The 57,671-nt window shown below is 42.5% G+C and carries 44 protein-coding genes (1 of these 44 running past the window's edge); 20 read left to right on the forward strand and 24 right to left on the reverse strand.

Annotation, left to right across the window (positions count from 1 at the left end):
- Positions 1–1,638, forward strand: a 1,638-nt coding sequence (locus Q1W14_RS01275; RefSeq protein ID WP_300698476.1) for a hypothetical protein, incomplete at its 5' end; no start/stop codon positions are given.
- 38 nt (positions 1,639–1,676) lie between these two features.
- A complete protein-coding gene (locus Q1W14_RS01280; protein WP_300698477.1) occupies positions 1,677–3,641 on the forward strand; it encodes a hypothetical protein in 1,965 nt (654 codons plus the stop codon).
- A 79-nt stretch (positions 3,642–3,720) separates the two neighbouring features.
- Here the strand turns inward: Q1W14_RS01280 and Q1W14_RS01285 are convergent, their stop codons facing one another.
- A complete protein-coding gene (locus Q1W14_RS01285) occupies positions 3,721–4,851 on the reverse strand; it encodes a DUF2027 domain-containing protein (protein WP_300698649.1) in 1,131 nt (376 codons plus the stop codon).
- Positions 4,852–5,029: 178 nt separating this feature from the next.
- On the opposite strand from Q1W14_RS01285, the gene Q1W14_RS01290 reads away from it, so the two are divergent.
- Both Q1W14_RS01290 and Q1W14_RS01295 read left to right on the forward strand, forming a co-directional pair.
- Entirely contained in the window at positions 5,030–6,259 is a 1,230-nt protein-coding gene (locus tag Q1W14_RS01290; RefSeq protein WP_300698480.1) for an S-adenosylmethionine:tRNA ribosyltransferase-isomerase, read from the forward strand.
- Positions 6,260–6,329: 70 nt separating this feature from the next.
- A complete protein-coding gene (locus Q1W14_RS01295) occupies positions 6,330–6,839 on the forward strand; it encodes an NUDIX domain-containing protein (protein WP_300698484.1) in 510 nt (169 codons plus the stop codon).
- Between the two features lie 437 nt (positions 6,840–7,276).
- Here Q1W14_RS01295 and Q1W14_RS01300 read toward each other — a convergent pair whose 3' ends face one another.
- From Q1W14_RS01300 to Q1W14_RS01360, 13 genes are all read right to left on the reverse strand, one after another.
- Positions 7,277–8,230, reverse strand: coding sequence for a FecR family protein (locus Q1W14_RS01300; RefSeq protein ID WP_300698486.1), 954 nt, complete (start codon positions 8,228–8,230; stop codon positions 7,277–7,279).
- Positions 8,227–8,751 carry an RNA polymerase sigma-70 factor gene (locus tag Q1W14_RS01305; protein WP_300698488.1) on the reverse strand — a complete coding sequence of 175 codons (525 nt, stop codon included), beginning with the start codon at positions 8,749–8,751 and terminating at the stop codon, positions 8,227–8,229. Before Q1W14_RS01305 ends, Q1W14_RS01300 begins: the two co-directional genes overlap by 4 nt.
- Positions 8,751–11,333 carry an outer membrane beta-barrel family protein gene (locus Q1W14_RS01310; protein WP_300698490.1) on the reverse strand — a complete coding sequence of 861 codons (2,583 nt, stop codon included), beginning with the start codon at positions 11,331–11,333 and terminating at the stop codon, positions 8,751–8,753. The genes Q1W14_RS01305 and Q1W14_RS01310 overlap by 1 nt, the downstream gene beginning before the upstream one ends.
- Positions 11,334–11,413: 80 nt before the next feature.
- Complete coding sequence (locus Q1W14_RS01315) at positions 11,414–12,769, reverse strand: sodium:alanine symporter family protein (protein ID WP_300698493.1); 1,356 nt, start codon at positions 12,767–12,769, stop codon at positions 11,414–11,416.
- Between the two features lie 85 nt (positions 12,770–12,854).
- A complete protein-coding gene (glmM, locus tag Q1W14_RS01320) occupies positions 12,855–14,243 on the reverse strand; it encodes a phosphoglucosamine mutase (RefSeq protein WP_300698495.1) in 1,389 nt (462 codons plus the stop codon).
- A gap of 43 nt (positions 14,244–14,286) precedes the next feature.
- Positions 14,287–14,907, reverse strand: coding sequence for a DUF4827 domain-containing protein (locus tag Q1W14_RS01325; protein WP_300698497.1), 621 nt, complete (start codon positions 14,905–14,907; stop codon positions 14,287–14,289).
- A 103-nt stretch (positions 14,908–15,010) separates the two neighbouring features.
- Positions 15,011–16,048: a DHH family phosphoesterase gene (locus Q1W14_RS01330; protein WP_300698500.1), complete on the reverse strand. Its 1,038-nt coding sequence runs from the start codon at positions 16,046–16,048 to the stop codon at positions 15,011–15,013.
- A gap of 98 nt (positions 16,049–16,146) precedes the next feature.
- Positions 16,147–18,234 carry a ComEC/Rec2 family competence protein gene (locus Q1W14_RS01335; RefSeq protein ID WP_300698502.1) on the reverse strand — a complete coding sequence of 696 codons (2,088 nt, stop codon included), beginning with the start codon at positions 18,232–18,234 and terminating at the stop codon, positions 16,147–16,149.
- A gap of 9 nt (positions 18,235–18,243) precedes the next feature.
- The gene (rpe, locus tag Q1W14_RS01340) at positions 18,244–18,894 is read right to left on the reverse strand and encodes a ribulose-phosphate 3-epimerase (protein ID WP_300698504.1); all 651 of its coding nucleotides are present in this window, start codon (positions 18,892–18,894) and stop codon (positions 18,244–18,246) included.
- Positions 18,895–18,974: 80 nt separating this feature from the next.
- On the reverse strand, positions 18,975–19,739 hold the full coding sequence (locus Q1W14_RS01345; protein WP_300698506.1) for a LytTR family DNA-binding domain-containing protein: 765 nt from the start codon (positions 19,737–19,739) through the stop codon (positions 18,975–18,977).
- A gap of 16 nt (positions 19,740–19,755) precedes the next feature.
- Entirely contained in the window at positions 19,756–20,829 is a 1,074-nt protein-coding gene (locus Q1W14_RS01350; protein ID WP_300698508.1) for a histidine kinase, read from the reverse strand.
- Positions 20,830–20,855: 26 nt separating this feature from the next.
- Positions 20,856–21,755 (reverse strand): efflux RND transporter periplasmic adaptor subunit, encoded by a 900-nt coding sequence (locus Q1W14_RS01355; protein ID WP_300698510.1) that lies wholly within the window; start codon positions 21,753–21,755, stop codon positions 20,856–20,858.
- Positions 21,756–21,770: 15 nt separating this feature from the next.
- A complete protein-coding gene (locus Q1W14_RS01360; RefSeq protein ID WP_300698512.1) occupies positions 21,771–26,102 on the reverse strand; it encodes a CusA/CzcA family heavy metal efflux RND transporter in 4,332 nt (1,443 codons plus the stop codon).
- A 307-nt stretch (positions 26,103–26,409) separates the two neighbouring features.
- Here Q1W14_RS01360 and Q1W14_RS01365 point away from each other — a divergent pair, with 307 nt between their 5' ends.
- The 8 genes from Q1W14_RS01365 (at position 26,410) to Q1W14_RS01400 (ending at position 33,681) form a co-directional block, all read left to right on the forward strand.
- Positions 26,410–27,273: an Rpn family recombination-promoting nuclease/putative transposase gene (locus Q1W14_RS01365; protein ID WP_300698651.1), complete on the forward strand. Its 864-nt coding sequence runs from the start codon at positions 26,410–26,412 to the stop codon at positions 27,271–27,273.
- A 208-nt stretch (positions 27,274–27,481) separates the two neighbouring features.
- Positions 27,482–28,507, forward strand: coding sequence for a phage integrase SAM-like domain-containing protein (locus tag Q1W14_RS01370; protein ID WP_300698515.1), 1,026 nt, complete (start codon positions 27,482–27,484; stop codon positions 28,505–28,507).
- Between the two features lie 367 nt (positions 28,508–28,874).
- Positions 28,875–29,117: a hypothetical protein gene (locus tag Q1W14_RS01375; RefSeq protein ID WP_300698517.1), complete on the forward strand. Its 243-nt coding sequence runs from the start codon at positions 28,875–28,877 to the stop codon at positions 29,115–29,117.
- 30 nt (positions 29,118–29,147) lie between these two features.
- Positions 29,148–29,336 carry a hypothetical protein gene (locus Q1W14_RS01380; RefSeq protein ID WP_300698520.1) on the forward strand — a complete coding sequence of 63 codons (189 nt, stop codon included), beginning with the start codon at positions 29,148–29,150 and terminating at the stop codon, positions 29,334–29,336.
- A 5-nt stretch (positions 29,337–29,341) separates the two neighbouring features.
- Entirely contained in the window at positions 29,342–31,393 is a 2,052-nt protein-coding gene (locus Q1W14_RS01385; RefSeq protein ID WP_300698523.1) for a hypothetical protein, read from the forward strand.
- 216 nt (positions 31,394–31,609) lie between these two features.
- Entirely contained in the window at positions 31,610–32,110 is a 501-nt protein-coding gene (locus Q1W14_RS01390; protein ID WP_300698526.1) for a hypothetical protein, read from the forward strand.
- Between the two features lie 357 nt (positions 32,111–32,467).
- Positions 32,468–32,665, forward strand: a complete 198-nt coding sequence (locus tag Q1W14_RS01395; protein WP_300698528.1) for a hypothetical protein — start codon at positions 32,468–32,470, stop codon at positions 32,663–32,665.
- Between the two features lie 5 nt (positions 32,666–32,670).
- The gene (locus tag Q1W14_RS01400) at positions 32,671–33,681 is read left to right on the forward strand and encodes a hypothetical protein (protein ID WP_300698531.1); all 1,011 of its coding nucleotides are present in this window, start codon (positions 32,671–32,673) and stop codon (positions 33,679–33,681) included.
- Positions 33,682–33,694: 13 nt separating this feature from the next.
- Here the strand turns inward: Q1W14_RS01400 and fmt are convergent, their stop codons facing one another.
- Genes fmt through Q1W14_RS01415 form a run of 3 tightly spaced genes read right to left on the reverse strand, consistent with a single transcriptional unit; the run spans position 33,695 to position 37,030 of the window.
- Positions 33,695–34,663 (reverse strand): methionyl-tRNA formyltransferase, encoded by a 969-nt coding sequence (fmt, locus tag Q1W14_RS01405; RefSeq protein WP_300698533.1) that lies wholly within the window; start codon positions 34,661–34,663, stop codon positions 33,695–33,697.
- Positions 34,664–34,666: 3 nt separating this feature from the next.
- Complete coding sequence (locus Q1W14_RS01410; protein ID WP_300698535.1) at positions 34,667–36,457, reverse strand: chloride channel protein; 1,791 nt, start codon at positions 36,455–36,457, stop codon at positions 34,667–34,669.
- Between the two features lie 9 nt (positions 36,458–36,466).
- On the reverse strand, positions 36,467–37,030 hold the full coding sequence (locus Q1W14_RS01415) for an L-threonylcarbamoyladenylate synthase (RefSeq protein ID WP_300698537.1): 564 nt from the start codon (positions 37,028–37,030) through the stop codon (positions 36,467–36,469).
- 81 nt (positions 37,031–37,111) lie between these two features.
- On the opposite strand from Q1W14_RS01415, the gene Q1W14_RS01420 reads away from it, so the two are divergent.
- On the forward strand, positions 37,112–37,546 hold the full coding sequence (locus tag Q1W14_RS01420) for a thioesterase family protein (RefSeq protein WP_300698539.1): 435 nt from the start codon (positions 37,112–37,114) through the stop codon (positions 37,544–37,546).
- Positions 37,547–37,549: 3 nt separating this feature from the next.
- Here the strand turns inward: Q1W14_RS01420 and Q1W14_RS01425 are convergent, their stop codons facing one another.
- The 7 genes from Q1W14_RS01425 to yaaA all read right to left on the reverse strand — a co-directional run bounded on the left by Q1W14_RS01425 (position 37,550) and on the right by yaaA (position 48,913).
- Positions 37,550–38,710 (reverse strand): DNA-binding transcriptional regulator, encoded by a 1,161-nt coding sequence (locus Q1W14_RS01425; protein WP_300698540.1) that lies wholly within the window; start codon positions 38,708–38,710, stop codon positions 37,550–37,552.
- 20 nt (positions 38,711–38,730) lie between these two features.
- Positions 38,731–41,367, reverse strand: coding sequence for a sugar-binding domain-containing protein (locus Q1W14_RS01430; RefSeq protein WP_300698543.1), 2,637 nt, complete (start codon positions 41,365–41,367; stop codon positions 38,731–38,733).
- 35 nt (positions 41,368–41,402) lie between these two features.
- The gene (locus Q1W14_RS01435; RefSeq protein ID WP_300698545.1) at positions 41,403–42,230 is read right to left on the reverse strand and encodes an ROK family protein; all 828 of its coding nucleotides are present in this window, start codon (positions 42,228–42,230) and stop codon (positions 41,403–41,405) included.
- 88 nt (positions 42,231–42,318) lie between these two features.
- Positions 42,319–43,134: a hypothetical protein gene (locus tag Q1W14_RS01440; protein WP_300698548.1), complete on the reverse strand. Its 816-nt coding sequence runs from the start codon at positions 43,132–43,134 to the stop codon at positions 42,319–42,321.
- Positions 43,135–43,154: 20 nt separating this feature from the next.
- Positions 43,155–44,828 (reverse strand): RagB/SusD family nutrient uptake outer membrane protein, encoded by a 1,674-nt coding sequence (locus Q1W14_RS01445; RefSeq protein WP_300698551.1) that lies wholly within the window; start codon positions 44,826–44,828, stop codon positions 43,155–43,157.
- 12 nt (positions 44,829–44,840) lie between these two features.
- Complete coding sequence (locus tag Q1W14_RS01450; RefSeq protein ID WP_300698553.1) at positions 44,841–47,993, reverse strand: TonB-dependent receptor; 3,153 nt, start codon at positions 47,991–47,993, stop codon at positions 44,841–44,843.
- A gap of 155 nt (positions 47,994–48,148) precedes the next feature.
- Positions 48,149–48,913 (reverse strand): peroxide stress protein YaaA, encoded by a 765-nt coding sequence (gene yaaA, locus Q1W14_RS01455; protein ID WP_300698556.1) that lies wholly within the window; start codon positions 48,911–48,913, stop codon positions 48,149–48,151.
- 244 nt (positions 48,914–49,157) lie between these two features.
- Between yaaA and recJ the strand changes: the two genes are divergently transcribed.
- The 7 genes from recJ to Q1W14_RS01490 form a co-directional block, all read left to right on the forward strand.
- Positions 49,158–50,873, forward strand: coding sequence for a single-stranded-DNA-specific exonuclease RecJ (recJ, locus tag Q1W14_RS01460; protein WP_300698558.1), 1,716 nt, complete (start codon positions 49,158–49,160; stop codon positions 50,871–50,873).
- A gap of 55 nt (positions 50,874–50,928) precedes the next feature.
- Positions 50,929–52,827 carry an ATP-dependent DNA helicase RecQ gene (locus tag Q1W14_RS01465; protein ID WP_300698560.1) on the forward strand — a complete coding sequence of 633 codons (1,899 nt, stop codon included), beginning with the start codon at positions 50,929–50,931 and terminating at the stop codon, positions 52,825–52,827.
- An 85-nt stretch (positions 52,828–52,912) separates the two neighbouring features.
- The gene (locus Q1W14_RS01470; RefSeq protein ID WP_300698562.1) at positions 52,913–53,872 is read left to right on the forward strand and encodes a tetratricopeptide repeat protein; all 960 of its coding nucleotides are present in this window, start codon (positions 52,913–52,915) and stop codon (positions 53,870–53,872) included.
- Positions 53,873–53,889: 17 nt separating this feature from the next.
- Positions 53,890–54,645, forward strand: a complete 756-nt coding sequence (locus Q1W14_RS01475) for an endonuclease/exonuclease/phosphatase family protein (RefSeq protein WP_300698563.1) — start codon at positions 53,890–53,892, stop codon at positions 54,643–54,645.
- A 300-nt stretch (positions 54,646–54,945) separates the two neighbouring features.
- A complete protein-coding gene (locus tag Q1W14_RS01480) occupies positions 54,946–55,794 on the forward strand; it encodes a prephenate dehydratase (protein WP_300698566.1) in 849 nt (282 codons plus the stop codon).
- Positions 55,769–56,950 (forward strand): aminotransferase class I/II-fold pyridoxal phosphate-dependent enzyme, encoded by a 1,182-nt coding sequence (locus Q1W14_RS01485; RefSeq protein WP_300698568.1) that lies wholly within the window; start codon positions 55,769–55,771, stop codon positions 56,948–56,950. Before Q1W14_RS01480 ends, Q1W14_RS01485 begins: the two co-directional genes overlap by 26 nt.
- A gap of 213 nt (positions 56,951–57,163) precedes the next feature.
- Positions 57,164–57,671: the beginning of a bifunctional 3-deoxy-7-phosphoheptulonate synthase/chorismate mutase type II gene (locus tag Q1W14_RS01490; protein WP_300698570.1), read on the forward strand. It continues 560 nt past the right edge of the window; 508 of the gene's 1,068 nt are visible here — the first part of the coding sequence; the start codon lies at positions 57,164–57,166; the stop codon falls past the right edge of the window.

The following is a 57,671-nucleotide window of genomic DNA, read 5'->3' on the forward strand; positions in this document are numbered from 1 at the left end:
GGGTTTACATGGCCACAAGTAATGCCGGAAGAGCTGAAAGGATTAAATGAATATCAAAGCATTGCAGCAGGGGGACATGAATATTTTGATGCATCTATCGACCGCTTAAAACGTTACTTAAAAAGCAAACCCAACGCTTGGAGTACGAAGAAAATAAGATGGATAGCAATAATTGCTATTGCTGTTTGCGTTTGTATCGGAGCACTATATTATGGTTTCAGAACGAGTGCCATTCCTATTTGTAAAGAACAAACAGACAAGATGACGAGTAAAATGGCAGTTATCAATCTTTTGGTATCAGAGGCAAAAGCAATCAATGAGGCATGGATAGACTACTACAGCAGGTATGCACAAGCGTCTTCCTCTGATACTTCTTATATAAACCAAGAGATTAGAAAGACGCTGGATTTTCATTTCAGGGAGATACAAAAGCTACAAAAAGACACTACAACATTCAGTTTGAATGACTATCAGCGTTCTATGCTTCAATTACAAAAAGTAGATATTACAGACATAGAAGTATTCCATCATACACTGTATCCCAGTTTCTTTGATGATATCTATAATTCTATAGAAGTTTTGGAAAGATATCTTCAGATGGGCGATGTACCCCAAATATCCGTATCAACCAGCAAGGTTAATGCCGAGTATTTTCAATATTCAGCCAATGCAGCCTACTATGGCTATTTACAACTCCTATCGAGTATGCCGGACAAAGTATTGGAAAACTATACAGAGCTTTCAACTTATTGGCTGAACCTGCCTTCCTCCACAAGCCTGCATTTACCAAAGACCGAATATAATCGTTTGCAGAAGTTAGAAGAAGAGAAAGCCAATGCACTCATAAATAAACTAGGATATCTGAATACAGAACAAAGTTTGAAACTGGAACAAGAACAAAAAAAGTTAGATCAGTTAAAAGAAAAAGTAGCAAATAATATTCAGACAAATGTAGAAATAAAAGCCCGTACCCAGCACGTTATGGAGTTATCTGCAGATATAAAGGAAAAACAGAAAAGCTTGCAGAAAACAGCAGAAATGATTGACGCCTCTATTAAAAGGAGTCTTAGCAAATTCGAGTTATCAGCAGAAGATGACCAGTACCTTATGTGGGGAAAGATAATACGCCTCGCCAAGCTTATGGCAACTGCACAAGAAAGCCGCAAACAAGCAAAGATATTAAGCGAAAAAGACAAAGAAGCAGCAAAAGCAAAAGGATATGACGTTTCCAACTGGTTTGAAGTTTCCTACTCTGTTACCACACACGACATGCTACAGGAAATTTTAAAACGTCTCGATCAATATATGACCTATTTCCCCGAAACAAAGTCATACGTTCCACAAGTAAAGAAATTCTTCACCGGAGTAGAGGCCGGTAAATATCCATTGCAAGGTATGGTCGTTATAGCTACCAAAGACAATCTGAAACATCCTGTAGTTGAGTTAGGCGACATTGTTACAGCAAGAAAAGGTATGATTGTGAACAATACAGACGATTACAAAAAGGCAAAAGAAAAAGAAGGAGATGATTCTCTGACTTTTTTAAGGTCTGATAATTATGATAATTTGAAAAAAATCACGAAACTTGTACCACAAACAGATGTATTGGTAGGTTTTCTCGTATTAAGAGAAGAATAAGTAACTGAAACATATAACAATCAATCTATTTATCGGCCATGACAAACACCTTCCTACAGCCCCTAAGTAACTGGTTCAGTCAACCATGTTTTACTTTATGGAACCTGATTGGTTTCTTCATTTTACTTTTAATAATAGCAGGTTACTGCCTATTATTAGTCAAGAATAAAAAGCTATGTCTCAATATCAGAAACAGAGTTTTGATACCGGTCACAGCTTTAGGTGGATTCTTCATCTACTTTATCGGATATATGGACGAAGGAAGTCTGCATTCATTGATAGCATTAGGATTGCGTTCGTTCATATCCACCTTCCACATGTTCTTCCTGCATTCCGATTTGATAGAGGTGAGCAAGCACATGCACGAGAGCGTTATCTATATGACTCTATTTTCCATTATACACTTCCTCGCTTTCCTGATTACATTTATGATTGTTATCCAACTATTTGGCAAACATCTACTTTCGTGGTTAAAGTTACGTTACGCTTCTGCCGAAACGAATTACATCTTCTTTGGATTGAATGAAGAGTCTTTAGAGTTAGCAAAAAGCCTGCTCAAACGCAAGGAAGAGAACAGACAGATTTTATTGCTTGATAAAAGAATCAAGAACAAGCTTGATATTGCTTCTAAAAGCAAGATATTAGAATCCGTATTTCAGAATAGAGAATCATTATTTGAGCAAGTCAGTAAATTGGATGTATTATTACTAAACAGAGAGTATACGCAAGAAGACTCATTGAAGGATATAGGAATTGCCAAACTATTGACCCAAGGAAAAGTACACCTTTTCTTCTTCTCCAATAATATAGATTATAATATACAGTCGGCGCTGAATGCTATAGATGAAATACAGAACCAGCTCAAATCTACAGCTTCCATTTCAATTTATGTCCGCGCCAATGCTGACTACATGATTAACTTATTCGAAAAGAAGAGCTCTGAAAATATAGATATTCATATTATCAACCCGGCCAAACTAGCAGCAATGGAATTGATTATCAACTATCCTCCTGTCAACTATGTAGAAGTCGATACGCAAAAAGCCATAGCAAAAAAAGACTTTACTGCACTGATTATCGGTTTGGGGGAAGTAGGCCACTATACGCTACGAGTTCTAACAGAGCACGGACAATTTGTAAAGTCAGCTTTTCATGCTATTGCCATCGACAAAGACATGGATAGCAAACAAGGAGAGTTTGAATATCGATTCCCGGGAATGAAGCACTATGATATAGAGTACAAGAAACTACTTGTAAACAGCAACGAATACTGGGAGTTATTAGACAAGAAATCAGACACATTAGATTATATTGTTATATCATTGGGTGATTCGAACTTAAACATGAAAACAGCTATCAGTATCTGCCGGTTTATGGAAAGGAAAACCGATCGCAGCATCGACATTTTCGTGAAAGTACATAACAGTGCAGATTATGACTATATGAAAGTTGCCACCGAGAAGTTCAAAGCCATCAAAGTATTCGGAAGCAACGAAGGCATCTTCACGGAAGATATTATTGTTGATGAATCACGCTATATGGCCGCCAGGAAAATACATGATTACTACAACAACAAGAAAGATCCAAGCAGGCAGGCATCCTGGAAAGACTTATCACATATCAAAAAAGTCACTAACATATCGGCAGCCATACATCTTCAAACAAAACTCAAAATGATGGGACTGGAAAAAGAAGAGATCAAACAACTGATTTGTGAGAATGATTTCCTTGCCCAATTAGGTAATGAGCGCTTAGATAATTTAGCAGAAGGAGAGCATTTGCACTGGAATGCCACATTATTCACTAATGAATGGGATACATGGAAACCTGATTCCAGCGAGCACTTCACAAATAAAGATGAACGCAGGAAACTACACGCCTGTCTGGTAGATTGGAAAGATCTTAAAGAAGTGGAAAAAATATTCGGCGAACCTTATCAGGAATACGACTATGATAGTGTAAAAAAGATATGGAGTCTGATAAAGGACGACATTGTTAAATAACCAAGCTGAATAAACTCCTTACACATTCAACAAAAAGATGCCCCTACACGGAAAAATTACGTGCAGGGGCATATTCTTTTTATTTTATCGTCACCATCGTTGCTCCAAATCCATATTCCTGGAATGATGCATCCTGATGGCGGAAATTAGGATATTTCCGTTTCAGTTCATCTAGCAGCGCTTTACGAAGCACGCCGTCACCCTTTCCGTGAATGAATACGATACGTTGTTCACGTTTGCTTTTATATTTTTCCAGTACCTCACGGAACTTATCCAATTGATAATTCAATATTTCACTATTGCCCATACCATGAGTATCATCCAGTAGCTCACCAATGTGCAGGTCAATCTCAATAATCTCATTCTTACCACCACGTTTGATGAGAGTTTGCGGAGTAGCCGGAGCCTCTGTTACCTTTTTCTCCATCAAGGCATCTTGCAATTCTTCGGCAGAAACATAGACCTGCTTAATGGGGAAATCATTCTTTATGATATCATAAACCAATGCAGGAGTTTCAAAAAAGTCTGTACTCTGGAATGTATGAAGCTTATAGAACTTCACGGTATCAATACGTATTTCCACACTAACTGCCGGTTTCATAACAAAAGAACGCTTGTCCTTGAAAGGAATCAATTGTACTGCTACATGTTCACGGTCATTCAGTTCGGACTTCTCGAACTCTTCCAGCAATAACTTGGTATTGGGTTCTATCAAACCATGCGAACGGGCTGTCCAGGACTTGCCTTCAGCGCCCAGATAGGTATAGTACATATAGTAATTACTATCATTCACCAAATATGCTTCAAACGGTGTAGTACTAACCGCTTTGATATCTTCGGGAACAAAAGCGAGGAAAACGTTCAGGGTATCTCCACCTTTCATTTCGGGTTGGCGATACACTGACATTTCGGGTTTTGCCAGATGTCCTGGTTGCGATTCAGCTGGACGCACTTTTCCACTAATGACAACCGGAGAAGAAGCATTCGAACGTGCTGCCTGTTCTTCCGCCTTCTTCTTGAGAGCAGCGGCTTTGGCTGCCGGAGTAGGTACATTATAATCATCGGTTTCTATCACTACACATTCGCGTACGGGCATCGGAATATCAAATCCGTCGGCATCTTCTACCAATACAATATCTTTCCCTCGGAATCCTGTCACTACACCACCTCCTATTTCACTGAGGAAGCGGACTTTATCTCCTATCTTCACCATTATATTTACGATTTACTATTTACAATTTACGATTGAAGTAACTTTAAGCCTCCAATAGTTCCACAAAGATAATGCAAATCGAGTGCATTACTTTCAAGCTTAACTGAAAAAGTTATACCGGAATTCATTTTATCCTATTATATCCGTACCTTTGCACATCGTAAAAATAAAAGTCATGAAGCAAGACCCAAAACATATTCGTATCAGTGAATTCAACTATCCATTGCCCGACGAACGCATTGCTAAATTCCCACTGCCGATACGAGACCAATCCAAACTATTGTTATACCGCCACGGCGAAGTATCAGAAGATGTATTTACTTCTCTACCCGAGTATCTGCCCAAGGGAAGCTTGATGATATTCAATAATACCAAAGTGATACAGGCGCGTTTGCATTTTCGCAAAGAAACGGGAGCCTTGATTGAAGTATTCTGTTTGGAACCGATTCAACCCAACGACTATGTACTCAACTTCCAGCAAACGGAACATGCAGCCTGGCTTTGCATGATAGGTAATCTGAAAAAATGGAAAGAAGGTATTCTGAAACGAGAAATGACTGTGAAGGGAAAGTCACTAACTCTTACTGCTGAACGGGGTGAGTGCCACGGAACCAGCCATTGGGTAGATTTCCGCTGGGATAATCCGGAAGTAACATTTGCCGATATTCTCGAAGTTTTTGGTGAATTGCCTATTCCACCTTACTTGAACCGTGATACCCAGGAGAGTGATTTGGAGACGTATCAGACTGTGTATTCTAAAATAAAAGGCTCAGTTGCCGCACCTACAGCCGGATTACATTTTACTCCACGCGTACTGGATACATTGAAAGAAAAAGGGATTGACTTGGAAGAATTGACACTGCACGTTGGTGCCGGTACTTTTAAACCTGTAAAGAGTGAAGAGATTGAGGGACATGAAATGCATACGGAATACATTTCCGTATCGCGTAGTACTCTTCTTAAACTGATAACTCACGAAGGTAAAGCTACTGCCGTAGGAACAACCTCTGTACGTACATTGGAAAGCCTTTATCATATAGGTATCACCTTATTAAATAATCCCGATGCAACGGAAGAAGATTTGCATGTAAAACAATGGCAACCATACGAGATGTCCGCCGAAGTTGCAGCAACACCAGCAGTCGAAGCATTGCAAGCGATTGTCCGCTATCTCGACCAACATAGAATGGAAACCTTGCACACTAGTACGCAAATAATCATTGCGCCGGGATACGAGTATCGAATAGTAAAAGCAATCGTTACTAATTTCCATCAGCCACAAAGCACACTGTTACTGCTTGTATCAGCATTCGTTCACGGAGACTGGAAAAAGATATATGATTATGCACTCGATCACGAATTCCGATTCTTGAGTTATGGGGATTCGTCGTTGCTGATACCTTAGGATAGCAATTAACGAGATCATGAAACCCCGGACGTATCACCATAAAAGGATTTAAAAAGAAAGAAGAACAATGAATAGCGATAACAATCAAGAAATGTTTCCCCTTGTTGATGAACAAGGCAATATCATAGGAGCTGCTACTCGTGGCGAGTGTCACAGCGGTAGCAAACAGTTGCATCCGGTAATCCACTTACACGTCTTTAACTCTAAAGGTGAACTTTACTTGCAGAAGCGCCCCGATTGGAAAGACATTCAACCCGGCAAATGGGACACCTCCGTAGGCGGTCATATCGACCTTGGTGAAAGTGTAGAAATGGCATTGAAGCGTGAAGTGAGCGAAGAACTGGGTATCACCGACTTTACTCCCGAAACACTGATGCATTACGTTTTTGAGTCTGCCCGTGAAAAGGAACTTGTTTTTGTACACAAAACCGTTTACGATGGCGAGATACATCCTAGTGACGAACTTAATGGCGGACGCTTCTGGAGTATAGAAGAGATTAAAGAGAATATGGGCAAAGGCGTGTTTACTCCGAACTTTGAAGGGGAGATAGAGAAAGTACTCTCACAACTAAAATAAATCCCGAAACACTTGACATCGCCTTTCCGATGTTGTATATTTGTATTCGTAATTCTATTTAAGATTCAATTTTAAATTAGCGTAAACGGAGAGGCATTGCTTCTCCGTTCTTTTTTTATCCTCACAGCTTCTCATTTGAAATGCCGCACGTTTGCTCCCCGAACGCCACACTTTATCTCCCCAAATGCCACACCTTAGCAACTGAAATGGCTGGCATTTGCTCTCAAAACCTTTGGCATTTTGGCGAAAACCTCCAGCATTCCGGACGTTGAAGTGTGGCAAAACGGATAGTGCGTTCAGGGCAAACAGATGATGCGTTTGAGGTAAACAAATGGTCTGTTCAGGGTAAACGCATCATGCATTCTGATAAAACAAACGAGAGGCTTTAGCCTCCCGTTTGTTAATCTTTCGTAAATCTGCTCTTGACGAGAATTGCGCTATTTATTCACAATCACTTTCTCCATACTCTGCTGTAAGTGGGCGATACCCAAGTCATTCAATACTTGTATAAGTTCCGAAAGAGATGCCTGCCGTGTATAGCGGAAGTGGATACGAAGATGAAGCAAATCGGCAGTGCGGAAAATGACACTGACATTATACCACGTACCGACGGCATGTAATACCTCCGACAATGGGGCATCATCAAAAACGAATTCACCGTTTACCCAACTTTCCGTTGCTGAAACCGCTGCTTTCCTCAAACTCAATCCTTTTTTCTCCGTCAGGACGGCTTGCTGTCCGGGAAGTATATCACGCCTCTCCTCATCATCGCTCACCCTCACCCTGCCTTGATAGAGCGTGACAGCTGAGGTTTCACTACCCGGATAAGCATTCACATCGAACACAGTTCCCAACACTTCGGTCTGCATCTTTCCCGTAAAAACAAGGAAAGGCCGGGCAACATCCTTCGCTACCTCGAAACGAGCCTCACCACTCAACCGGACTTGCCGTATGCCTTGACCCGGAAATAGTTTCGGGTATTCCAGCCGGCTATTGGCGCCAAGCAGCACGCAAGTGCCGTCGGGCAGCTTCACATGCTGTGTAGTAGCGGGAGGCGTAGCCACTTGAATCCAATCACCGCTTTCGGTGATAAGAACTTGGCGGGGAGCTTGAAGAGCAGTGAAGACCGCAATATTTAATTCTGCTCCTCCCTGTCCCCGCCAAGGGAATCCAAAAATAAAGAGTATCGTGACCGCTGCTGCCACAGCACCAGATGCATAGAGTCCAATCGCTCTTTTACGCTTCTTCGCTGCACGGCGATGTACAAACGTTTTCCATGCCTCCTGCACATCCGCATCGGTAGGCAAATCACCAAGCACCTCACCAAAAGCATTCTGCAAACGGCGCGTACCGGCATCTTTGCTGAACATTATTTCTTCTTGTTCTTTCATTTTCTTTCCGTATCATTGAATGCCTCACGCAGCAGACGCAAGGCTTTGGATATATGTTTCTTAACCGTATCGGGACTGATACCGAGACGTTCAGCCGTTTCCTTATAAGTGAGATGCTCATAGTAACAGAGCCGCAGCACCGTACAAGTGGGTTCGGGCAACATGCGAGCAATATTCTCCGCCTGTTGCAACAATACCTCATGCTCCCGGTAGTTACTCTCCACATCCATCCGTGTGGCTTCACGCAAAGCTTCCAGATTCTCCTGTTCCACACGCAGATGTTTCAAACGATTGAGGGCAGTATTGCGCACGGCGGTATATAAATAACCACCACAATCCGCCACATCTATCCTTTCAAATTGCCGCCAAGCCTGCTCCATCACCTCACCTACTATATCACGTGCTTCTTCACGATCGCCCATCAACTGGACGGCATAACGCAGCAGACGCGGATAATGTGCGGCAAACAGTTGCCCGAAGGCTTCTTGTCTCTTGTTTTCTTGGCGGAACAAATGAATCATTACAATCTATTCTTTTCACTTCGACCGGCACCGGTGCCCTTATACTTGCTCTTCGTAGCATTGAATGCCCAAGCAAGACGTACTCCTACCCGTTGGGAATCCAAGTCGTAATGCCTGTATAGGCGAGTGTGGTCTCCGTATATATCACTACCCATTTTGTCTGTCCCGAAAACATCATACATTCCTAACGTCACCTTCAAGGAACGGTCTTTCAAGAAAGACTTCAACACCTGAACATTCACCTTTCCTATAGCATCATCCACACCGTGCCCACTTTTACACTTAGGCGAATAGTAGCTGCCAAGAATAACAGACCAACCGTGGGAGAATGTAAAAAAATGATTGAAGTCGATAAGCAAATTCGGCTGGTGCCAGTTCGCTGTAACTCCCAGCGAAGCCATGTCCTCGTCCACCCACGAAACCGAAACGCCTATCCGGGGATTCCAACAACCGAACGTAGGAGAAACGTTAATCGCCGCTCCCCAAGTGGTGGTATGCGGCACATTCAGTACCGTTTCTTCAATCACTCCCGGATGATTGATGTCATCGTAAATACGGGATAAAGTGGTAAAACTGTCTGAATAATATCGATAGAAAGCCGTCAGATTCACCCACTTCCAGCCCCCGTTCAGCGAAAGCATGTGACACTTGCCCGGACGCAGTTGCGGGTTTTTGCTGAGATACTCGTATTTATTCATATAATAGATGGAGCTGGAAAGCATTTCGTACGAAGGCTGGAACTTCAGCAACCGATAGGAAAAGTCGAAGTTCCAGTCCCCTATGCCGTAATCGGCCGAAACGGTAGGCAGCCAGTCATTATAAACAGGACTTTGCTGTGCCTGACTCACGCCGGCTTCGTAATAATCTACCTGCTGATGTTCGTAGCGCACACCGGCACTCAACCCCCACTTCCCCAACGAAACACGATAATCGGCAAAGCCCGTAAGAATGGTTTGCTTGATGCGGTCGTCAGCATCTGCCGAGAATCCGCTTTGAACAAACTTCTGGTGACGGTCGGTGTACATATCTTCCGAACCGAAAGAAAGTTTGCCTTTCCATAATCCGACGGTTGCCACCAGTTTGACGGCATAGAGTTTGCTATGCGTATCGTTGCTATAAACGGCAGCTTCTTCTCCGTTATTCTCCATTCGCTGTGTGCTCCAGCCTTGACGGGAGGCATAATCAGCATTGACATCAATATTCCATTTACCGAACGTTCCATTATAGTAGCCGTTGACGGCATGATTCCACTTGGGCTTACGAGTTGCATATCCTATCGTATGCAGACGGTCCACTTCCTCACCGTCACGCTGCACCGTGGTTTCTATATAGGTATGGGCTGTATTGGAGTTCAAATCCGTATTGGGTACATAGCGCACTCCCATAGACTGCTTCTCATCAGGAGCGTAGTTCACGCCCACTTCACCGTTGAAGGTATCACTACTATTGCGAAAAGAACGACGGCTATCGGCATACCAAGAAGAACTTCCATCAAGCCATTGGCGGTCGATGAAGTGGCTATTGTAGTCTTTTTCCTCAAAATCACCTTTCAGAAAAACATCTACTCCACCAACACGATAGTTCAACGATGCACCTTGCGAGAGTTGGGCGACACGCCCCTGATAATAGTTGGCATAAAGGTTGCCACTCAAACCTTGCCCTTGTTTGCGGATGGTACGGATGCGGATGACTGCACCCACCGATGCACCATACTGCGCTCCCGGTGAGGTAATGACTTCCGCTGAAAGAATATCACTGGCTTGCAGACGATTCAGTTCGGTATTGTCGCGTACCTTCCGCCCATTGATATAAATCTCCGGTGTGCCACGGCCAAAGACTGTATAACTGCCATCGTACCCCTGAACGAAAGGAAGGAACGGAATCATATCATTCGCCGTACCCAGCAGGGCAAGCGGCGTACCTTCTACATGTGTCAGAAAGCCACCATCCTTCCGTTCTACCAAAGGACGTGTGGCAGTTACCTTTACCTCTTTCAGCAATTGACTATCGGAAGTCATCCGTATTTCGTTCTCCTGCCGGCAAGGCGCTGTCTGAGACTGATAACCCACGTATGTCACCCTTAACAACAAGTCGCCCTCTACCGGCAGAGGCAAGGAAAAAGACCCGTCTTCAGCCGTAACACAGCCGATGACAAACGTAGAATCAGCCGCCCCCAACGCCACTACATTGGCGTATGCCAACGGGGTATTCGTTTCATCATAAACCCTACCAAAGGCTTTCCGCATGGCTGTCGCATTATCCTGTAACTGAACCACAAAATACCGGTCACGTTCCAAACAGACAAAGGGTTTATTCTGAAGTACCATACGAATAGCTTCTTTCTCCGTCTTTTGGCGAATGTCGGCAGTAACACGATAGTTCTCCGTCCCTACATAAGTGAAAAGGATATTTTTTCCACCGGCTTTCTCAATCTTCTTCAAAGCATCGGGCAGCAATTCATTCTTCAATTCAAGATTGATAAGCTGTTCTGTCTGTGCACCGACTTTTAATGAAAAGCAAAACAAAAGGCTGAATAACAGCAGAAACCCTGCTCTTCTGAAAGTAAAATCCATCTGTTTCATACCAACATTCGTTTTAGTGATTTTACTTATACTACAACCAAGGTCTGCAATCGGGTACGGCAACCGGAATATTTATTTCATCAAGCAGCAAAATACTCCTTCATCCGTTTCTTCACCCGAGGAGCAAGCAACAAAAGAGAGAGCATGGTAGGCAATGCCATTAGTGCAAAAGACAAGTCCATTATGGCAACCACAGCCCCCAGTGGAATCATTGCGGCCACTACAATCATGACCAGATAAAAGTAATTATAATATTTTGCATTATGGGCACCAAACAAGAAATTAGTGCACTTCAATCCATAATACGAATAGGAGAACATCGTAGAGAAAGCAAAGAAGAAGACCATTATCATCAGCAGATATTGCCCGTATCCGGGTAACAATTGCTCAAATGAATTCAAAGCAATATAAAGCCCTTTTATTCCTCCTTCCGAAGAATAACTCCCTGCAATAAGAATAGGAAGAGCCGTCAATGTGCAGACAAGTCCTGAGTCGATAGAAGGTCCGATCATCGCTACCAAACCTTCACGGACCGGATTGTCATTACGGGAAGCTCCGTGCATCATAGAAGCCGTGCCCACACCTGCTTCGTTAACGTATGCCGCACGACGGGCACCCACCAAAGCAATCCCCAGGAATCCTCCAATACCTGCCTTCAGGGTGAAAGCAGAATCAAAGATAGAGCCCAGCACTCCCGGTATTTTATCATAATTCAAGCAGATAATAACCATTACCAGAAGCATATAACAAGCTACCATCACCGGTACAATCTTCGCCGAAATAACAGAAATACGCTTAATACCCCCAATAATAACGATACCTACTATCACACTGATAACAACGCCCATGATAAAACGCAGTCCCAACGTATTCTCAATTCCGGCAGGAGTCGTGAAAACGGTCGTTATGGACTCTACCAACTGATTCGCTTGCATCACACACAATGTACCAATCAGCCCGACAATAGAGAAACAGTAAGCCATCGGTTTCCATCGTTCGCCCAATCCGTGAAGAATGATATACATCGTTCCTCCCTGTGGCTCACCCGCAGAATCATGTCCCTTGTACATAATGGCAAGCGCCCCTTCAAAGAACTTTGTAGACATACCTACAATAGCACTGACCCACATCCAAAAGATAGCTCCGGGACCTCCCACCGTGATAGCAATTGCCACACCGGCAATGTTTCCCATGCCCACAGTCGATGCAATCGCACTCATCAATGCCTGAAAAGAACTGATTTGTCCTTCTCCTGAAACCTCTGACTTATAACGTAAAGCTTTTATAGAACTTCCGATACGATGGATAGAAACCGCTCCGGAATAGAAGAATAAAAACAATCCACCGCCTATCAATAGTATAAACAGTGGAAAGCCACATACAAAATCACTGATAGAAGTAATTCCTGCACTTAAAGAATCAAGGAAGTCCGTCATAGTAGCTTATCGTTATTGTCGTTAAAAAAATGTCCCACTTCTCTCTCAAAAGAAAGTGGGACATATCATAATAGTTTCTCTTTGTCTATTTTGCTAGATCTTCGATCACCTTCATAATCTGCTGACCGATTTCTTCAGCAGCTTCCGGTGTACCGGCTTCGCTGTAAACACGAATAATAGGTTCGGTATTGCTCTTACGCAAGTGTACCCATTTGTCGGGGAAGTCAATCTTTACACCATCAATGTCATTGATTTCCTCATTCTTAAATATTTCTTTCACTTTAGCAAGAATAGCGTCTACATCTGTTTCAGGAGTCAAGTCCACACGGTTCTTTGCCATGAAATATGCCGGATAAGAAGCACGGAGTTCACTCACTTTCTTGCCTTCGTGTGCCAGATGGCTCAGGAACAAAGCGATGCCTACCAATGCATCACGACCATAATGGCTGGCAGGATAGATTACTCCACCATTACCTTCACCACCGATAACGGCGCCTACTTCTTTCATCTTGGTAGTCACGTTCACTTCGCCTACAGCAGAAGCATAATATTCTTTACCGTACTTACGAGTAACGTCACGCAATGCACGGGTTGAACTCAAATTAGATACGGTATTGCCCGGAGTATGTTTCAATATATAATCGGCCACAGTTACCAGCGTATATTCTTCGCCGTACATTGTTCCGTCTTCTGAAATCATGGCCAAACGGTCTACGTCAGGGTCTACTACAAAAGCAACGTCAGCTTTACCACCTTTCATCAAGTTCATGATGTCGCCCAAGTTCTTTTCCAAAGGTTCGGGGTTATGCTGGAAGTCACCGGTAGGTTCGCAGTAGAGTTTCTCTACATGCTTCACACCGAGTTGCTCGAACAACTGCGGCAAGATGATACCACCTACAGAGTTTACACAGTCAATAGCAACATGGAAGTTTGCTTTTTTGATAGCTTCCACATCTACCAGGTCGAGTGCCAAAACACTGTCAATATGCTTTTGATTGTAGGTCAAGTCCTTGCGGTAAGAACCCAGTTGGTCAACTTCTGCAAAGTCAAATTCTTCGGCAGCAGCAATACGAAGCACTTCTTGTCCTTCAGCTGCATTAAGGAATTCACCTTTTTCGTTCAAAAGTTTCAAAGCGTTCCATTGCTTTGGGTTGTGAGAAGCAGTCAAGATAATACCACCACTTGCTCCTTCCATAGTCACAGCCAGTTCGGTAGTCGGTGTAGAAGCCAAGTCAATGTCAATAACATCCCAGCCCATACCCATCAGGGTACCTACTACCACATTCTTTACCATTTCGCCAGAGATACGAGCATCACGGCCTACAACGATTTTGTTACTTTTTACAGTACACGTTTTACGAATCAATGTAGCGTATGCAGAGGTAAATTTCACAATGTCGAGAGGATTCAATCCTTCGCCTGCACCTCCACCAATGGTTCCACGGATTCCAGAGATAGATTTGATTAGAGTCATAGGTTAATAAATTAAATTATTGGTTAGATGTATCTATTATATTTTAATAGATTTGATATTTCTGAATGTAGTAATAATAGGGCCAAACCTGCTGCATAGCGGTAGACTGTCCCATCTTAGAAGGAACAATCAGCTTAACGCGTGCTCCGTTTCCTACGTATGACAATGGAACCAGCCAACCTGCAGGAACCTGAGAGCCATAAACCGAAAGCATATAACCTTGTTTGAAAAGTCCGGCGATAGAAGAAGATGTAACGGTATAAAGGAACGCATCGACTGTTTCTGCAGCATTCAAGTTTGACAAACTTAACCTCTTTTGAAGGATGTCAAACTCCGAAAAACGCACCAGCACTATATCATTAGACTTCACTGTATCATTAGGATTAATCAACTCACCTTTGTCATTCTTATATCCTTTATCTACAATCTGCATGTATACGCCACTTGCAAGCTGTACATACTCGTTCTTAGAAACATCTGTTGTGGAGTCTTGCGCATAAAACTGACTTTGAGAAATAACCACAATGTTACTATCCTTGATAAAAGCTTTTATGCCATCCTTTTCCTCTTCGAGCATCTCTGCATAGGTCTTAGTATTGTCGCATGCCTGAAAACCCAAGCCCAATGCAAATAAAACCAATAAAAATAAAGTAAGTTTCTTCATTTCTGTTATTTAGTAATTTCGTACAAAAGTATCTGATTTCCTTGAAAGTAAAAAGCAGCAGATAGAAAGTTCGTATCTTTTAACCTTTGCTGCCGAACTTTTTTTATCCTTTGGCATTAAGCACAGGCTTGAATTTCTCCAATGCTTGTTCGAAAACGGCTTTTGCCTCTTCCATCGTTCCATAAAATTCTCCGCCCGAAGCATTCAGATGTCCGCCACCATTGAAGAACTCTGCCGCCAGTTTATTGCAAGGGAATGTGCCTACTGAACGTAAAGATATCTTTATCATTGGTTTCTCCGTATCTTCACGCAGAAAACAAGTAAAAATCACGTTCTTAATGCTCAAAGGAATATTCACAAAACCTTCACTATCACCTCGGACATAATCGAACTTGCTCTGCTCGTTCTTAGTTAAAGAGATCAAAGCGGCATGATGATCAGGATAAACTTTCATCTGTGTCAATACATATCCCATCAGACGCAGACGACTCTCTGAATAGGTGTTATAGACCTTACGGTATATCTCATCCTTGTCAATGCCTTTCGATAGCAGTTCGCTAATAATGAAATAGATTTCACGACCATTAGAGTTGTAGGTGAAGCCACCAGTATCGGTCATCATACCTGTATAAATACATTCGGCACCTTCTTTAGAGATGTCACTGAAATACCCCATGCGGCAAATCAAACGGAATATAAGTTCCGAAGTCGAAGATATCTCAGGATGGGATATAATAATCTTGCAAAAATCTTCCGGATGCAAATGATGGTCTATCAAGATCTTTCTTGCCGGTGAAGCAAGCACCGCTTCGCCCATTGCATCAATTCGATGGATAGCATTGAAATCAAGGCAACAGATAACATCTGCCTCCGCTATCAGTTGATCGGCAAACTCTTTATAATGATCATACAACAATATATCTTCACTACCCGGCATCCATTTCAGGAAATCAGGAAAAGCATTCGGTACAATTACATTTACCGTCTTATCCTGAGAATTAAGAAAATGCCACAGTCCCAAAGAAGAACCAATAGCATCACCATCAGGACCGACATGAGATACAATAACTATTTTTTCTGCACGTTCAAACCATTTTGCAAAGTGGTCTATTTTAGATTGCTCTATTACTTTCGTCAGCATATATTTATTTACGATTTGACAATTTACGATTAGACGATTGGAATTACTCTCCATACACCTAACAAATTGAAGGGACAAAAGTACGAAAAGTTTGCGAGTTATAATAATATGCAGACAGAACCTTTTTCCGAAAGAGAAAAATAAGAGACTCCTAAATTGATACATTCATGGATTATTTTCTCTCTATTATAGGCTGAAAGTGAAGAATCAAGCACTACAGTCTTGACAGAAAACAAAAGAGATAACTCCTTCATATTACCTTCATAGCCTTTGGATATATAAAGATAATCTATTGGAATAGGATGATTGGTAACCTTATTCTTCCACCGGGCATCATGCAACAAGCAAACACGCTTCCCTGCATAACTAAGTAATTGATTCCTGACAGACAAACCGGGCGCTGAAAAGTCTTTTGTAACAGCTTGCGGTTCAACTAATCCCAAATGATTCCAATAAGAGGAAAGTGTATGCTGCATGCGGGTGATATTCGGCAAACTATCAGCGTATACCATCCAGGAGTGGCTTCCTTTTGCCATACAATGAACAGCAGGACATCCACGAACATTATAAAACATCAAACTTTTCTGTGGAGCAGAAAGCTGGATGGAAATAGCATTATAAGAAACCAGAGCCAGTAGTGCACATAAAGCCCAATAAACATTATGTGCTGTGTATCGCAAAAAAACACGATAAAACATCACTATCAGCAAGTAGAATAACACGACTCCCCATACATCCATCCAAATTCCATCGATCGAGGCAAATGGAAGTTGTTCTATCCAATGAAGTACATTATTCTGAATACGGACTAACGCTTCTACTGCTCCTGCAAAAGCCTGTTGCAGAAAAGGAAATGGCATCAATAATAAAAGCAGAACTGCCGAATATAAAATAAGCGATACCATAGGAATAACCCAAAGATTAGTCAATAAGAAGTGCGTGGAAAAACGGGAAAAATAGAGCATCACTAACGGAGCCGTACCCAGTTGGGCTGCTACTGAAACCGTAATAAGTCCCCAAGCATAACTCAAAAAGCGGTTCTTAATCTTCCGTAAAGCATACATTTTAGGTTGACATACAACAATGGCAACTACCGCCGAGAAAGATAGCTGAAAGCCTATATCAAAAAGCCAAAGCGGATGATACAATAACATCAAAAAGGCAGTAGCTGCCAATGTGTTCAATGTTAATGGCTTCTCAGATTGTAAGCAGGCAACTGCCAAAAATGAGAACATAATAACTGAACGCACAACAGAAGAAGAAAGTCCTGTGAGAAAAGCAAATCCCCATAAGAATAAGAGGATACATAAAAGTAAAAAAGGTTTCAGGTATCTACATTGCTTCCACAGAATGCTAAAGAAGAAATAAAGTAACGCATAGATAAAACCGATATGTAGACCCGAAAGGGCTAGTACATGACTGGCACCGGTTACTGAATACGTTTCCACAATATCATCACTTAGTTCTTCTTTATCCCCTACCGTCAATGCAGAAAGAACTGCCAGTTCATCTTTGCTAAAGCCCAAACTACGATAGCATGCAACAATCTTTTCCCTATAATCCAAAGCCATCTGCCGGAAAGTGCGTGATGAATCATATCCTATCAACTTCCAATGTCCCTCTGCAACATACGCAGTACCTGCAATGCCCTTACGTTTCAGAAAACGGGCATAGTCAAATTCATCGGGATTACCATTATTTACCGGAGGAGAGAGACGGGTAGAAATTAGCAATTCATCCCCTCGCCTCAAAGAAGAAGTTAATGAATCCTTTGGAAAATAAAGCAGAAAAAGGTTACCTTGACAATTATATAGTGTTGTGTCTTGCCTGTATTCTTCTACCAAAATAGAACGGCATTGTATACTTCGCTCTTTTATTTCCGGCTCTTCTTGAATGCGAACTCTATAAACAGCTTCTTTATTTGGAAATGTATATTCAGTCTGTCCTAACTGCCAACTTACCAATTGAAAGCCAACACCAAAAAGGAAAAGAGAAATTGTCACTCCATACAGCCAACGTGAGAAATGACGATTGCTAATAATAAAAACAATAATCAGAAAAATGAATGCAATAGAACAACTCCATAAAGAAAAGGTATGAGGAAACTTATCCCCACACCAAATACCAACTACCAACGGCACCAAAAGTCGAAGGAATGGATGCCGCCGAAAGCCATCTATTATCAACTCAATAATTTATAGATTTCTCAATGCACGAATAGCTTCTTTAGGGTCAGGAGCAGAAAAGATAGCATTACCGGCCACCAATGCATCAGCACCTGCCTCTATCAGTCGGGCACCGGTATCAAGATTCACACCTCCGTCTACTTCTATCAGAGCTTGCGAGCCGGTGATTTTAATCAATTCTTTGAGTTCACGTACTTTCTCTGTAGAATGTTCTATAAACTTCTGACCGCCAAAGCCGGGGTTTACACTCATCACCAGTACCATATATACGTCTTTGATGATATCCCTCAGCATAGCTACAGGAGTTGCCGGATTAATAGTTACTGCCGGTTGCATACCCGCTTCACGTATTTGCTGTATCACCCGGTGAAGATGCGGACAAGCTTCGTAATGCACATTCATAATATGTGCTCCCAAAGCTTTCACTTCGGGGATAAACTTCTCCGGCTGTACAATCATCAAGTGCACATCCAAAGGTTTCTCAGACAATTTTGCTACATATTTAAGTACCGGAAATCCGAAAGAAATATTCGGAACGAACACGCCGTCCATGATGTCAATATGTACCCACTCAGCCTCACTTTGGTTAATCATTTCGATGTCTCTAGCCAAATAGCCAAAATCGGCAGATAATATAGAAGGAGATATGATCGGTTTCATAATGCTTACATTCTTGAAGTTACACGTTTATAACGTACAAATGTAGACAAAAGATTTCATTCAGCCTAATATTCGTAACCTTAACGTTCGCCGGCAAACCACTCTTTAAACTCCCCTACCCGGGCTTTGCTTACCACAATCTTCTCATGCATAGCGGCATGCAGATTGATGGCAAGTCGATTATTAAACCAAAGATCAATGTCCTTCACAGACTCACGGGATATGAGATATTGCCGGTTGGCACGGAAGAATCGCTTCGGATTGAGGCATTCCGTCAGTTCATCCAATGTTTGGGTAAGCACATATTCTTTGCCATCTTTGGCGACAGCCTTTACAATTCCTTCGGCTATATAAAAGAAGGAAATCACTTCTACAGCCAGAGGCAATAGTTTATCTCCTTTGGAAGGAACTAGGAAATGGGTCTTATAGCTTTCTTCGCGCTGCAAGGCACGTATCATTTGCTGGAAATCGGGTTCGTCGGAACGTTTGCCATGCAAATGCTTCAGCTTGGCAAGTGCCATGCGCATATCTTCTTCTCCAATGGGCTTCAACAGATAATCAATGCTGTTGACTTTGAATGCACGCAAGGCATATTCATCGTATGCAGTTGTAAAGATAACAGGGCAAGTGATGTCCGTATGCTCGAATATCTCGAATGCCGAACCATCAGCCAAATGAATATCCATGAATATAAGCTCGGGCATGGGATGTGTACCAAACCATTCGATGGTATCTGCCACACTGTCCAACATATCTACTACCTCCATCTCGGGAGCTACATCGGTCAGCAAAGCTGTCAGGTTACGAACAGCTGCTTTCTCGTCTTCTATAATCAAAGCTTTCATAGGCACGGTTGCAATTTCAAAGTTTCATGAGTGGAATACAAACACTGAACTTCCCATTTGCCTCGGTAATCTGAATTTCTTTACCGAACAGCAATTCATAACGTTTGGAGAGATTGGCCAGTCCGATTCCGGTACCGGAAGAGGCACTACGACGTGGTTGCAGGTTATTGTCGATGCAAAGGGCAGCTCCTTTTTCGTTAGCGGTGTTGACCGTATGTATTTCGATAGTCAGCGGATGGCGGTTGCTGATCTCATTATGCTTGATGGCGTTCTCTACCAAAGTCTGGATAGAAAGCGGAGGCAGGGAGTAATCCATCAGCGTTGCATCTACCTCTATGATGAATTGCAGATTGTCTTCATAGCGCATCTTCATCAGGAAGATATATGCATCTACAAAATTCATCTCTTCACGCAGTGTAACGGTATGCGTATCATTCTCTTGCAGCGTATATCGCAGTACACGCGAAAGTTCACGAATGTAGTTCTGTGCCTTCTCCGGACTTTCACGCACCAGTGATTGAAGGGTATTCAGCGAGTTGAACAGCATGTGCGGATTCAACTGATTCTTCAAGGCCTGATACTGATTCTGAATATTTTCTGTAACGAGTTTGCCATTCTGCAACAACACCTCCTGCCGCTCGCGTATCAGATAACTGATGTAGCAAGTACCGGTTACAATCAGACTGATTATAAAGTCGCGCACCGGATGCAGATAGTGGTGTACCATAGCATCAATAGCTGGGATACGGAAGTTATGGTGAAGATAAACGAATAATTCTCCCAAGAAGCGGCTCAATATCCAAGTCAATACAAACGACAACAGCACTTTCCACCATAACATCCGCACTGCCGGGTTATTAAACCGGAACAAGAAGGTGTTTACAGCGAAAAGAACCAGAAGCGAAATAAAAGTATATCCCACCTCAAAAAACACTTCAGCCGACGACATGCCGGGGAACAAGGCTTGTTGCTCCAGCGTATCTGTCAATGATACCAGCTCCGGGAAGTGGATCAGGAAGCCAACGACCAGTGACACAAGCACCGTCAATTGGATATACTTCTTATTCGTTATTATCATCTGCAATTTCATTCCTCCGCAAAGATAATGATTCTTATTTATTCCTTTTCCATTCGAGCAGATACATACATGCCGGGACGGAATACAGGACTTGCATCCAATACTTTTGCATATAATTCAATGGAACGATTGGTATCATCCACTTGCTGACCGATTGAAATCAGTGTAGCATGGAAAGTAGTCTTTCCCAAACCATTGACACGGAACTGCACACGACTGCCGACTTTCATTCCTACCAAATCTTTCTCGTAGGCTGTAAGGCGTACCATTGTCTGACTTTTATCAATAACATCACAAAGAGGTTCTCCGGCATTCAGATACTTACCTAAATTGGCTTGCACATTGCTGATATAACCATTAATAGGTGACTTCACTTCTATGTATGGGCGGATGCCGATGGTATTCAATGTTTCGGGATTAACACCCAATAAACGTAGTTGGGCGGCCGATGCCTGCAAGCGGCTCTTCATGGATAAATAATCAGCTTTGCTCTGTTGCAACTTCTTTTGCGAAGCGGCTTCTTCACGAGAGAGATTCTGCTGGCGTTTATACTCTGCTTCGAGATATTCCAACTGTGCATAGCTATCGAGATAGGATTGTTGCAAATCGATGAAGTCGGGATTCTCCAAAGTACCGACTATAGCCCCTTTACTTACATACGAACCCGGTAAAAGAGAAAGATCTTTCACAATACCACCCATGCTGAGCGTAACGGTAGCAAAGTTCTTGGGTGGAATAACCAACGTTCCATTAAACGAAGCAGGATTGGCTATGGCAGTGGCCGAGGTCACACCATCCACGTATGTAGAATCCATAGTATCAGCCACAATAGCTACAGAATCGGCAGAACTGGTCGATACAGTAGTTTCTGTTTCTTTATTAGAAGAGTTGCAGGATGCAAATAGCAGTACAGCAACAGGGAGAATTATCTTTTTCATATTTATTGTAGGTGTTTATTGATGATATAATTCATATTCCAAAGCAGCTATATTAAACTGATAAACAGCTTCAATATATCCTTTCTTGATTTCGCGGGCGGCATTCATGCTTTGCACATATTCCGTTATATCCGTTTCACTTTCGCGGAACTGCAAGTCGGCAGCCTTTATCAGATGATCGGCTTCTGCCAAGGCAGTAGTGGTATAGTAGCGAATGCTCTCTCCATAACGACGGATGTTGCCACGAAGCTCCGTCACCTTATTATTAAGTTCACGCACATTGGCATCGGCTTGCGTTTGCGCCATGCTACATTCAAACTTTGCCTGGCGTATTTTGCTGCGTTGCGGCACAAACCATACGGGAAAAGAGACTCCTACCATCCATGAGTTCAACCCTTTCTCCGGAAGAATATTCTGACGGACGTATCCGAAAGATAGTTCCGGAAAGAAGCGGCTACGTTCGATATTCAGCATAGCCTGCTTTTCACTGACCTGGCTTTGGAAATAGTTGAGATGAGCAGCAGACAAGGGGAACGTTTCTATACTGACCGGATAAAGCCGAATAGCAGTCTCATCAGGCACAACAGGTTCATCAGTATAGCAAATCCACTGCAATCGCGAGGCAGAGAGCTTCAACTCTTCTTCTGCCTGAAACAGTTTGTTACGCATATCAGAAGCAATGGTAGAAATCATACTTTTCTCCAATAAGGTGATTTCGCCTTGCTGGTAACGCAATTCTCCCGCCTTTTGCATACGGTCGGCCAGACTGCTTTGTTCTTTGTACATATCACGAAGGTTCCAGGCATACAGATAATATGCCCAAGCACGTTTCACTTCAGCTTTCACTTCCTTTTCTACCATTTCACGGTAGTAGGTGCCGATAGCAATCTGCTTGTTGACAAGTACATTCTTGTAAAAAGGGGCCAGTAATGAGCCGATAGGTTGAGTAACGGCTGACTCTTTGTCGTTGCGTTCTGTACCATTCAGTTGTCCCCATGAATAGGAGAATTCGGTAGCACCCAGCTCTACTACTTCGCCACGGGCAGCACGAACACGTTTAATATCTGTGGTGGCTATCTTCAAGCGAGGATTGTTTTGTACCGCCATCTCGATAGCCTGCTCCAGGCTGATGGTCCGCGGGGGTTCTTGTGCATCGGCATGTAGAGGTACACACATCAATGCCAATGTGACCACCCCAAAGCCGAATAACTTCTTTAATTTACTATGACGTAACATAACTACTGAGTTTACAATATGATAGAATACCGGGATAATCAAAAGCGTCAGTATAGTAGAAACTATCAAACCACCGATAACCACCGTCGCCAACGGGCGTTGTACCTCTGCTCCTGCCGAAGTGGCAATTGCCATCGGTACGAAACCAAGCGAAGCAACCAATCCCGTGAGAAACACCGGACGAAGCAAATGCGGGCAACTCTCACGAATGATACGCGAGGTACACATCCGGTGGCGGGTACTCTTACGCACTTCATTAAAGTGGTTAATCATCAAGATACCATTAAGCACCGCTACACCAAACAAGGCAATAAATCCTACACCTGCCGAAATACTGAATGGGAGTCCACGCAGCCACAAAGCCAAAATACCACCGATAAGAGATAGCGGCACCGTACTGAACACCACTAGCGTATAGGTTACCGATTTGAAGGCAAAGAACAGTAGTAACAGAATGAGTGACAATGCCACCGGAATCACTATCAGCAGTGTATCTATGGCATTCTGAAGATTTTCAAACTGCCCGCCGTATGTAAAGTAATAACCGGGTTGCAGCTTGATATTCTTCTCCAATGTTTGTTGAATATTGGTTACTACCTGCTGAATATCGGCGTCACGTACATTCACACCAATTACGATACGGCGTTTCGTAGCATCACGGTTTATCTGCAAAGGACCACTGTTTAGGTCAATGGTGGCTACCTCACTCACAGGTATTTGTATGCCGTCGGTAGTGCGGACAAAGAGTTTGTCGAGGTTCAAGTCCTTCACTTTGTCATAATCCAAGCGAAGTACCAGATCGAAGCGACGTTCATTTTCAAAGATTACTCCCGCAGCCTCACCGGCGTATGCCGTGCGGACAATGGTATTCAGTTCTTCGATATTAATACCGTAGCGTGCAATCTTGGCACGGTCGTACTTCACAACCAACTGGGGTAACCCCATCGCTTGTTCCACAATAACGTCGGAGGCACCGGGGATTTTCTCTATATAGGTGGCACACTCTTTGGCTTTTGCATAGAGTTCGGCCATGTCTTCACCGTATAGTTTGATGGCAATATCAGCTTTAGCACCGGTCATCAACTCATTGAAGCGAAGCTGAATGGGCTGAGAGAAATTAAATTCGGCACGGTCTTCAAGCGGTTCAAGAGCAGCCTTCATCTTCTCCACCATTTCGGCACGGCTCTTGGCGCTAGTCCATTCTTTAAAAGGTTTCATCACTATCATTACGTCGGCATCTTCTACTGCCATCGGGTCGGTAGGTACTTCGGCCGTACCAATCTTAGCAACGACATGGCGGATTTCGGGGAACTTATCTTTTAGTGTCTTCTGAGCGAGTTTGGACACTTCTATGCTCTCGGTTAGCGAACTACCGGCAGGCAGGGTCATCTGCATGGCAAAGTCTCCTTCGTCCAAAGTAGGAATAAACTCCGCACCAAGTTTGGTGAAAAGAAAGAGACTGGCTATCAATGCCAGGAAGGAAGCTGATACAGCCATGCGTACATGGCGCATACACCAATGAAGCGCAGCTTGATAAACCCGATTCAGCTTCTCGAAGAAGTGGTCGGCAAATACTTTCTTATCTTTAATCTCACGTTTCAGGAATAGAGAAGCCATCATGGGCACGTACGTAAGTGATAGTAGCAGCGCTCCGATGATACAGAATACCAGCGTCTTCGCCATCGGAGTGAAGTACTTGCCTTCAATACCTGTCAGTGTAAGTATGGGGAAGAATACGATAAGGATGATAAGTACGGCAAACGTAGCCGAACGTACCACACCGGCAGCACCACGTTCCACTTCGGCATTCATTTCTTCGGGCGAGAGCGTACGACCACGGAACTTCTTACTATATATATGTGCCAGTACCCCTTCGAGTACCACAATAGAGCCGTCCACCACAATACCGAAGTCGATAGCACCGAGACTCATTAAATTGGCTGATACACCAAACAGTCGCATCATGATAAAGGCAAAAAGCATGGCCAGGGGAATAACGGAAGCTACAATCAATCCGGCTCTAAAATTGCCCAGGAAGATGATAAGTACCAGAAAAACAATGATGGCACCCTCTATCAGGTTATACACCACCGTCGATATATTTCGCTTCACCAACTCCGAGCGATTGAGGTAAGGCTCAATGCTGATGCCTTCGGGCAACATCTTCTGCACCTTCTCTACCCGCTTCTCCAATTCTGTAGTAACCACATTGGCATTGGCACCTTTCAGCATCATGGCGATGCCGCCTACGCACTCACCTTTGCCGTCGATAGTCATTGCACCGAAACGTTTGGCACTACCGAAGCGTACGGTAGCCACGTCGCTGATGTGAATAGGGATGCCATTGCGGTTGGTAACCACAATGCGGTCAATGTCTTCCATCTCGGCTATCATACCTTCGGAACGGATATAGTAGGCACGATTCACCTTTTCTATATAACTGCCACCGGTATTCTGGTTGTTGCGGCTAAGAGCTTCGAAGACTTCGCCAATGGTGATATTAAGCGAATAAAGAGCATCGGGGTCTACGGCAACTTCGTATTGTTTCAAGTTGCCGCCGAAGCTATTGATCTCTACAATGCCGGGAATGCCGGAGAGTTGGCGCTTCACAATCCAGTCCTGGATGGTGCGCAACTCCATAGCGTCGTACTTGTCTTCGTAGCCCGGAGCCACGTTGAGGGTGTACTGGTATATCTCGCCGAGACCGGTAGTAACGGGCATCAACTGTGGTATACCCAGCTCGGGCGGAATCTCACCTGCCACGGTTTGTATCTGTTCATTAATAAGTTGCCGCGCTTGCAAAGTGGGCACACTCTCTTTGAACACAACGGTCACCAGCGAAAGGCCGAAGCGGCTCACGGAACGTATTTCTTCTACGTTCATGATGTTGCTCATGGCAATCTCGATGGGGAAAGTGATAAGTTGTTCCACTTCCTGGGGAGCCAGGGTAGGCGATACAGTAACAATCTGTACCTGATTATTGGTAATGTCGGGCACGGCGTCGATGGGAAGCGTTACCATCGCATAGATGCCTCCGAGAAGCAGAAAGAGTGTCGTCAGTCCGACAAACAGCTTCTTTCGAATAGAAAATCGTACAATTGCATTAAACATGTTGTTCGGTTTATGTTATTGATGTGTTTGCAAAGATACGGATCAAGCAGATTGGCTGCCGACAGGAAAATGTGAAGCGGAAGTATTGGGGGTTGAATTGACCGGAGGGAGGGTTGAATGATACGCCCTACTAATTTGCAGGAACAGAAAAGATTATTAATAAAGGGTGAAATGCTTGATTCCGTTGATTTATGAGATTATCTTACGCATTGTTATTTCATTTCTGGAAAGAAAAGAAGTAAATCCGTATCAAGTTATCCGAATATATCCTACCTTTGTTGGACTTAATTAAATGAAAATAAGAGATATGGAAGAATTGCAAGATAAATATGTACGCTTCGACTGGGCCATCAAGCGCCTGTTGCGGCAAAAGGCCAATTATGGTGTCCTCGAAGGTTTCCTCACTGTATTTCTGGGCGAGAAAGTAACCATTCTGGAGATACTGGAAAGCGAAGGCAACCAACTCTCCTCCGATGACAAATTCAACCGCGTGGATATCAAAGCACGCAACAGTAAGGATGAAATCATCATCATCGAGATACAGAATACGCGTGAACTCTACTATCTGGAGCGCATCCTTTACGGCGTAGCAAAAGCCATCACGGAGCATATCTCGCTAGGCGAACCTTACTATAAGGTAAAGAAAATCTATTCCATCAGTGTTCTCTACTTCGATATCGGTCAAGGCACCGACTATCTGTATCATGGCCAGAACCACTTTGTAGGGGTGCACACAGGCGACCGCCTGCAAGTGAACGTCAAGGAACGCGACGCGATAGTCTCACGAATGCCTGCCGAAATATTCCCCGAATATATTCTCATTCGCGTAAACCAGTTCGACGAAGTAGCGGTTACACCACTCGAGGAGTGGATGAAGTATCTTAAAGATGGTACTATCCGTCCCGATACTACGGCACCCGGACTGAGCGAAGCGCTCGAGAAACTGAAATACTACGCCATGCCCCCCAAGGAACGTCTGGCTTATGATGCACATGTAGATGCGATGAAGATTCAAAATGATGTGCTGAGTACAGCGAAGATAGAAGGAAGGATGGAAGGACTGGCAGAAGGCAAAGCAGAAATAGCCCGTGCCATGAAAGCACGCGGCATGTCACTCACTGACATTGCCAGCATCACCGGACTATCTGCCGAACTGATAATCACTCTATAAACAACAGTATCACTCTTTATCCGCTAAGCTCTCAATATCTTTTCGATATTGGGAGTTTTTCGTTTTTATATCATAATGACGATAGTCTACAGCAACGATGCAATGAAAAGAACAATGCGAGCTAAACCATTCTCATCACTCTGTGTTTTTCCACTCTCAAAGTCTCATCTTTGGGAACAAGTTTTTATGTTTTACTTAAATACAAAGAATGATGAAAAAGAATGCAGAACAGAAAGAGCAAAGCCCGATTAGCTTTACGGGCTTCATGCTCCAAGTGATTGACGATCTCGAAAAGGAAGAGCGTTTCAGTACAGCACATGTGTACCTGTATGCCCTTCATGCTTTTACGATGTTTGTAGGCGGGGGCGAAATCTTCTTCGGAGGCATCAGCCGCTACTCGCTGGCAAGGTTTGAGAAGTTCATGAAGGAACAGCTTCGGGCGTGGAACACCATTTCTACCTACGTACGTGCCTTGCGCTCAGTATACCATCGTGCCGTAGATGCCGGAGTGATTAATGGTGAATACCGCCTGTTCAGTGGTGTGTACACCGGTACAAAAGCCGAAAAGAAGCGGGCACTGACGGATGTGGAGATACGCCGCTTACTTCTCGACCAGGAGTTGTGTCCGCCCCTACCCTCCGAAACCGAAGCGCAAATGCAACTTAGCCTGCTGACCACCTCTCTGTGTGAAGCCCGGGACATGCTTTCACTTATGTTTCGCCTGCAAGGCATGCCTCTTGTAGACCTTGTACACATGCGTCGCAACGACTTGCATACCGATGCTACAGGACGCACCATGCTGACCTGCCACCGCCAAAAGACGGGCACTGAACTGAACGTATGCGTCATGCCGGAAGCATTGGCACTGATAGACCGCTATCGTAGCACTGACCCCGACTCTCCCTATCTATTACGTTTTCTCAATGCCAACGATAAGGGTAAAGATAGTTATTATGCTTATGGTCGCCTGTTACGCCGCCTCAACGTGCTTTTGGCGAAACTCGCAGCGCATTACGGAATGAAAGGCATCAAAGTGAGTTCGTACACCGCACGCCATACATGGGCCACAGTTGCCAAATTCTGCCACATATCCGAAGAAGTAATTTCAGAAGGCTTGGGACATTCGTCACTGGAGGTTACTCGGACGTATTTGAAAAGTTTTGAATACGGAGAATTGGATAAAGCTAACTGCAAAGTAATGGAGCAAGTATTCGGAAATTCACTAAAGCACTGATAATAAAAGAGAATTAGCGGTTACTTGATAGGTAACGGAAAACTAAACTCACGGCAAAGATATGAAAAGGAGTTAAAACACTAGTACAAAACACACGTTTATTTGTACATAAAGTACATGATTTCCTCTATTAAATACTAAAAACCACATATCCGTTTGATGTGCTTTATGCTGAAGCGCAAAAATGCACATATCTCTCAGCCCTGCAAAATACAGGGTCGTCTGCTCATTGTCTTTTGTGAAACAATTTTGGATAAACCACCTGTGTCGTGGCTCTACAACGCTTTGTAGTTCGAGGTGTTTGTACTTTCCGTTACCTATCAAGTAACTGAATCCCCAAAGTCTGAATACTAAATCATGAACTGTTATGGCAAACGAACAAATTTATAAGAAAGGTGATAAGGTATGGGTAGAAGAGCCCACATCTACAGGCTCCTCTCAAAAGTGCCCTGCTCTAATAGTATCAACGAAGATAGATACACTGAGTTTCAACCGCGAAAACTATATCGCCATTCGATACCTTAATCGGAATGATACAACTGCCTATCAGTGTATCCCCGAAAATTGGATCATGGGGCATATTGAAGAAGATACAAACAAGTTTCAATAAACATATTACTAATCTTTAAAACAAAGCAACATGAAGAAGAAAGACATGTATGTATCACCCCAGATAGAGGTGATAGAGATAGAGAATGAAGGTGTAATAGCTCTAAGCAATTATGATCCTGTTCCGATGAATTCTGCTCGGAAAACCTATTCTCCGAGTTCTGCAACATCCAATGATTTGGAAGACTTAATCAATGACATTTTAACAGTGGAGGATTAAACACTATGAAAAAGCATTATTGGAAAATAGCAGCCATAACTACAATGGTAGCTATAGCAACAACAGGTTGCAACGACGATTTGAGCATGAACGATTCTGTGAACAAGATCGAAGGGTCTTCACTTATTACTGCAAGTATCGAAACTAAGACAATTGACACAAGACTAAGTTACGAAGATGACACAGAATTAAAAGTGACGTGGATAGACGGAAAAGACGACAATGCCCAAGAGTATTTTTATGCCACCAGCTTTCCCTCCGATGAATCTGCAGCAATAAATGGATGGCGATTTCGCCGTGCCGACGATGCTACGGCATCAAAAGATGCCACATTCAGCTCATGGGAGTGGAGTTCAAACAGCTTTAGTGCCACAAATTTAACCGTAGGCGATGAAATCCACGCACTCTATCCCGCATCGGAAGCAGCCACAGAAGGTTATGCCGGTACTTTCAAATATTCACCATCAGGAAGTGTAACCCTCCCACTTGCAGGCCAGGACGGCACATTAGCCAACCTATCCAAATTCAACTACATGACAGCCGTGGGAACAGCAAACACAGCCGCCGGAACTACCGATGCAGCAAGTCTTGAACTTAAATTCAAGCACCGCGTAGCCATCTTCCGTTTATCAGAGTTGGTATTTCCCGGACTAAACAATGGTGAAGTGAAAGTCGTAGGTGTTTCAGGCAAAAACCTGAAAGTATCGGCTACACTAACAAGAACCAAAGGAGTGACAATCGATCAGATTACCCCCACAGGAAATGACATGAGTATCCTTGCCAATCTGCCAGACAATACAATCACCACAGATGGTAACGGAAAAATGACAGGTAACATTTATATCTGCTTCTTCCCGGGCAATAGCGATGCACAAGGCACCAATGAAATCAGTGAGTTATCATTCCAGTTCATTACCAGCAACGGCACTTATACCTACAATTACGCAACCGATGTTGACCAAGCGTTACAAGTTACGAAATTCATAGAAGGCAAGATGTACACGCTAAATGCGAAGACAACCACCCACGAAGGATTCTCGAGCAACGGACAGGACAAGGATGGAATGACTGCCGCCACTGCATTCGAGATTGCCAACTATGATGACTTGAAACTATTCTCCAACTATGTCAACAATGCCCGTACCAGTAACTTCTGGTATAATCGTTACTATAAGCTGACAAATGACATCACCCTCGAGAGTGACTGGATTCCTATCGGAAATGTTAGCGAGACAGCTTTCCAAGGCTATTTTGACGGTGACAATAATACTATTACTACAACCGATAGATTATTCTACTATATAAACGGAAATTATACCAAGAAAACTAAGATTGAGAACCTAAAAGTAGCATGTAATATTTCAAAAAACGATATTAAACCGCTGGGAGGAATCGTAAGTAATGCTCGGGCTTATGCAACAATTATAAATTGCGAAGTTACAGGTACTATTACTGCAACAGGATCTTGCGGTGGTATTGTCGGAAATGCTCAATCTACAGAAATAGAATATTGTAATAATCAAGCAACAATTACAGGTGCTTCAGATGAAGGAACCGGAGGCATTTTGGGAGAGGTAGGAAGCCAAGGAGCCACAATTACAGCTTGTTGGAATACAGGTAATGTAACCTCTACTAATACCGCTACAGGAGGAATTATCGGCTTTGATTATAACGACTACAACATCACCATCAAAGGATGTTACAATACCGGAAACATAGAAGCGAAGGGTAATATGGCAGCAGGTATCATGGGCAAACCTGGTTCTAAAACCAAAGTGACAGCCTGCTACAACACTGGAAATATCAGTATCGTTTCTCCCTATTCGTCATTCTCTTATGGTGGTATATGCGGATATAAATATAGTGGTACGTCTGCCACACAATGCTATTATAACTCATCTACTATCAGTGGCATATCATCAGGAACGGAGACCAGTTTAGGTACTTCCGTTTCAGCAATCGGTGGTACGGAATATGGAGCCATGAACAGTGCGTGGGCATCTTCTGCTTACCAATTCAATGCCACAACAGGTGCTATTGAGAAAAAGGTTCCTTAATTCATTAGGGAACCCTTGAAACGTCATTAGGGCGAGACACCATGCGTCATTAGGGCGACGTTCATCACGTCATTAGGGCGAGACAACGAGCGTCATTAGGGCGACGTTTTGAGCCTCATCCGCACAACAAAAACAGGGAGAACGGGAAAGCAAAATACCGTTCTTCTTTATATCATTTAATCAACCAGAGTATTAATTACTAAAACCCAAAGCAATATGCCGAAAGTAAAATTAGTAAAGAAGGGCAACCCCTTGAAGAAGGACGCCCCCAAGAAATGGTACGGCATCCCCGAAAGCTCCAAACCCCTGGAGACAAAGGCCATGACACGTGCCGCCACTCAAAACACCACTACTGCTCCCATCGAAATGGAGGCTAGTATGGACCTCTTCACCAAATTTGCCTTGCAGCAACTCCTGCAAGGACATACCGTAAACGTAAAGGGCTTCGGCTCCTTCCGTACCTCCTTCAAGAGCGAGGGCGTAGAGGACATCACGAAGTTCAATGCCTCGACCATGATTAAGAACCCACGTATCATCTTCACTCCTGCCAAGGAACTCAGAGACGCCATTAAAAGCGACATTCGCTTTGAAACCGGTGGTGTGATTGATGACGAAATCAGCTACGCCACCATCTCCGATTACAAAAAAGCAAAAGGCATCACTGGTGGCGGCTCTACAGGTGGTAGCGGCGACGAGAACGACAATCCATTAGGATAACACTTCGGCTTGCCAATAAACAAAGAACCGGGGCTGCAACCAAGAAAGAGGTTATCTTTCTTGTTGCAGCCCCGGCTGTGTTTACTATATCATGCTATCCTTGAAGCAAAACGGTTACAATCAGACAGATTCAACAAAGAAGAAGACTTATTGTAATGTCTTACTTAGCACCTATATATAAATAATAGTGAATTTTGCAATATCGTTTAAACTACTTTTTATATCTTTGCCGTGAGTTAAGTTTCCTGTTAGTAATCAAGAAACAGAATCCCTACTGTCTGATTGCAAAGTCCCCCCCGGACTTGTAAATAACGCCTTTCTCAATAAACATATTATTACCATTAGAAGCAAAACGGTATGAAGAAAGACATGTATATATCGCCTCAAGTGGAGGTTATAGAGATGGAAAACGAAGGTGTGATAGCCACCAGCGTAGAAGGTTTTCCCAACGTGCCTATGAGTGCTACCCGCCCCAACAGTGTATCAAGAAGCAACCATGCTTCAAGCAGTGACTTAGAAGACATGATTAACGACATCTTAACAGTAGGAGAATGACCCGTATGAGAAATATCATTTTAAGATCGGCTGCAATGATAGCAGCATTAGCTATGACGATGAGTAGCTGTAGCAACGAAGAACTGACCGAAGGTAATGGTCAACCCGAAATGAAAGGAATAAGTTCCGTTACACTCGAAACTCCACAGAACGGTCCTTCTACTCGTTTGGAGTATAATATAGATAATACTCAGGGACTGGGGGTGAAATGGAAGGCTGGCTATTATCCGAAGAACAATGAGGCAGAAAAGGGAGTGTGTATAAATGCAGCTTATTCCCTGCTATATGGGGCAGTATTCGTCAGAACAGATGAAGGGGAGGCAGCACCAAAGGCTGAGTTTACCTTTTACAACTTCGAACAAAATGCTAAACGAGGACAAGGACAAGGTAGCATCGGTCTGCTTTACCCTTATAAAACAGAGTATGCCGGTGCTTTCAATGTGAATCCAAGTTATGATAATGCCATCGAAGCCTCCCTTACACTAAGCGGTCAAAGCGGTCGGTTAGCTGATGTGGAAAACTTCGATTATATGACGGCAATAGCCGCCGTGCCAGATATCACGAGCACTGACGCAAGTTTAAACATAGTCTTTAAACACCGCATCGCCATTATGCGCCTCACCGGTTTAACATTTCCTGCCGGAATCGGGAGCACCGCTACAAGCGTTTCCATCAGCGACACAGGGCTTAAGACAAATGCCAAACTTACATTTATAAAAGGGGCAAATGACGCTCTGACCGAATCTTTGAAACTGGGCAGCACCAAAGGATCTATTACTACCACCGGAGCTTTTAATATTAACGGCAATGTGATGGACGATGTGTACATCTGCTTCTTCCCCGGTAATGCCGATGTCTCAGGCACTTACGAAATTACCAACTTGAAAGTAACTGCTATCGTAGATGGTGATACCTACCAATACGATTATGGCAGTGATACTAACGTAACAATGAAAGTGACCAAATTTGAAGAGGGCAAAATGTATACTTTAAAGGACAAGGCAATGACGAAGTAAGATTCTTCCAAGCTTACCCTACTTTGAATTCTTCCGTCAGTCTGAACCCACGCAACAACTCATCCACTTTCAGTCGCTTCTTACCCGGCAACTGAAGGGCATGTATTCCTATAAACCCATCTTGTGCAGCCACACGAATATAAGTCTTACCGTCTGTTAACAAGGTTCCGGGATTTAATTGATGGGGGGTTGCAACCTTTTCGGTCTCAAATATCTTCATAACGACATTCTCCCCATCAGGTTGAACCAACTCCGTCCATGCAGCGGGATAGGGAGAGAGGCCTCGGATAAAGTCATAGATACGTTTTACGGGCTGATCCCAATTAATGCGACAAGTTTCCTTAAAGATTTTCGGTGCCGGACGCAACTCGCCTACTGTAGCCATTGCTTCTTGAGGAATACTCTTTACCGTATCGTTTAAAATGGCATCGACTGTTTCCACTACCAAACGTCCTCCAAGCAACATCAGTTTATCATGTACAATACCTACATTATCCGTATCCTCAATCGGTACATGGACTTGCTGGATCACTTCACCAGTATCTATCTCATGCTTCAGGAAAAAGGTGGTAATACCTGTCTCAGTATCTCCATTTATCACTGCCCAATTAATAGGTGCGGCACCACGGTATTGCGGCAACAAAGAAGCATGCAAATTAAATGTGCCTAAACGAGGCATATTCCATACAACCTCAGGCAGCATACGGAAGGCAACTACTATCTGCAAATCAGCCTGCCAAGCACGCAGTGCATCGACAAAAGCCTCATCTTTCAATTTTTCCGGTTGAAGAAGCGGAAGATTATGATCCAAAGCAAACTGTTTCACCGGAGAATACTGTAGCTTATGCCCACGCCCGGCGGGTTTGTCAGGCATTGTAATAACACCTACTACATTATAACCACCTTCAACCAAACAACGAAGAGCCTCCACTGCAAAGTCTGGAGTCCCCATGTATACTATTCTCAAATCTTCTTTCTTCATTCTTTAATCTTCTGAAAAATGTACCAGCACTTCACGGTACGAATTAAATATCTTTGACTTGGAAACAAAGCCCAAATAGTGACCTTCAGCATTCACCACGGGCAAGTTCCAAGCTTGTGTATCATCAAAAGTACGCATCACCTGCTCCATGCTATCCGTGTCGTACAAGCGAGCCGGTATGGAAGTCATCAATTTACCGACCTTAAAACGGTGATATAACTCTTGACGGAACATAATGTTCCGGATATCATCCAGTAAAACGATGCCAATCAATCCCCCTTCTTTATCTGTAACAGGGAATATATTACGATGTGAAGCAGAAATTGCTTTTACCAGTTCGCCCAAATCCATATCAGGATGAACCACAACGAAGTCTTTCTCTACCACATTCTCTACTTTCATCAAAGTCAATACCGCTTTATCTTTATGATGTGTCAGCAGTTCTCCTTTCTTAGCCAGACGCATAGAGTAGATACTATGAGGCTCAAACATAATTATAGTAAGATAGGCACTCACCGAGACAATCATCAGTGGCAAGAAAAGGTCATATCCTCCCGTAAGCTCTGCTATCAGAAAAACACCCGTTAAGGGAGCATGCATAACACCACTCATCACACCTGCCATACCCATCAATGCAAAATTCTTCTCAGGCAAATAAGAGGTCATCACATAACCATTACTAAAATGAGAGAATACAAAACCGGCAATACAACCCAGATACAAGGAAGGTGCAAAGATACCACCACAGCCACCACCACCATTCGTGGCACTCGAAGCAAATACCTTTAACAAGATTATCAAGGCAAGATAAATCAATAGAAAATGTGCATGACCGTAAAAGAAAGAGTTGTTCATTACCGTATCCCACTCCGCATTACTGGTACCATTCAACAATAATTCTATCGTATCATAGCCTTCACCGTAAAGTGGAGGAAAAAGGAAAATAAGCACACTCAGCATTACGCCACCCAGCACCAACTTCTTATAAGGAGAATTCAGCTTTCCAAATACCCCTTCTACAGAATTCATAGCCCGAGTAAAATAAAGCGAAACCAATCCACAGAAGATGCCCAACATGATTACATGCGGAATACGCTCCAGTTCGAATGCTTGGTCCAAATGAAATTTAAACATGGCATCCGTACCGGTCACGATATATGATACCGTTGCCGCAGTTACTGCGGATATCAACAAAGGAAGCAGAGAAGACATGGTCAAGTCGATCATCAGTACTTCCAGTGTGAAAACAAGTCCAGCAATCGGCGCCTTAAAGATACCGGCAATTGCACCTGCCGCACCACAACCTACCAATAACATTAATGTGCGGTGCTCCATCTTGAATACGCTTCCCAAGTTAGAACCGATAGCCGAACCCGTCAATACGATAGGTGCCTCCGCTCCTACCGAACCACCAAACCCAATAGTGATAGAACTAGCTATAATAGATGACCATGTATTATGGGCTTTAATACGTCCTTGCCGACTGGAGATGGCATACAATATTTTGGTAACTCCATGACTGATATCATCTTTCACCACATAGCGAACAAAAAGCCCTGCCAAGAAAATACCCACTACCGGATAAACCAAATAAAGGTAGTTAGCTTCGGTTACATTAAAATTCTCCGTTAAGAATTTCTGTATCCAATGTATCAGCATCTTCAATACCAATGCAGCAAATGCTGTAAAGATACCGACAAGGAAGCTGAGTATCAATATAAACCGCTTCTCGTTAATATTCTTTTCGCGCCATATAATAAAACGCTGTAATAATCCTCTTTTGTCTTCAGTCATCTTTTCTTTTTACTCACGAATGATCTTGATAACTCCACCCTTATCCAGTTTTATAATACTGGATGGTTTCGGTCTATCCATTTCTTCCTGACGATATCCTACAATATAATCCACCGCTGATTTAACCTCTTCACTTATCTCACTGAAATTTCCCGGAGAAGGTTGTCCGCTAATATTAGCAGAAGTAGAGACAATCGCTTTACGGAATTGCTGGCAAAGTCTTTTAGAAAAGTCTTCATTAGTCACCCGGATACCGACACTACCATCCTCAGCCAATAAGTTAGAAGCCAAGTTACGCGCTCCGGAATAGATAATAGTAAGAGGTTTGTCAGCTAACTCAATCAAGTCCCAAGCAACCTCTGGTACATCCTGTACATAGAAGTCCACCTTTACAGAAGAATCCACCAATACCAGCATCGCCTTACTGTCAGAGCGTTGCTTAATCTCATATATACGGCGCACCGCTTCTTCGTTGGTAGCGTCACAACCTATACCCCAAATCGTATCAGTAGGATACAGAATAATCCCGCCTTCAGCCATTACCTGACAGGCTTTTTTTATATCTTCTATCATTTCTTGATGTATAAATACAATGATTAACACGCAAAATTAGTAATTTCGCCCCGATAACAAAGCAAAGTTTAAGAGAAAACAATGGAAGAAATTGAATTTAACCACACCCTGCCCATACAAATACGTTTCAATGATGTTGATAAATTCGGGCATGTAAACAATACGGTCTACTTTTCCTTTTACGATTTAGGAAAGACCGAATACTTTGGTTCTATATGCCCGGATGTCGATTGGGAAAGAGATGGCATTGTCGTTGTGCATATTGAGGCAGACTTCGTTTCACAAATTTACGGTTCTGACCATATAGCCGTACAGACTGCCGTTACTGAAATAGGTACAAAAAGTTTCCACCTGGTACAGCGGGTTATCGATACAGAAACACATGACATAAAGTGTATCTGCCGTTCTGTAATGGTTACTTTTGACCTCACAAAACATGAGTCCAAACCCTTGACTAAAGAGTGGATAGAGGCTATATGTAAATTCGAAGGACGAGATTTGAGAAAGAAGAAGTAAGGGTTATTTCACCCGGTTTTGTTTTCGATATTCAATAGGAGTACATCCTTTCCACAGTTTGAATTGGCGTGCCAGATTCTTAGAATCGGCAAGTCCCACTTGTATGGCAAGATCGGCTATCGGATCGGTACTTGCCAACAATAATTGGGAAAAACGTTCCATACGCAAATCTGAGATGTACTGATAAATAGATTGTCCCGTCACCTGTCTAAAACGAACTTCCAACAGGCGTCTGGATAAAGGAACTTGTTTAACAATATCTTCCACATTCAGTTTATTCGCCAAATTCTGGTGAATATATTTTAATGCCGCCAATATAGCGGGATTATCCGTTGCATAGATATCCGTGGAAAGTCGGTTCACAATTGTCACCGGCTGAATAATTACATCCTCACTAACAGCGTCTTTATCTCGTATTAGTCTATCTATCAATTGGGCAGACTCATAACCACCTTTTACTATATTCAGGCTGACACTAGACAATGGCGGATCGGATAAACTGCAAATAATTTCATCATTATCCACTCCCAAAACAGCAATTTCTTCCGGAATATTAATACCTAAGACACGACATACTTCCATAATTTTATTAGCTTGCGTATCATCGCATGCCATCAAAGCCACCGGATGCGGTAACGATTTAATCCAATGAATCAGGGGTTCCGACTCATAATACCACAAATTATCTAAAGGTTGTTTCTGATATTCATAAAAATTATCTCCAAATCCTTTCTCTGTTATTCGCTCCCGATATCCCATGCAGCGTTCTTCAGACCATACTACATCTTTATAGCCATAATAAGCAAAATTCCGAAAACCTTTCTGTAGAAAAAAATCGGCGGCAATCTGCCCGGTTAGTTCATACTTGCTTGTTATATTAGGAATGACTGTAAAACGGGATTTGAAATCTTGGGCCAAAGCAATTATTCCATTTTTACGGAACAGCTCTACGTTGTCATCATCATCGAACTGAGCAATGATAGCATCCGCTTCCCATTTTTTCGCCCAATTCAACACACCAGAAATACCATAAGTATGTTTATAAGAAGGGGGCATTCTGCATACTACCCAAGGTTCACGACTCTTGGAATACTCCAGAATACCCCGCAATAAGTTGTGGGCAAATGCTTCTGTAAAATCAGTCAATAGAATCAACCTAATCATAATGCCCGCAATTTAACTACTTATTTTTTCTCTCCCAAAGAAAGAGTTACCTTTTTCTCCGGTACATTCCAGCCGGAAACGGTTAATGTTACTGTGCTCGTCAGTTTGGCAGATTGTGGAACAACACACTGAATTGTTCTTGTTTCCCCAGGTGCTATAGAGAAATAATTGTCTTGCCAGAAAACCGGAGTAAGCAATTCACCTTGTTCATCTTTCAAAGAAAGACGAATAAAGAATGCCAAAGCAGAAGGAGCATTTTTTAAATTCACCTCTACCAACGTATCTTCACCCTGCTGCTTCATTACAGCATCCACTTTACATTCAACTTGGGGCATCAACGACAGTTTTGAGAAGTCTGCCGATTTTGTTATCGGAGACTGATACCAAGACGATTTTGCCCAGTCATATACATCATCAGTCGTTGCCAGGCAGTAGAAGTTATCCGCTACATAGTTATCTTGTCCATCCGTTAGTTGTAACATTAAAAAGACATTCTCTTTGGGAGTCGGAACCTTAAAGGCTTCCACTGCTTGATAAGGAGGAATATTCAAATCTTTTTCTTCTTTGGACAACAACTTACCATTCAAATCATAAATCGACAATTTGCCTTTTAGTAGTTGTGCATCTAAACCTTCATTAACTGCAAAGACTGATTTCTTTCCATAATCGTAAATCAATTGTTGAGTCTGATTTCCTTTCTTTACAGAATAGTATGCGGCAGTCGGCACTTTATAATAGTCATATAATTGCCAGTAAAAAGAAGGCCATGCTGAATTCAACATCCATTGTACAATACCTGTAGCCTTTGGAATATTAACGCGAAATGCTTCGAACATAGCACGAGTACCCTCATAATTCAGTAAATCGGCTTTAAGAAGATAATCATTCAAATCTTTAGCTTGTCCATAGCGAGCTGTGATATTCTCCGTCAACACATCCAAATTATTCATAGCAGTACTTGACGCGGTACAATGATAATTCCAAACCTCATTATTCACTGGCCAAAGTTTATCTTCCGGTATCATTTTACGAATAGATTCAATAACCGGAAGTTGTGCACCAATTCCTGTTTCGGTATTAAATCCGAATGCTCCGCCGGGAGCTTTGTCTGAATACCAATAATCAGGAGAAACATATTCGTAAGGACCCGCCATCTTCATGCCACTAGGACCTGTAATCTCACTGGTCATTTCTTTTGCAGCACTTACATAAGGACGGTCATCAATCTTATTCAAATAGGCTTGATAACGTTTTTCCAGTTCCGGACGAGGCATCATATCACTACCTACATACCAAGCAATAATAGAAGGATGATTACGCAGCCACAATACCTGATCGTTTAATGAGCGGGCTATTAAGTCCATATCTTTCTCAGTTTTGATACCTCCAAATTCATCACAAGGCGAACCTAGGTAATTGTCCCATTCCCAATGACAACTCCAACCGACTAAAACAAGTAATCCGTAGCGATCACACAAATCATATACATTCTGTGATGTGCCCCAGATATTTTCAAAACGAATAGAATTAAGGTTCATGTCACGTACGTATTGTACTTGCGTTTCATTGGTTTCCGGAGTATCACGTAAAAAGATATCATCCGTCCAACCAGCACTTCTTACCAATACTTTCTTTCCATTTAATATAAAACCACGATAACCTTCTTCGGTAAAGTAATCTTTAATCTCACGTACTCCGAAATCAACTGTATTCTGATCTGAAACCTGATTATTGACTACAAACTCCAAATCCAGCTTATACATTTCTGGATTCCCCATATTTTGACACCACCATAACCGAGGATTCTTTAAATGTAAAATATCAGCTTGTTCTGACGTAACTTTTACAACACGAGTTTCGTTTGCTTCAAGCGAAACAGGAATGCTAAAGGATTTACCTTCCAATACTCCCTTCAACTCGCCATTCACTGCCTTATCAGACATATTAGTCAATTCCGTTTCTATAGTCAACCAAGCCTCACCCAAGGTTTCCGTATTAACTTTAGAATGTACGGCTGAATGATTCATGGCAACTGCATCATTCATCACCACCCGGACTTCACGGAAGATACCCATACTTTCATCTACGGGGCGCGGATTCCAATCCACGAAACCAATATTCGGTTCGCCGGGCTGGGCACGGAAGACTTCTACTGCCAATACATTGTTCTCTTGAACAGCATCAGTTATATCTAATTTGAAACGACGGAACGTACCATACAGAGAATCACGAGTTGCAATCTGCTTACCATTCAGCCAAACATTTGCCGCATAACTAATTCCGTCAAACATTAATGAAGCGTGTTGTCCTTCTTTCAAACGAGGCATTTCAAATTCTTTTCTATACCACCAGGTTGTATCAAAAGGAGCTTTATCTATATCTTTATAATTCACTCCTTCTAAAGCATCTTTGTACAGACCATTGGTTGTCAACACTCCCATCACAGTAGAAGGTACTATTGCATCATACCAGCCTTCTACCTCTGCCTGAGGCATAGACAACTTTTCGCCCGACAATGTAGTTTTTGCAGAAGATTGCACTTTCCAACCATCCGAAAGCAACAAATCTCCTGCCGACAAGTCACGGCTTTGGCAGGAAATCAGAGCTGTTGCAAGACAGCCACACAAAGTCAACGATTTAATCAGGTTACTTTTCATATATTCATTCTTTACAAGTTATTTTCAGTCTTTATTTAAATTACTAAAGCAGAAGCTCCCAATAACGCCGCATCTTCTTTCCGGGATACAAGAATTTTCACTCTCTTCACTGTTTCAGCATAAGGGAAAGTTTGTATAGTTTGCCACATGGATGATTCGTAATATGCAAAAGCAGACGCAATGCCTCCACCAATAATGATTGCCTCCGGATCGTAAGTAAATAGAATGGCTTTCATTAATTCTCCTAAATGAGAACCAAATTCCTTCCATATTTTAAGTGCCTGCATATCACCACCAGCAGCCTTTTCAGCAACTTCTTTTCCTGTTGTATCATAGTAGCGCACAAAAAAGCCACTACTACAATAATGTTCAAAGTCATGGGCCAGATAAGGTAATGAACCAACTTCACCAGCTCCCGTGTTTTGTCCGCCATACAACTCATTATTAATAATGACACCTGCCCCTACGCCTGTTCCAATAGTCATTCCTATCAGATTGCGGAATTGTTGCCCTTCGCCAAATTGTTTAATACCTAGCGTAAAACAGTTAGAATCATTATTGATGAATACCGGAACGGAAAAACGTTCTTCCAATAGTCTTTTCAACGGGACTTCCTTCCAAGACGGGATATTGGCTACATTATAAACAATACCTTCCGATACATCCACCACTGAAGGTACTCCTATGCCAATACCCTCCACTTCGGAGCACATGGTACGTTCAATCAATTTTTCGAGGTCAAGTAACACTTCCTTCTCATCGGCCTGAGAAGGACACGGAACAATTTCTTTCTTCAAAACAAGTCCATCTTTTACCAGACCGACCCGCATATTTGTTCCACCCAAATCAATACCTATTCTCATTTCATTATTTATTAATAGGGAAAGCAGACAGAAGAACTTCAAAAGGGGGGATTTCCTCCGCCCACTCTACTCCCTAGTTGTGTTAAAGTTATTTCTTTTTAAAACACCAGAATGTTGCATCTGACCAAGCCTCAGCATCTGCAGGATTCCAGCATAATACCAATTCGTCTTCTGTTAATACCAGTATTTCAAAGGTGGTTATTGTCTCCGATTCATCCCAGAAAGCATGTCCACTCAACACAGAAACACCTTTCAGTTTTAACTGACCAAGTGACCATTGTTCGCCACTATCCGGGTTCTTTTTTACGGTCGACATATCAAAAGAGAACGTACCTTTCTCCAAGACATTACCGTCTGCATCCACTTTAGAAAGATTCGGGCCTCCATTCAAGTCAAAAACCAGTTCACAATCCGCATCTTCCAAATCTTCATTTTCCGTTACATCCCATGAAGGCTCGAATTCAGTCAGCCATCCTCCGGTACCATAGACATAATCATAGTCTTCTAGATTCCATACCCATGCTTTTCCTGATATGTCGGCACCAGCAAACAATCCCCACTCTTCAGCGACGGGATGATCTATCTTTGTTATATTAACCGTACGAGTCGTAGTCACTTGCCCACCATCACAGAAACCAATAAATTTAATAGTCTGTTCACCCATAAAAGGTAACGCCACTGTAGCTTTCTGGAGTGTAGAAATACCCGTAATATGATCCCAATAACTCCCCACACCTAGGGTATTATTAATCATAACAATTTCATTACCACCCTCTGTAGTAGCATGAACATCGATTTGCAATTCACTCTCGTTGACAATGCCACCCATATCTTTATTATCGACTACCGGATCGCATGCGTCCAGCAGTAATAAAGACAATATTCCTATTGCTATTTTTTTCATAATCCGAATGTTTAAAGTCATTAATTCATATTGCTTTCATTCCCCCAACCAGGATTTTGCTCCAATATACCGGCTGATAAATCAATTTGTGTCTTGGGTAATGGCATCAAGCCTTTGGTTACTTCCAAACGCTGTGAGATATCACCCATATCCATGCGAGTTTCGACCATATTATCCAATACTTTTACACCATTCTGCTGGCTCAAAACTTGACCGGCAATACCCCAACGCAACAAGTCATAATAACGTAAACCTTCAAAAGCCAATTCCCAACGCCGTTCATTACGTAATGCATCATCCGAATAACCGACAGGATCCAAGCCCACTCTTGCACGAACACGATTCAACGGAGAAGCATCCTTTTTCAGTTCGGCAGCCATCAGTAATACATCGGCAAAACGGATAATTACTAAATCTTGCGTATTATTCAACTGATAGTCTGAATCAATTTCCGGATAAAGAATACGACTGTAGTTTACACTCTCACCTTCATCATTATAAGCATTAATAGCCATATATTTTTTCTGCCAATAACCGGTTTCGTTCATTTGTTTGTCGCATCCCCAAGCATAATCAGGCAATTCCTTTTCTACACTCAAAATAGAACCTTCACGACGAGGATCTTTCGAAGGCCATTCTTCCCACAATTTAGAATTAACAGTACCTATTCCCCAACCAATGCCAAAAGGAAATATATCATCCAAACTAACCGGTTCGCGAGGAGACGAGTACAGGCAGACTTCGTTATTATACCAAGGATAATCCCATGTAGCTTTTGAAGAATAACGAATGGCAAATACAGTTTCAACATTAGCACCTTCTTCACCTACCCATGATAAATCATAATCTTGTGCATATTTATAATCCTTCTTAGTATATTCATTACTATAAGGCCATAGATTTCTGAAGTCCCCTACCAAGTCATGTCCACTACTACTGATACAATCATCCAAATAACCTATAATATCGTTTTTAGAGAGAGTACCTTCCAGTAATGGCATACTTTCTTGCTGATAATAACCGGTATAAAAGAGGTAAGCACGTGCCAGTAAAGCTTCGGCAGCCCACTTGGTAGCACGACCTAACTCTGCATTACTTGAAGCACTATATCTGGTAGCAGGTAATTGCTCTATTGCCGTCTTCAAATCAGATGCAATCAAAGCATAAAGTTCTTCAGCCGTAGCACGCGGAGAATTCACAGGTTCAGTACTGGTTATCAAGGGAACCGTACCAAACAAACGACATAAATCAAAATAGAAATAAGCACGTAGGAAATGGATTTGTCCTTCAAGTTTTTGACGTGCTCCTTCGTTTTCCCACACAATAGCATCCATCGAAGCAAAGAGCATATTGCAACGGTAAATAGCACGATAGGCTTGTTTCCATACATCAGCAAACATATTATCGTCCACTTTCTTCAATCTATCAACTGCATGCATACGACGGTCATCCGGTCCGCCACCGCCAAAACGATCGTCAGAAAGTAATTCGGCAGTGAGGAAGAAGCTCTGTCCGTCTTCTCCGGGAGTCATTTCGCGAAGTAACGCATACACTCCCGTTAACGCAGTTTCCGCATCCGCCGCACTTTTAGGGAAGTTGGAGTTATCTTTCTTTGTCAGATTTTCAGTATCCAGGAAGTTCTCGCAGCCCGTCAATAAAAGGGCTATGATTGAATATATCCATATCTTTTTCATAATACTCGTCTTTTAGAATTTAATATTAGCACCTACCATATAAGTTCTCGGACTTGGATAGAATCCTAAATCAATGCCCGATACCCAGTCTTGGTAGCCACCATAACCGATTTCAGGATCCATACCCGAATATCCGGTAATAGTGAATAGATTCTGAGCAGCTACATACAAGCGTAGTTGTTTCAGTGGCAGATTCTTGAACAGTTTTTTGAAATCATAACCGATTGTCAGGTTTTGCATACGCAAATAATCACCATTCTCCATAAAAAGATCAGAGTTGAACTGCCAGTTGGAATGAGTACCCGAAGTCAGGCGAGGTATTTTATTAGAAGTGCCTTCACCATGCCAGCGACCAAAGATTTCTGAAGTATAATTTTGACGGGTATAATCTACATACGAACGATAGGATTTCATAATTTGAGCACCAAAAGCACCGTTCATCGTCATACTGATATCAAAGCCTTTGTAAGAAGCACTCAGGCTTAAACCTAAATTATAGTCAGGATGCGGGTCACCAAGCATGCAACGATCATCGTCGTCAATCACACCGTTATGGTCATTGTCTACCCAAATAACATCACCCGGACGGGCACCTTCTAACTTAGCTCCTTTATAATTAGCTATCTCTTCATCGGTTTGGAAGATACCGGCTGTTTTATATCCATAGAAGTAACCGATAGGATAACCCACCTGCGCACGATACATTTCCGTTGTTTGGTTACTCAATACATTGTCATCACCATGAATGATACCTTCGGAGTTGGCGATACGTGTAACTTTATTCTTGTTATACGCAAGGTTCACGGTAGCACTATATTGGAAATCGGAAATGCGATCGTTCCAGTTCAATGATAATTCAAAACCTTGATTACGAACATCACCACCATTGATGAAGGGTGCTCCTGTACCATATGTGTCAAGAACCGGTGCTGCAACCAGCCAGTCTTTAGTGTTCTTAATGTAATAATCGAAGTTAAGACCTAAGCGGTTATCCAAGAAGCGTGCGTCCAAACCAAAGTCAATCTGTTCGGAAGTTTCCCATGTCACGTCCTTATTAGCAAGAATATCAGGAAAAGCACCAGAGGAAACTACTGATTTATCCGGTCCGAAAGTATAATCAGCCCCACTGAATGCGATCGTAGAGAGATATTGGAAATTTGGAATATCCTGGTTACCATTTTGTCCCCAGCTAGCACGTATTTTCAAGAAATCCATCCATGATTTGGTTTGTTCCATGAAAGCTTCTTCAGATATTACCCAACCGGCAGATACAGATGGGAAATATCCCCAACGTTTACCACGAGCAAATTTGGAAGAACCGTCGGCACGTATTACAGCTGTAGCCATATACTTGTTTGCATAGTCATAGTTTACTCTGCCAAAGAAAGAAGCGAGCGAGTTCTTATCCCAAGGCGAGCCATGCAAAGTAGTACGGTTTGTTATAGCAGGAGTATTATTCAAATAAGCATGTTTAAAGTCGTTGAAAATGGAATTGATATTACTACCACTCATACTGTCACCCAATCCGTCTTTCTCAATGGACTGCCCCAGCAAAACTCCGATATTATGCTTAGCCAACTTAAAATCATAAGTCACCGTATTCTCCCATAGAATATTGCCACCTATCGACATATCTTGTGAGACACTATTATTATCATTGAATGTATTGCTTGCCAATTTATAAACCGGAGTAAAACTACGATAAGAATCCGCAGAGAATGTATATCCAAAGTTAGACTTCAACTTCAACCCTATAACAGGCTGTATCGTCACGAACAGATTGCCCTGCAATGCATGGGATTTAGAGAGATTTTGTCCATTCGAATAATACATTTGTCCGATAGGATTAGCTTCACGAAGTTCCCAAGGAATCGCATAATGATAATCACCATTCTTATCCTTATTTGGCAAGAAGGGGCTGGCGTGTAACATATTACGGATATCATTCGACCATGTATCACCAATAGCGATACCACTTCTTTCACTATATGAATAGGTTATATTCTCACCGACCTTAATAATTTCTAGCTTTCCTTTTTTATACAAGGTATGTTCTGAATTAACACGCGCCGTATAACGCTTATAATTCGGCTGAATAGGAGCACCAAGAATACCTTCTTGTGAAGTATAAGCCAAACCGATAGAATAAACGGATTGCTCCGTACCTCCGGTAATGTTCAAAGCATGGTTCTGTATGGGTGCATCTTCATTACGAGACTCGTCCAGCCAGTTGGTACCCTTCCATGTACCATTCTTGATGGCTTCCCAATCTGGAACCATGGATGCATAATCATAGTCGGGTAACCCGTCCATCATACGTGCTTCACTCATAATCATGGCAAACTCTTGTGCATTCAGTAAATCAGGCATACGATATACGTTCTGCACTCCGTAGTAACCATCGTATGATATTTCCGGTTTGCCTACCCTACCTTGTTTGGTAGTAACCAGAATAACACCATTAGCAGCACGTGATCCATAGATAGCTGCTGATGCAGCATCTTTCAATACGTCGATAGATTCAATATCCGCAGGATTCAGATTATTTATATCTCCTCCTGTCACACCGTCTATAATATAAAGAGGTGTAGCCGAACCGGTTGTTCCCAATCCACGGATAGTAACCTTAAAACCTTCGCCGGGCATACCGGAGCTCTGAGTTATATTTACACCCGGTGTCTGGCTTTGCAAAGCACCCAAGGCATTTACAGTATTCAGTTTGGCGATATTCTCACCTTTGACCTGAACTGTAGCTCCTGTCACCAATTTCTTTTTCTGTACACCATAGCCTACTACGACGACTTCATCCAATAATTCGTTGTCTTCTTTTAGTTCAATACGTAAAGGAGTATTAGCAGAAGTAACTTTAACAACTTCGCTAGCATAACCCACATAACTTATAGATAATTCACAAGGTACGGGAACAGACAATGCAAATTGTCCATCCAGATCCGTAACTACACCATTATTCGTCCCCTTTTGGAGAACGTTTACCCCGATTAACGGTTCACCGTCTTTAGCGGAAACAACAGCACCGGTAATTCTGTGATTTGTTTGTGCCATCGCAGACAGACAAACAAACAGCAATAAAAAACTGACAGATAAAAATGGTATCCGAACGGATACAGTTCTCTGCAAATCAGATAAGTTCTTTTTCCATTGCATAAGATTAAAATTTAGTGATTCATAATATCACTTCGGTTGGTTAGACCGAAGAATTTAATTTGCCAGACGTCTTTCGTAGTGGCAAAAATATGAAATCAACAATAATAATCATGCTCCTTTTGCGTATCTAAATCCTCACTTTGCGCAAAACAATATTAAATCATAGTAAATTGCAAATGTTTATCCGTGCTACTCTTTTCATCAAATTCGAATCCTTCCCAAACAAAACTTTTCAAATCTTCAGGATTCTCTATACGGTTTTTAATGATGAAACGTACCATTTCTCCACGGTTCATTTTAGTATATATAACTATAGTCTTGAGCTCTCCCCCTTTCCATACCTGGAATTCGGGAGTAATAACACGCACTTCTTGTTCCACCCGTTTCCAGTCGAACAAATTCTGCATCTCACCACTGGCTAGATTGACAAGTATGCCACCCTGACGTTTGATTTCTGCAATGAAATAATCGGTTAATATAGGTTTCCAATAATCAAACATAGAGCTACCTCCTTTTTCAGGCAGACGTACATCGCCTTCCAGGCGATAAGGTTTGATGCCATCCAACGGACGGAGTAATCCGTAAAGAAAAGAAGTGATACGTAGATGATCTTGCGCATAATAAAAATCATCCGTCGTGAAGTCTTTGAGAAGAATCCGCTTATAAACAGCGCCAGTATAAGCACAGATTGCCGGCATGACATGATTATCTTCCGAACAAAAATCATGGTAACGCAAGCGATTTTCAGCAGCTATCTTCGGATTCACACGCAGTAGTTTTTCCAGCTCACCTGCCGAGTACTGGGACATTTCCAATGCAGTTTGCACAGCATTCGCTTCAAACTCAGGAATCGTAACTTCGGGTACAACAGTTATGCAACGCGAAGTCATAGTCTTTGCACAGGAAATAAAAGTGAGCATAATCTTCTATAATAAATGGTTTAGTTCTACAAAAGTACAGAAAAAGTCTGTTCCAAAGAAGAATATCTACCGAACTATTTTCATATCAATAAGGTTACATACTTCTAAAAAAGTTTTTCTATTCTTTTCATACACGTTTCAAGAGTTTTTCATACCTTTACAGCTTGTTGGAGAATAGTGCCTATTTCCGTACTTACCCCCTTCTCCAGCACCTTGAGACGAAGAAAGAAAAATAATATATAAAATGACTCACAAATGGAATTATCAACCCATTACATCCGAACAGGCAGAAATAAGCCAACAACTGGCCCAAGATCTGGGAATTAGCCCGATACTTGGGGGATTGCTGGTGGGGAGGGGAATAACGACGGCAGTTAATGCCCGGAAGTTTTTCCGTCCGCAACTACCGGATCTATACGACCCATTCCTTATGAAAGATATGGATGTGGCCGTAGAGCGCCTGAATAAGGCAATGGGAAAAAAAGAGCGCATTCTGGTTTATGGAGATTATGATGTAGACGGTACTACTGCAGTAGCACTAGTTTACAAGTTTATTCAACAGTTCTATTCGAACATTGACTACTACATCCCCGACCGTTACAACGAAGGGTACGGGGTTTCAAACAAAGGGGTAGACTACGCCGCTGAAACCGGTGTAGGTTTGATTATCGTATTAGATTGCGGCATCAAAGCAGTCGATGAAATTGCGTATGCCAAAGAGAAAGGTATCGATTTCATCATTTGCGATCATCATGTACCCGATGAAGTGTTGCCTCCTGCTGTAGCTATCCTCAACGCTAAACGTGTAGATAATACATATCCATACGAACACCTTTCCGGTTGCGGTGTAGGCTTCAAGTTTATGCAGGCTTTTGCTATTAGTAATGGCATTGAATTTCACCATCTAATTCCTTTATTAGATTTACTTGCCGTAAGTATCGCTTCGGATATCGTACCTATTATGGGGGAAAACCGTATCCTCGCTTACCACGGACTGAAACAACTGAATAGCAATCCCAGTGTAGGTTTGAAAGCCATTATCGACGTTTGCGGATTGACGGAAAAAGAAATTACAGTAAGCGATATAGTGTTTAAGATCGGTCCTCGCATCAATGCTTCCGGACGCATCCAGAATGGAAAAGAAGCCGTTGACTTACTGACTGAGAAAGACTTCTCGCTAGCTCTGGAGAAAGCCGGTCAAATAAACCAATACAACGAAACCCGCAAAGACCTCGATAAAAGCATGACCGAAGAAGCCAATCAGATTGTCACCGATCTTGAAGGGCTTGCCGATCGCCGTTCCATTGTGATATACAACGAAGACTGGCACAAAGGCGTTATCGGTATTGTTGCATCCCGTCTGACCGAAGTTTACTATCGACCGGCAGTTGTACTGACACGTACAGACAACATGGCAACTGGTTCTGCCCGTTCTGTTTCAGGTTTTGATGTTTACAAAGCAATTGAGTACTGCCGCGATCTGTTGGAAAACTTCGGAGGGCACACGTATGCCGCCGGCCTTTCTATGAAAGTAGAAAACGTACAGAAATTCACAGAACGCTTCGAAGAGTTTGTTTCACAAAACATATTACCCGAACAGACCAGTGCAGTGATTGATATCAATGCCGAAATCGACTTCAGAGATATTACTCCGAAATTCTTTAGTGACTTGAAGAAATTCAATCCTTTCGGTCCTGACAATATAAAACCGGTATTCTGTACGCACAATGTTTACGATTACGGCACTAGTAAAGTAGTGGGACGTGATCAGGAACATATCAAGCTAGAACTGGTAGACAACAAATCGAACAATGTTATGAACGGCATTGCCTTCGGACAAAGTTCGCATGTACGCTTTATCAAATCCAAACGTTCATTCGATATCTGCTACACCATCGAAGAGAATACCCACAAACGGGGAGAAGTGCAGTTGCAGATTGAGGATATTAAACCGAATTAGAAGAGTGGTAGAGTGATTGACCATCACTCTACCACCCCTTATGACTCCCATCACCATGTACCAAGAGATTCTAAAGCAATATTGGGGCTATGACAACTTCCGTGGTATACAGGAAGACATTATCAATAGTATAGGTGAGGGAAAAGACACTTTAGGATTAATGCCTACAGGTGGCGGAAAATCCATCACTTTCCAAGTACCGGCGCTTGCTAAAGAGGGATTATGCATTGTTATTACTCCTTTGATTGCTTTGATGAAGGATCAGGTACAAAACTTGAAAAAGCGTGGCATTAAAGCACTTGCCATCTACTCGGGAATGAGCAGGCAAGAAATTATTATTACGCTGGAAAATTGTATCTTCGGCAACTTCAAGTTCCTCTATATCTCCCCCGAACGACTGGATACAGAAATCTTCCGTACGAAATTGCAGAAAATGAATGTCTGCATGATTACTGTGGATGAAAGTCATTGTATATCACAGTGGGGCTACGACTTCCGCCCTGCCTACCTTAAAATAGCAGAAATACGAGAATTATTGCCCGGAGTACCCGTGCTTGCATTAACAGCTACCGCTACTCCGGCAGTGGTAAAAGATATTCAGGCCCGATTACACTTTCGTGAAGAGAACGTATTCCGCATGAGCTTTGAGCGCACAAACCTTGCTTATATTGTTCGCAGCACAGAAAATAAGACAGGGGAGCTATTGCATATCTTGCGCCGTATGTCCGGCAGTGCCATTATTTATGTACGCAACCGTCGCCGTACCAAAGAAATCACCGAACTGTTACATAACGAAGATATTACCGCAGACTTTTATCATGCCGGATTGGACAATGCGACCAAAGACATTCGCCAACAACGCTGGCAAACGGGTGAAAGTCGCGTTATGGTAGCTACCAATGCCTTTGGCATGGGCATCGATAAACCGGATGTACGCATCGTTATTCATCTCGACCTACCGGATTCCATAGAAGCTTATTTCCAGGAAGCGGGTCGTGCCGGACGCGACGGGCAAAAAGCATACGCAGTGATTCTTTATGCCAAATCGGACAAAACAACTCTTCATAAGCGTATTCCGGATACTTTTCCTGAGAAAGATTATATAAAAGAAGTATACGAGCACCTGCAATACTATTACCAAATGGCAATGGGCGACGGACAAGATTGTGTTCGCGAATTTAATATAGAAGACTTTTGCCGGAAATTCAAATATTTCCCGGTTCCTGTTAATAGTGCTTTGAAAATACTTACGCAAGCAGGTTATCTGGAATATACAGACGAGCAGGATAATGCTTCACGCTTACTTTTCACAATCCGGCGGGACGAACTCTACAAATTACGGGAAATGGGTGAGAATATGGACAAACTCATTCAAAGCGTATTGCGTTCTTATACCGGAGTATTCACCGATTTTGCTTTCATCAATGAAGACTCGCTTGCCGTACGTACCGGACTTACTCGCAAACAAGTATATGATTCACTTATCCAACTTGCAAAATTGCGAATAGTCAGCTATATTCCACAAAAGAAGACACCTTATATTATATACACGCGCGAACGAGTCGAGATGCGGCACCTCCAAATCCCCCGTAGCGTATATGAAGAACGCAAAGAACGGTACGAAAAGAGAATAAGTGCTATACTGGACTATGCAACCAACGACACCGTATGCCGTAGCCGCATGTTATTACGTTATTTCGGAGAAAAGAACGAGCACAACTGCGGACAGTGTGATACCTGCATCAGTTTAAAGAGTAAAGAAGTTCGCGAGCAACTATCTCCTAAAGAACTCACCGAGAAGATACTTCACCTTTTATCCCAGCAAATAATGTCTCCGGGCACCTTGGCTGAGCACTTGTCTATAGAAAAAGAACCTTTAATCGATCTGTTGCATGAGTTATTGGATAAAGGGCAAGTAATTGCTGTCGACGGAATGCTGCAAATAAAAAAATAATTCATTACTTTTGCCACCGAGATGTGGTTTATCCCCCTTCTCTCCTTTTTTTAATTTTTAATTCATAATTTTCAATATACTACGTATGGGATTCTTTAAATCTTTTTTCTCCGGTAAAACTGAAAATCCGGTGGATGAGAAACAAAAAAACAATCAAAAGAACTTTGAAATATTCAAGTATGATGGCATGCGTGCCCAACGTATGGGACGTGCAGACTATGCCATCAAGTGTTTCACCGAGGCTCTTGCTATTCAAGAGGATTTCGAAACAATGGGTTATCTGGCACAGGTCTATATCCAAACCCAAGAGTTGGAAGAAGGTCGTAAATTACTGGAAGAAATGATAAAAAAGGAACCTCAACATACGTCCACTTATATCACTCTCGCCAATGTTTGCTATATGCTGGAAGATTATCCGGCTATGGCAGAAGCCGCGAAGAAAGCCATTGAAATAGAAGAAGGTAATGCCATGGCACACTACTTACTTGGCAAGGCTGATAATAATCAAGGAGACGGTATCATGTGTGTAGCTCACCTCACCAAAGCCATCGTACTGAAAGACGATTTTATCGAAGCCCGCCTGTTGCGTGCAGAAGCTTTGACAAAGATGCAGCAATACAAAGAAGCCATGGAGGACATTGACGCCATACTGGCACATGATCCCGAAGATGAGAGTGCTTTATTGCAACGTGGCAAAATCAGAGAAGCTACCGGTAATGAAGAAGAAGCGGAGAACGACTATCATCACGTAACTGAACTAAACCCATTCAACGAGCAAGCATTCCTCTATTTAGGACAGCTTTATATCACGCAAAAGAAACTCACCGAAGCCATCGCTCTCTTTGACGAAGCCATCGAACTGAATCCCAACTTTGCCGAAGCTTACCACGAACGTGGACGCGCCAAGCTACTGAATGGTGACAAAACCGGTTCAATGGAAGACATGAAAAAAGGACTGGAACTCAAACCGAAGGATATCCAGAACATCAACGGTCAATTCGGTAACCAGCCGGGAGGAAGTACCGGAAATATATTAGGATTGTAAACCAAACTCCATTACTGATGAAGCATCATCTATTCCTATTCTCACTACTTTTAATAATGCTTGCCCCGGCTTCTGCTCAAAAAGCTGGCGTAAACATCCTCTCCTACAACGTGCATAATTGCATCGGAATGGACAAAGAACAGGATTACCAACGTATAGCCAATGTCATACAGCAAGCCGCTCCTGATATTGTAGCTTTGCAAGAACTAGATAGTGTGACCGAACGCAACAAAGGTATCTATGCCCTCGGTGAATTGGAAAAACTCACCGGAATGCATGGTATTTACGCATCTGCCATTCCCTTTCAGGGTGGTAGCTACGGTATAGGCATATTATCTAAAGAAACTCCGATAAAGCATGAAGTCATCTCCATGCCCGGGAGGGAAGAGAAACGTGCCTTGATAATTGCCGAATTCAAGGACTATGTATTCTGTGCAACGCACCAATCACTTACAGCAGAAGACCAGCTACTCTCCATACCGCTGATACTAAAAGCACTGGAAGGTATCCACAAACCTATCTTTCTGGCAGGTGATATGAATTCCAAACCCAAAAGTAAGCCACAGGAAATGCTGACCAAGCAATTCACTACCCTTAATGATACTGCGGTTTATACCTTCCCTGCGGACTTGCCCAGCCGTTGTATAGATTATATTTATGCATACTCTCAGAATGGCTATCAGTTTGATGTACAACAACAAAAAGTTATTGAAGAAGCCGTAGCATCCGATCACCGTCCGGTTCAAGTAGTTGTTGGAATAAAAGAGAAATAAGTAAAATTGTTACTATCCTCAAAAAAAAACTAGTTTTTTGTTTGTATCTAAAAGAAAAGCATTACTTTTGTCGCATTATTCAATAACAGAGAATACAAGTATGAAGTCGTTTACTTATGCATTTTACTTCTTTTTTTACTTTTACTTTAGCCAGAAAGTAGAGCGGGAGTTTGTATGTATCAAGTGACAGGATGCTTAAGAACTGAATAGAGAACTAAGTAAATATACTGATCCCGCTCCACACGTATGGAAGCGGGATTTTTTTTGTAGCATAATTAAGAAATTAATAAATAGATAATAATGAAAAAGGTAGCCATTCAAGGAACATTAGGTTCGTATCACGACATTGCCGCCCACAAGTACTTTGCAGGAGAGGATATAGAGTTAATCTGCTGTGCCGACTTTGAAGACGTATTTGCAGCTGTAAAGAAAGATAGCAAAACCATAGGTATGCTGGCAATAGAAAATACGATTGCCGGTAGCTTGCTGCACAACAATGAATTGCTGCGCCAGAGCGGGGCACAAATCGTAGGAGAATACAAGTTACGTATTTCCCACAGCTTTGTTTGTCTGCCCGATGAAGACTGGGACGACATTACAGAAGTCAACTCCCACCCCATCGCACTGATGCAATGCCGCGATTTCCTCGCCCATCACCCCCGGATAAAAGTAGTGGAAGGCGAAGATACTGCCCGAAGCGCCGAAGTCATTAAAAATGAGAACCTGAAAGGACATGCCGCTATCTGCTCCAAAGCCGCCGCCGAGCGTTATGGAATGAAAATTCTGCAAGAAGGTATCGAAACAAACAAACATAACTTTACCCGTTTTCTAGTGGTAGCCGATCCCTGGCAAGTAGACGAATTGAACCGTCATCGCAATAAAGATGTTAATAAAGCAAGCATGGTCTTCACTTTGCCTCATACGGAAGGAAGTCTTTCGCAAGTATTGTCCATCCTGTCTTTTTATAACATCAACCTGACAAAGATACAATCGCTGCCCATTATCGGACGCGAATGGGAATATCAATTTTACGTAGATGTAGCTTTCGACAATGTACTGAGATACAAACAATCCATTGCAGCTATCAGCCCTTTAACTAAAGAACTTAAAATATTAGGAGAATATGAAGATGGAAAATCAAACATCTAAAATAAAGCCTGCCGACCGCCTGGCAAGCGTAAGCGAATACTACTTCTCTAAGAAGTTGAAAGAGGTGGCACAAATGAATGCCGAAGGCAAAGATGTTATAAGTTTAGGTATCGGTAGTCCTGACATGCCTCCTTCTGAAAAAACAATCCAAACGCTGTGTGAAGCATCAAAAAACGCAGATGGTCATGGTTACATGCCATATATAGGTATCCCCGAACTTCGCCGTGGCTTTGCCGATTGGTACAAGAAATGGTACAACGTAGAGTTGAATCCTAATACAGAGATACAACCGCTAATAGGCTCGAAAGAAGGTATCCTGCATGTAACACTGGCTTTCGTCAATCCGGGCGAACAAGTATTGGTTCCCAATCCAGGCTACCCCACTTATACTTCATTAAGTAAAATCCTGGGCGCTGAAGTTATTAACTACAACCTGAAAGAAGAAAACGGCTGGATGCCCGACTTCGACGAGTTGGAGAAGATGGATATGAGCCGAGTAAAACTAATGTGGACCAACTACCCCAACATGCCTACCGGAGCAAATGCCACTCCCGAGCTTTATGAAAAGTTGGTTGACTTTGCCCGTCGCAAAGACATTGTCATTGTGAATGACAACCCTTACAGTTTTATTTTGAACGACCACCCTATCAGTATTCTCAGCGTACCGGGAGCTAAAGATTGTTGTATTGAGTTCAACTCCATGAGTAAGAGCCACAATATGCCCGGTTGGCGTATCGGTATGCTTGCTACTAATGCAGACTTCGTGCAATGGATATTGAAGGTAAAGAGCAATATTGATAGCGGTATGTTCCGCGCTATGCAATTGGCTGCCGCCAAAGCACTGGAAGCAGAGCAAGACTGGTACGATGGTAACAACAAGAACTACAGCAACCGTCGCCAATTGGCAGGAGAAATTATGCATGCCTTAGGATGTACTTACGATGAAAACCAAGTAGGCATGTTCCTTTGGGGCAAGATACCCGATACCTGTGCCGATGTTGAAGCACTGACAGAACGTGTACTACATGAAGCCAGAGTATTCATCACTCCGGGATTTATCTTCGGAAGCAATGGAAAAAGATACATTCGTATTTCCCTGTGCTGCAAAGACAATAAGTTGGCCGAAGCACTGAAGCGAATCAGAGAGATGAAGTAATATCTTTACAAATAAGGTATCCTGAATAAAGCCAGATTCCTTTTTACTAAATTTCCATCAAAGATTTACTAAATCTTGGAGGAATATTTAGTAAAAACTCACCCGGTTTTTAGTAAATTTTTCTAGCCCCTCCAGAAGGGCTTCTGAAGGGGTTTGAAGAGATTTGGATAGATTAAGAATAAAATATACAAAAACAAATATATAATTAAGAATATGGAACTCGAATTAGAACCTATCACCCTCCCCGGTGTTGAAAACAAACGTCCTTTAGTAATAGCCGGCCCCTGTAGTGCCGAAACAGAAGAACAAGTAATGAGCACCGCCAAACAGTTGGCAGACAAAGGTCTTAAAATATACCGTGCAGGAATCTGGAAACCGCGTACTAAACCGGGTGGTTTCGAAGGTATCGGTGTAGACGGTTTGGCTTGGCTGAAAGAAGTTAAAAAAGAAACCGGCATGTATGTTTCTACCGAAGTAGCTACAGCCAAACATGTATACGAATGTCTAAAAGCAGGCATCGACATCTTATGGGTAGGTGCCCGCACCACTGCCAACCCTTTTGCCGTACAAGAAATTGCCGACGCACTCAAGGGAGTAGATATTCCCGTATTCGTAAAGAATCCGGTAAATCCTGATCTCGAATTGTGGATTGGAGCTTTGGAACGTATTAACAATGCAGGTTTAAAACGTTTAGGAGTTATCCATCGTGGTTTCAGCAGCT

Source organism: Bacteroides sp., from assembly GCF_030151085.1.
Lineage (GTDB): Bacteria > Bacteroidota > Bacteroidia > Bacteroidales > Bacteroidaceae > Bacteroides.

What these genes read in the sequence shown, in the direction of transcription:
- Q1W14_RS01280 (WP_300698477.1), top strand. Translation starts at nt 1,677, where the DNA reads ATGACAAACACCTTCCTACAGCCCCTAAGTAACTGGTTCAGTCAACCA.
- Q1W14_RS01290 (WP_300698480.1), top strand. Translation starts at nt 5,030, where the DNA reads ATGAAGCAAGACCCAAAACATATTCGTATCAGTGAATTCAACTATCCA.
- Q1W14_RS01295 (WP_300698484.1), top strand. Translation starts at nt 6,330, where the DNA reads ATGAATAGCGATAACAATCAAGAAATGTTTCCCCTTGTTGATGAACAA.
- Q1W14_RS01300 (WP_300698486.1), bottom strand. Translation starts at nt 8,230, where the DNA reads ATGAAAGAACAAGAAGAAATAATGTTCAGCAAAGATGCCGGTACGCGC.
- Q1W14_RS01305 (WP_300698488.1), bottom strand. Translation starts at nt 8,751, where the DNA reads ATGATTCATTTGTTCCGCCAAGAAAACAAGAGACAAGAAGCCTTCGGG.
- Q1W14_RS01310 (WP_300698490.1), bottom strand. Translation starts at nt 11,333, where the DNA reads ATGAAACAGATGGATTTTACTTTCAGAAGAGCAGGGTTTCTGCTGTTA.
- Q1W14_RS01315 (WP_300698493.1), bottom strand. Translation starts at nt 12,769, where the DNA reads ATGACGGACTTCCTTGATTCTTTAAGTGCAGGAATTACTTCTATCAGT.
- glmM (WP_300698495.1), bottom strand. Translation starts at nt 14,243, where the DNA reads ATGACTCTAATCAAATCTATCTCTGGAATCCGTGGAACCATTGGTGGA.
- Q1W14_RS01325 (WP_300698497.1), bottom strand. Translation starts at nt 14,907, where the DNA reads ATGAAGAAACTTACTTTATTTTTATTGGTTTTATTTGCATTGGGCTTG.
- Q1W14_RS01330 (WP_300698500.1), bottom strand. Translation starts at nt 16,048, where the DNA reads ATGCTGACGAAAGTAATAGAGCAATCTAAAATAGACCACTTTGCAAAA.
- rpe (WP_300698504.1), bottom strand. Translation starts at nt 18,894, where the DNA reads ATGAAACCGATCATATCTCCTTCTATATTATCTGCCGATTTTGGCTAT.
- Q1W14_RS01345 (WP_300698506.1), bottom strand. Translation starts at nt 19,739, where the DNA reads ATGAAAGCTTTGATTATAGAAGACGAGAAAGCAGCTGTTCGTAACCTG.
- Q1W14_RS01350 (WP_300698508.1), bottom strand. Translation starts at nt 20,829, where the DNA reads ATGAAATTGCAGATGATAATAACGAATAAGAAGTATATCCAATTGACG.
- Q1W14_RS01355 (WP_300698510.1), bottom strand. Translation starts at nt 21,755, where the DNA reads ATGAAAAAGATAATTCTCCCTGTTGCTGTACTGCTATTTGCATCCTGC.
- Q1W14_RS01360 (WP_300698512.1), bottom strand. Translation starts at nt 26,102, where the DNA reads ATGTTTAATGCAATTGTACGATTTTCTATTCGAAAGAAGCTGTTTGTC.
- Q1W14_RS01365 (WP_300698651.1), top strand. Translation starts at nt 26,410, where the DNA reads ATGGAAGAATTGCAAGATAAATATGTACGCTTCGACTGGGCCATCAAG.
- Q1W14_RS01370 (WP_300698515.1), top strand. Translation starts at nt 27,482, where the DNA reads ATGATGAAAAAGAATGCAGAACAGAAAGAGCAAAGCCCGATTAGCTTT.
- Q1W14_RS01375 (WP_300698517.1), top strand. Translation starts at nt 28,875, where the DNA reads ATGGCAAACGAACAAATTTATAAGAAAGGTGATAAGGTATGGGTAGAA.
- Q1W14_RS01380 (WP_300698520.1), top strand. Translation starts at nt 29,148, where the DNA reads ATGAAGAAGAAAGACATGTATGTATCACCCCAGATAGAGGTGATAGAG.
- Q1W14_RS01385 (WP_300698523.1), top strand. Translation starts at nt 29,342, where the DNA reads ATGAAAAAGCATTATTGGAAAATAGCAGCCATAACTACAATGGTAGCT.
- Q1W14_RS01390 (WP_300698526.1), top strand. Translation starts at nt 31,610, where the DNA reads ATGCCGAAAGTAAAATTAGTAAAGAAGGGCAACCCCTTGAAGAAGGAC.
- Q1W14_RS01395 (WP_300698528.1), top strand. Translation starts at nt 32,468, where the DNA reads ATGAAGAAAGACATGTATATATCGCCTCAAGTGGAGGTTATAGAGATG.
- Q1W14_RS01400 (WP_300698531.1), top strand. Translation starts at nt 32,671, where the DNA reads ATGAGAAATATCATTTTAAGATCGGCTGCAATGATAGCAGCATTAGCT.
- fmt (WP_300698533.1), bottom strand. Translation starts at nt 34,663, where the DNA reads ATGAAGAAAGAAGATTTGAGAATAGTATACATGGGGACTCCAGACTTT.
- Q1W14_RS01410 (WP_300698535.1), bottom strand. Translation starts at nt 36,457, where the DNA reads ATGACTGAAGACAAAAGAGGATTATTACAGCGTTTTATTATATGGCGC.
- Q1W14_RS01415 (WP_300698537.1), bottom strand. Translation starts at nt 37,030, where the DNA reads ATGATAGAAGATATAAAAAAAGCCTGTCAGGTAATGGCTGAAGGCGGG.
- Q1W14_RS01420 (WP_300698539.1), top strand. Translation starts at nt 37,112, where the DNA reads ATGGAAGAAATTGAATTTAACCACACCCTGCCCATACAAATACGTTTC.
- Q1W14_RS01425 (WP_300698540.1), bottom strand. Translation starts at nt 38,710, where the DNA reads ATGATTAGGTTGATTCTATTGACTGATTTTACAGAAGCATTTGCCCAC.
- Q1W14_RS01430 (WP_300698543.1), bottom strand. Translation starts at nt 41,367, where the DNA reads ATGAAAAGTAACCTGATTAAATCGTTGACTTTGTGTGGCTGTCTTGCA.
- Q1W14_RS01435 (WP_300698545.1), bottom strand. Translation starts at nt 42,230, where the DNA reads ATGAGAATAGGTATTGATTTGGGTGGAACAAATATGCGGGTCGGTCTG.
- Q1W14_RS01440 (WP_300698548.1), bottom strand. Translation starts at nt 43,134, where the DNA reads ATGAAAAAAATAGCAATAGGAATATTGTCTTTATTACTGCTGGACGCA.
- Q1W14_RS01445 (WP_300698551.1), bottom strand. Translation starts at nt 44,828, where the DNA reads ATGAAAAAGATATGGATATATTCAATCATAGCCCTTTTATTGACGGGC.
- Q1W14_RS01450 (WP_300698553.1), bottom strand. Translation starts at nt 47,993, where the DNA reads ATGCAATGGAAAAAGAACTTATCTGATTTGCAGAGAACTGTATCCGTT.
- yaaA (WP_300698556.1), bottom strand. Translation starts at nt 48,913, where the DNA reads ATGCTCACTTTTATTTCCTGTGCAAAGACTATGACTTCGCGTTGCATA.
- recJ (WP_300698558.1), top strand. Translation starts at nt 49,158, where the DNA reads ATGACTCACAAATGGAATTATCAACCCATTACATCCGAACAGGCAGAA.
- Q1W14_RS01465 (WP_300698560.1), top strand. Translation starts at nt 50,929, where the DNA reads ATGTACCAAGAGATTCTAAAGCAATATTGGGGCTATGACAACTTCCGT.
- Q1W14_RS01470 (WP_300698562.1), top strand. Translation starts at nt 52,913, where the DNA reads ATGGGATTCTTTAAATCTTTTTTCTCCGGTAAAACTGAAAATCCGGTG.
- Q1W14_RS01475 (WP_300698563.1), top strand. Translation starts at nt 53,890, where the DNA reads ATGAAGCATCATCTATTCCTATTCTCACTACTTTTAATAATGCTTGCC.
- Q1W14_RS01480 (WP_300698566.1), top strand. Translation starts at nt 54,946, where the DNA reads ATGAAAAAGGTAGCCATTCAAGGAACATTAGGTTCGTATCACGACATT.
- Q1W14_RS01485 (WP_300698568.1), top strand. Translation starts at nt 55,769, where the DNA reads ATGAAGATGGAAAATCAAACATCTAAAATAAAGCCTGCCGACCGCCTG.